Annotated in this window: 54 protein-coding genes and 1 pseudogene (2 of these 55 cut by a window edge); 31 read left to right on the top strand and 24 right to left on the bottom strand. The window is 69.1% G+C overall.

What is annotated here, in order from left to right; translation table 11 throughout:
* From GC106_RS07565 to mptB, 5 genes are all read right to left on the bottom strand, one after another.
* Positions 1–515, bottom strand: the 5' portion of a protein-coding gene (locus tag GC106_RS07565; RefSeq protein WP_312872519.1) for an acyl-CoA desaturase. 409 nt of this gene lie to the left of the window's left edge; only the first 515 of its 924 coding nucleotides appear in the window; its start codon is at positions 513–515; its stop codon lies off the left edge, out of view.
* A gap of 40 nt (positions 516–555) precedes the next feature.
* On the bottom strand, positions 556–1491 hold the full coding sequence (locus tag GC106_RS07560; RefSeq protein ID WP_173125881.1) for a COX15/CtaA family protein: 936 nt from the start codon (positions 1489–1491) through the stop codon (positions 556–558).
* Between the two features lie 37 nt (positions 1492–1528).
* Positions 1529–2242: an ABC transporter permease gene (locus GC106_RS07555; protein WP_173126596.1), complete on the bottom strand. Its 714-nt coding sequence runs from the start codon at positions 2240–2242 to the stop codon at positions 1529–1531.
* A gap of 86 nt (positions 2243–2328) precedes the next feature.
* Positions 2329–3264 carry an ABC transporter ATP-binding protein gene (locus GC106_RS07550; protein WP_173125878.1) on the bottom strand — a complete coding sequence of 312 codons (936 nt, stop codon included), beginning with the start codon at positions 3262–3264 and terminating at the stop codon, positions 2329–2331.
* Between the two features lie 11 nt (positions 3265–3275).
* A complete protein-coding gene (mptB, locus tag GC106_RS07545; RefSeq protein WP_173125875.1) occupies positions 3276–4904 on the bottom strand; it encodes a polyprenol phosphomannose-dependent alpha 1,6 mannosyltransferase MptB in 1629 nt (542 codons plus the stop codon).
* A gap of 138 nt (positions 4905–5042) precedes the next feature.
* On the opposite strand from mptB, the gene GC106_RS48710 reads away from it, so the two are divergent.
* The gene (locus GC106_RS48710) at positions 5043–5165 is read left to right on the top strand and encodes a hypothetical protein (RefSeq protein WP_281368400.1); all 123 of its coding nucleotides are present in this window, start codon (positions 5043–5045) and stop codon (positions 5163–5165) included.
* Here the strand turns inward: GC106_RS48710 and GC106_RS07540 are convergent.
* Positions 5162–5917 carry a nucleoside phosphorylase gene (locus GC106_RS07540; RefSeq protein WP_173125872.1) on the bottom strand — a complete coding sequence of 252 codons (756 nt, stop codon included), beginning with the start codon at positions 5915–5917 and terminating at the stop codon, positions 5162–5164. The two genes, GC106_RS48710 and GC106_RS07540, sit on opposite strands and share 4 nt — an antisense overlap.
* 113 nt (positions 5918–6030) lie before the next feature.
* Here GC106_RS07540 and GC106_RS07535 point away from each other — a divergent pair, with 113 nt between their 5' ends.
* The 10 genes from GC106_RS07535 (at position 6031) to GC106_RS07490 (ending at position 14411) form a co-directional block, all read left to right on the top strand.
* Positions 6031–6741, top strand: a complete 711-nt coding sequence (locus tag GC106_RS07535; RefSeq protein ID WP_376777713.1) for a helix-turn-helix transcriptional regulator — start codon at positions 6031–6033, stop codon at positions 6739–6741.
* Entirely contained in the window at positions 6738–8192 is a 1455-nt protein-coding gene (sufB, locus tag GC106_RS07530) for a Fe-S cluster assembly protein SufB (protein WP_173125870.1), read from the top strand. Before GC106_RS07535 ends, sufB begins: the two co-directional genes overlap by 4 nt.
* Position 8193: 1 nt before the next feature.
* Entirely contained in the window at positions 8194–9354 is a 1161-nt protein-coding gene (gene sufD / locus GC106_RS07525) for a Fe-S cluster assembly protein SufD (protein ID WP_173125868.1), read from the top strand.
* Complete coding sequence (locus tag GC106_RS07520) at positions 9351–9677, top strand: non-heme iron oxygenase ferredoxin subunit (protein ID WP_173125866.1); 327 nt, start codon at positions 9351–9353, stop codon at positions 9675–9677. Before sufD ends, GC106_RS07520 begins: the two co-directional genes overlap by 4 nt.
* A 31-nt stretch (positions 9678–9708) precedes the next feature.
* Entirely contained in the window at positions 9709–10482 is a 774-nt protein-coding gene (sufC, locus tag GC106_RS07515) for a Fe-S cluster assembly ATPase SufC (protein WP_173125864.1), read from the top strand.
* On the top strand, positions 10479–11753 hold the full coding sequence (locus GC106_RS07510) for a cysteine desulfurase (protein WP_312872518.1): 1275 nt from the start codon (positions 10479–10481) through the stop codon (positions 11751–11753). The genes sufC and GC106_RS07510 overlap by 4 nt, the downstream gene beginning before the upstream one ends.
* 2 nt (positions 11754–11755) lie before the next feature.
* Positions 11756–12199 (top strand): Fe-S cluster assembly sulfur transfer protein SufU, encoded by a 444-nt coding sequence (gene sufU, locus GC106_RS07505; protein WP_173125862.1) that lies wholly within the window; start codon positions 11756–11758, stop codon positions 12197–12199.
* Between the two features lie 150 nt (positions 12200–12349).
* A complete protein-coding gene (locus GC106_RS07500) occupies positions 12350–12736 on the top strand; it encodes a metal-sulfur cluster assembly factor (protein ID WP_173125860.1) in 387 nt (128 codons plus the stop codon).
* Entirely contained in the window at positions 12733–13233 is a 501-nt protein-coding gene (mug, locus tag GC106_RS07495) for a G/U mismatch-specific DNA glycosylase (RefSeq protein WP_312872517.1), read from the top strand. The genes GC106_RS07500 and mug overlap by 4 nt, the downstream gene beginning before the upstream one ends.
* A 191-nt stretch (positions 13234–13424) precedes the next feature.
* Entirely contained in the window at positions 13425–14411 is a 987-nt protein-coding gene (locus GC106_RS07490) for an ABC transporter substrate-binding protein (RefSeq protein ID WP_173125858.1), read from the top strand.
* On the opposite strand, the gene GC106_RS07485 is transcribed toward GC106_RS07490, so the two are convergent.
* Positions 14404–16575 carry a dehydrogenase E1 component subunit alpha/beta gene (locus GC106_RS07485; RefSeq protein WP_246365079.1) on the bottom strand — a complete coding sequence of 724 codons (2172 nt, stop codon included), beginning with the start codon at positions 16573–16575 and terminating at the stop codon, positions 14404–14406. The two genes, GC106_RS07490 and GC106_RS07485, sit on opposite strands and share 8 nt — an antisense overlap.
* Positions 16576–16707: 132 nt before the next feature.
* Here GC106_RS07485 and GC106_RS48705 point away from each other — a divergent pair, with 132 nt between their 5' ends.
* Positions 16708–16836 carry a hypothetical protein gene (locus tag GC106_RS48705; RefSeq protein WP_281368399.1) on the top strand — a complete coding sequence of 43 codons (129 nt, stop codon included), beginning with the start codon at positions 16708–16710 and terminating at the stop codon, positions 16834–16836.
* An 88-nt stretch (positions 16837–16924) separates the two neighbouring features.
* Here GC106_RS48705 and GC106_RS07480 read toward each other — a convergent pair whose 3' ends face one another.
* The 6 genes from GC106_RS07480 to GC106_RS07455 form a co-directional block, all read right to left on the bottom strand.
* Entirely contained in the window at positions 16925–18079 is a 1155-nt protein-coding gene (locus GC106_RS07480) for an NAD(P)/FAD-dependent oxidoreductase (protein WP_173125856.1), read from the bottom strand.
* A 3-nt stretch (positions 18080–18082) separates the two neighbouring features.
* The gene (locus tag GC106_RS07475; RefSeq protein ID WP_173125854.1) at positions 18083–19297 is read right to left on the bottom strand and encodes a cytochrome P450; all 1215 of its coding nucleotides are present in this window, start codon (positions 19295–19297) and stop codon (positions 18083–18085) included.
* Positions 19298–19385: 88 nt separating this feature from the next.
* Positions 19386–20231: an alpha/beta hydrolase gene (locus GC106_RS07470; protein ID WP_173125852.1), complete on the bottom strand. Its 846-nt coding sequence runs from the start codon at positions 20229–20231 to the stop codon at positions 19386–19388.
* A gap of 185 nt (positions 20232–20416) precedes the next feature.
* The gene (locus tag GC106_RS07465) at positions 20417–20941 is read right to left on the bottom strand and encodes a general stress protein (protein WP_173125850.1); all 525 of its coding nucleotides are present in this window, start codon (positions 20939–20941) and stop codon (positions 20417–20419) included.
* Between the two features lie 111 nt (positions 20942–21052).
* Positions 21053–21574 (bottom strand): TetR/AcrR family transcriptional regulator, encoded by a 522-nt coding sequence (locus GC106_RS07460; protein ID WP_173125848.1) that lies wholly within the window; start codon positions 21572–21574, stop codon positions 21053–21055.
* Positions 21575–21659: 85 nt separating this feature from the next.
* Positions 21660–22628, bottom strand: coding sequence for a serine hydrolase (locus tag GC106_RS07455; protein WP_217280218.1), 969 nt, complete (start codon positions 22626–22628; stop codon positions 21660–21662).
* A gap of 114 nt (positions 22629–22742) precedes the next feature.
* On the opposite strand from GC106_RS07455, the gene GC106_RS07450 reads away from it, so the two are divergent.
* Positions 22743–23582, top strand: a complete 840-nt coding sequence (locus GC106_RS07450; RefSeq protein ID WP_173125844.1) for an ESX secretion-associated protein EspG — start codon at positions 22743–22745, stop codon at positions 23580–23582.
* On the opposite strand, the gene GC106_RS07445 is transcribed toward GC106_RS07450, so the two are convergent.
* Entirely contained in the window at positions 23572–24522 is a 951-nt protein-coding gene (locus GC106_RS07445) for a GntR family transcriptional regulator (protein WP_173125842.1), read from the bottom strand. The genes GC106_RS07450 and GC106_RS07445 overlap by 11 nt on opposite strands.
* A gap of 118 nt (positions 24523–24640) precedes the next feature.
* Here GC106_RS07445 and GC106_RS07440 point away from each other — a divergent pair, with 118 nt between their 5' ends.
* On the top strand, positions 24641–25756 hold the full coding sequence (locus GC106_RS07440) for an FAD-dependent monooxygenase (RefSeq protein ID WP_173125841.1): 1116 nt from the start codon (positions 24641–24643) through the stop codon (positions 25754–25756).
* Here the strand turns inward: GC106_RS07440 and GC106_RS07435 are convergent.
* Positions 25644–27269, bottom strand: a complete 1626-nt coding sequence (locus GC106_RS07435; protein WP_173125840.1) for a PucR family transcriptional regulator — start codon at positions 27267–27269, stop codon at positions 25644–25646. The genes GC106_RS07440 and GC106_RS07435 overlap by 113 nt on opposite strands.
* 62 nt (positions 27270–27331) lie before the next feature.
* Between GC106_RS07435 and pruA the strand changes: the two genes are divergently transcribed.
* The 3 genes from pruA (at position 27332) to GC106_RS07420 (ending at position 31654) form a co-directional block, all read left to right on the top strand.
* Positions 27332–28957, top strand: coding sequence for an L-glutamate gamma-semialdehyde dehydrogenase (pruA, locus tag GC106_RS07430; protein WP_173125839.1), 1626 nt, complete (start codon positions 27332–27334; stop codon positions 28955–28957).
* Between the two features lie 9 nt (positions 28958–28966).
* Positions 28967–29881, top strand: a complete 915-nt coding sequence (locus GC106_RS07425) for a proline dehydrogenase family protein (protein WP_173125838.1) — start codon at positions 28967–28969, stop codon at positions 29879–29881.
* Between the two features lie 93 nt (positions 29882–29974).
* A complete protein-coding gene (locus tag GC106_RS07420; protein WP_312872516.1) occupies positions 29975–31654 on the top strand; it encodes a PHP domain-containing protein in 1680 nt (559 codons plus the stop codon).
* Between the two features lie 327 nt (positions 31655–31981).
* On the opposite strand, the gene GC106_RS07415 is transcribed toward GC106_RS07420, so the two are convergent.
* On the bottom strand, positions 31982–32725 hold the full coding sequence (locus GC106_RS07415) for a bestrophin-like domain (RefSeq protein WP_173125836.1): 744 nt from the start codon (positions 32723–32725) through the stop codon (positions 31982–31984).
* 151 nt (positions 32726–32876) lie between these two features.
* Here GC106_RS07415 and GC106_RS49235 point away from each other — a divergent pair, with 151 nt between their 5' ends.
* A complete protein-coding gene (locus GC106_RS49235; RefSeq protein ID WP_173125835.1) occupies positions 32877–35090 on the top strand; it encodes a CLIPPER-2 domain-containing protein in 2214 nt (737 codons plus the stop codon).
* Between the two features lie 3 nt (positions 35091–35093).
* Here the strand turns inward: GC106_RS49235 and GC106_RS07405 are convergent, their stop codons facing one another.
* Complete coding sequence (locus GC106_RS07405; RefSeq protein ID WP_173125834.1) at positions 35094–36056, bottom strand: magnesium transporter CorA family protein; 963 nt, start codon at positions 36054–36056, stop codon at positions 35094–35096.
* Positions 36057–36120: 64 nt separating this feature from the next.
* Between GC106_RS07405 and GC106_RS07400 the strand changes: the two genes are divergently transcribed.
* Entirely contained in the window at positions 36121–36849 is a 729-nt protein-coding gene (locus GC106_RS07400) for a FadR/GntR family transcriptional regulator (protein WP_312872515.1), read from the top strand.
* 61 nt (positions 36850–36910) lie between these two features.
* Here the strand turns inward: GC106_RS07400 and GC106_RS07395 are convergent, their stop codons facing one another.
* The gene (locus GC106_RS07395) at positions 36911–37777 is read right to left on the bottom strand and encodes a class I tRNA ligase family protein (protein WP_173125832.1); all 867 of its coding nucleotides are present in this window, start codon (positions 37775–37777) and stop codon (positions 36911–36913) included.
* Positions 37778–37801: 24 nt separating this feature from the next.
* On the bottom strand, positions 37802–38386 hold the full coding sequence (locus GC106_RS07390; RefSeq protein WP_246365077.1) for a 3-keto-disaccharide hydrolase: 585 nt from the start codon (positions 38384–38386) through the stop codon (positions 37802–37804).
* A 79-nt stretch (positions 38387–38465) separates the two neighbouring features.
* Here GC106_RS07390 and GC106_RS07385 point away from each other — a divergent pair, with 79 nt between their 5' ends.
* The 8 genes from GC106_RS07385 to GC106_RS07350 all read left to right on the top strand — a co-directional run bounded on the left by GC106_RS07385 (position 38466) and on the right by GC106_RS07350 (position 46374).
* Positions 38466–39263, top strand: coding sequence for an alpha/beta fold hydrolase (locus tag GC106_RS07385; protein WP_173125828.1), 798 nt, complete (start codon positions 38466–38468; stop codon positions 39261–39263).
* On the top strand, positions 39263–40384 hold the full coding sequence (locus tag GC106_RS07380; protein WP_173125826.1) for a PP2C family protein-serine/threonine phosphatase: 1122 nt from the start codon (positions 39263–39265) through the stop codon (positions 40382–40384). The genes GC106_RS07385 and GC106_RS07380 overlap by 1 nt, the downstream gene beginning before the upstream one ends.
* Positions 40385–40439: 55 nt before the next feature.
* Positions 40440–41510, top strand: coding sequence for a sensor histidine kinase (locus GC106_RS07375; RefSeq protein WP_173125824.1), 1071 nt, complete (start codon positions 40440–40442; stop codon positions 41508–41510).
* Positions 41510–42271 carry a LytR/AlgR family response regulator transcription factor gene (locus GC106_RS07370; protein WP_173126578.1) on the top strand — a complete coding sequence of 254 codons (762 nt, stop codon included), beginning with the start codon at positions 41510–41512 and terminating at the stop codon, positions 42269–42271. The genes GC106_RS07375 and GC106_RS07370 overlap by 1 nt, the downstream gene beginning before the upstream one ends.
* Entirely contained in the window at positions 42271–42618 is a 348-nt protein-coding gene (locus GC106_RS07365; protein WP_376777712.1) for a hypothetical protein, read from the top strand. The genes GC106_RS07370 and GC106_RS07365 overlap by 1 nt, the downstream gene beginning before the upstream one ends.
* Complete coding sequence (locus tag GC106_RS07360) at positions 42615–44357, top strand: sodium/solute symporter (protein WP_173125822.1); 1743 nt, start codon at positions 42615–42617, stop codon at positions 44355–44357. The genes GC106_RS07365 and GC106_RS07360 overlap by 4 nt, the downstream gene beginning before the upstream one ends.
* A gap of 65 nt (positions 44358–44422) precedes the next feature.
* A complete protein-coding gene (locus GC106_RS07355) occupies positions 44423–44767 on the top strand; it encodes a DUF485 domain-containing protein (RefSeq protein WP_173125820.1) in 345 nt (114 codons plus the stop codon).
* 11 nt (positions 44768–44778) lie between these two features.
* Positions 44779–46374: a monocarboxylic acid transporter gene (locus GC106_RS07350; protein ID WP_173125818.1), complete on the top strand. Its 1596-nt coding sequence runs from the start codon at positions 44779–44781 to the stop codon at positions 46372–46374.
* Positions 46375–46426: 52 nt separating this feature from the next.
* Here GC106_RS07350 and GC106_RS07345 read toward each other — a convergent pair whose 3' ends face one another.
* Positions 46427–46813 carry a YybH family protein gene (locus tag GC106_RS07345; RefSeq protein ID WP_173125816.1) on the bottom strand — a complete coding sequence of 129 codons (387 nt, stop codon included), beginning with the start codon at positions 46811–46813 and terminating at the stop codon, positions 46427–46429.
* Between the two features lie 372 nt (positions 46814–47185).
* On the opposite strand from GC106_RS07345, the gene GC106_RS07340 reads away from it, so the two are divergent.
* From GC106_RS07340 to pgfA, 3 genes are read left to right on the top strand one after another with little or no spacing between them, the layout of a single operon-like run.
* Complete coding sequence (locus tag GC106_RS07340) at positions 47186–47953, top strand: glycosyltransferase (RefSeq protein ID WP_173125814.1); 768 nt, start codon at positions 47186–47188, stop codon at positions 47951–47953.
* A gap of 27 nt (positions 47954–47980) precedes the next feature.
* The gene (locus GC106_RS07335) at positions 47981–49120 is read left to right on the top strand and encodes a glycosyltransferase family 4 protein (protein WP_173125812.1); all 1140 of its coding nucleotides are present in this window, start codon (positions 47981–47983) and stop codon (positions 49118–49120) included.
* Positions 49105–50097 (top strand): cell envelope lipid trafficking protein PgfA, encoded by a 993-nt coding sequence (gene pgfA / locus GC106_RS07330; protein WP_173125810.1) that lies wholly within the window; start codon positions 49105–49107, stop codon positions 50095–50097. Before GC106_RS07335 ends, pgfA begins: the two co-directional genes overlap by 16 nt.
* Here the strand turns inward: pgfA and GC106_RS07325 are convergent.
* From GC106_RS07325 to GC106_RS07315, 3 genes are read right to left on the bottom strand one after another with little or no spacing between them, the layout of a single operon-like run.
* On the bottom strand, positions 50081–50809 hold the full coding sequence (locus tag GC106_RS07325; protein ID WP_173125808.1) for a class I SAM-dependent methyltransferase: 729 nt from the start codon (positions 50807–50809) through the stop codon (positions 50081–50083). The two genes, pgfA and GC106_RS07325, sit on opposite strands and share 17 nt — an antisense overlap.
* Position 50810: 1 nt before the next feature.
* Complete coding sequence (locus tag GC106_RS07320; protein ID WP_173125806.1) at positions 50811–50978, bottom strand: hypothetical protein; 168 nt, start codon at positions 50976–50978, stop codon at positions 50811–50813.
* Positions 50979–50982: 4 nt separating this feature from the next.
* Positions 50983–52659: an MmpA family trehalose lipid delivery protein gene (locus GC106_RS07315; RefSeq protein ID WP_173125804.1), complete on the bottom strand. Its 1677-nt coding sequence runs from the start codon at positions 52657–52659 to the stop codon at positions 50983–50985.
* Between the two features lie 296 nt (positions 52660–52955).
* On the opposite strand from GC106_RS07315, the gene GC106_RS47575 reads away from it, so the two are divergent.
* Positions 52956–54161, top strand: a complete 1206-nt coding sequence (locus GC106_RS47575; protein WP_246365075.1) for a lipopolysaccharide biosynthesis protein — start codon at positions 52956–52958, stop codon at positions 54159–54161.
* An 879-nt stretch (positions 54162–55040) separates the two neighbouring features.
* Here the strand turns inward: GC106_RS47575 and GC106_RS49950 are convergent.
* A pseudogene (locus tag GC106_RS49950) lies at positions 55041–57671 on the bottom strand (alpha-(1->3)-arabinofuranosyltransferase) (its annotated part continues 429 nt past the right edge of the window); the annotation flags it as partial.

The raw sequence follows: 57671 nt of genomic DNA, 5'->3' as shown, positions 1-57671 counted from the left end.
CTGTGCACCAGCTGGATGTCCTTGTCACGCAGCAGGTCGGGAGCGAACCGCTCGTAGTTGGTGACCTCGCGGGAGAACATCCAGCCCATGTGCGCGTGCCAGAAGCCCTTCAGCAGCGCACCGGGCGACGTGCCGAACAGCCATGGCGAGTGCGGGTCGCCCTCGCGGTCGGCGTAGGCGTGATGTCTCCGGTGACTGGCGACCCAGAAGATGACCGACCCCTGCACCGCGAAGCTTCCCGCGATGCCGAGTGCGATACGCAGGGCACGGTTGGCCTTGAACGCGCCGTGCGTGAAGTACCGGTGATAACCGACGGTCACGCCGAGGGTGGCGATCACGTACATCACCGCGGCCAGCACGAGGTCGAGAACGGACAGACCCCAGCCCCATGCCAGTGGCACGGCTGCGATCAGTGCCGCGAACGGCACCAGGAGGAACAGCTTGAGGACCAGTTGTTGGCCGACGGTACGGCGTTCGCCGAGAAGAGGAGCCGGTCCCGATACGGTCGTCGTCACAATCCAGACATTATGCGCTGCCAGTGACGTGAAGATAGTGTCAGAGCGAAGCGGCGGCGAACTGATCGTGGTGGCCGGCTTCCACAGTGGCCGGTCGTTCGCGGCTCCATGCCCACAACGACGCCATCGCGACCGTCACCACCATCGCGCCGAACACGTGCAGGACGACCAGCACACTCGGCACGCCGGTGAAGTACTGCACGAACCCCAGCGTGCCTTGCGCGAGCACCACGCCGAGCAGGACGAAGTACCGCTTCCGGACGTCACGGGGCGCCGGTCCGCGCCAGAGCAGGTAACCGACAGTGGCCAGCAGCGCCAGGAACACGTACAGGAACGCGGCGTGGACGTGCGCGAGCGTCGCGACCGGCAGGCCCAGCCGCGCGACGTCCTTGTCACCGGCGTGCGGTCCCGCGCCCGTGACCATGGTTCCTGCGACGAGCATGCCGACGAGCACGACCGTCTGCGCGACGAGCAGACGTGGGATCAGTGGATGGGTACGCGGCCGTGGCGGTGCGTCGCTTTCGCGCAACGACCGCACGAGCATCACGGCGAACCAGGCCAGGACGGGCGACACGACCATGTGGATGGCCACGGTCCACCACAGCAGACCGGTTTGGACGGTGATGCCGCCGATGATCGCCTGGACGACCACGCCGCCGAGCATCGCCGCCGACAGCCACAGCACGCGGCGCCGGTGCGGTCGCGAGAGCCACGCGGCCAGGAAGCACAGTCCGCCGATGATGCCGACGACACCGGACAGCATCCGGTTGCCGTACTCGATCCACTGGTGGAACATGCTCAGCTCGGGGTGCTCGACCGGCACCATGCTGCCGGGCAGGCAGTTCGGCCATTCGGTGCAGCCGAGGCCGGAGCCGGTGACCCGGACGACCGAGCCGGTGATCGCGATACAGACGTTGGCGACCACCGCGGCGATGGCGAAGCCATACTGCCACTGGACGATCCGCTGCTTCAGCACCGTCCGATGGTATGTGTAGCGTGCCGAGTGATCGACATCAGGTCAGCCGAGTTGTGCGCCCGGCCACTACCGAGGCCAGCACACCCCACACGACCAGCACGAGCACGGGCTGCCAGCCCGGCCCCGCACCGTTGAGGGCCTGGTGCATGCCTTCGGTCAGCGCGCCCGACGGAAGCAGTTCGACGATGGTGGCGACGCCGGACGGCATCGACTCCGCCCGCACGATGATCCCGCCGGCCAGCAGCAGCACGAACCAGATGATGTTCGCCAGCGCCAGCACCAGCTCCGCCCGGAGCGTTCCGCCGAGCAGGACACCGAGTGCGCCGAACGTCAATGCACCGAGCACGCCGAGCGCAATGCTCCACAACACTCCGGGCAATGACGGCGACCAACCGAGTGCGATCGCGAGGACACCGAGCACGACCAGCTGGATCGCCACGACGGTCAACCCGGCCAGGACCCGGCCGCCGACCAGCATCCAGCGGGGGAGCGCGGTCGCCGCGAGCCGTTTGAGCACGCCGTAGCGCCGGTCGAAGCCGAGCGCGATGGCCTGCCCGGTGAACGCGGACGACATCACGGCCAGGGCGAAGATCCGCGGCACCACCGAGTCCACCCGTGGTTCGGGCAGCGAGATGATGTCGATCAGGGTGAACCCGGCCAGCAAGGCGATCGGGATGAGCAGGGTGAGCAGGATCTGCTCACCGTTGCGCAGCGTCAGCCTGGTCTCGGTGCGCGCGTGCGCGAGCAGCATGCGCGGTTTGCTCCCGGCGCCGGGTGCGGGGCGGAACGTGCCGGCGGGGAATCGTGAGTTGACTCCGTTGGACGCGGCTGTGGCCGTCAACGCAACTCCCGTCCGGTCAGTTCGAGGAACACGTCCTCCAGGCTGCGGCGGCCGACGTGCAGTTCCTCGGCCAGCACTCCCTGCTGGGCGCACCAGGCCGTCACCGTGGAGACTACCTGCGGGTCGACGCGGCCGGTGACGATGTATGTACCCGAAGCGGCCTCGGCGACGTGGCACCCTTCGGGCAACGCGGCGGTCAGCAGTGAGGTGTCCAGCCCGGCCCGGGCCTTGAAACGCAGCTGCTGGCAGTCGGGGTCCTCGGTGGTCAGCTGGGCCGGGCTGCCCTCGGCGACGACCCGGCCGTGGTCGACGATCACCACGTGGTCGGCGAGTGTCTCGGCCTCTTCCATCAGGTGCGTGGTCAGCAGCACACTCACGCCGTCCGCCCGCAGCGCGGCCACCATGTCCCACACCAGGCGGCGCGCCTGCGGGTCCATGCCGGACGTCGGCTCGTCGAGGAACACCAGCTCAGGACGCCCGACCAACGCGCACGCGAGCGACAACCGCTGCTGCTGCCCGCCGGACAACCGCTTGTACGGGGTCTTCAGGACGTTGGTCAGGCCGAGCACGTCCAGCAGCCAGTCGGGCTTGAGGGGATTCGCCGCGCACGACGCGACCAGCTTGAGCATCTCGCCCGCGCGCACGCCGGGATAAGCCCCGCCGCCCTGCGGCATCACGCCGATCCGCGGCCGCAGTTCGCCGCTGTCGGCGTGCGGATCCAGGCCCAGTACCCGGACACGGCCGGCGTCCGGGCGCAGGAATCCCTCGCACACCTCGACGGTCGTGGTCTTGCCCGCGCCGTTCGGCCCGAGCAGCGCGAGGACCTTGCCGTGGGCCAGCCGGAGCTCCAGGCCGTCGACCGCGGTGGTCGAGCCGTAGCGCTTGACCAGTCCCGACACCTCGACGGCAGGACGGGTTTCGGACGCGCTCACAACCGGAGAGCCTAGGGGTTGGCGGACGCGCTGTCTGTGGGCCCCTCGGCAGGAGCGACCCGGGTCACCTCGCGCCGCAGCAACGGCACCTTCCGGTTCAGCCAGAACAGCAGGGCGAGCAACACGACGATCGCGGCGATGTAGGCGAAGACCATCACGTAGGTGCGGCCCGCGAACGTCCCGCCGGTGGTCGGCAGCAGGACCGACGCGATCGTGCAGCCCATGGTCGCGAGGTTGCGGAACCGTTTGGTCCCGGCCAGCGACGCGGCCAGCGGGATGGCCGGGAACAGCAGGTACCAGGGTTGCATCGCCGGGTGCAGGATGAGGAACGCGGCCAGCGAGACGCCGAGACCCGTCATCACGCTGCGCCTGCCGCCCAGGCTGTCCCACATCATCTTGAGCGTGATCACGGCCGCGGTGGCGTAGCCGAGCAGGGTGAAGATCTCCAGCACGGCCGTGGTGTGGTTGCCCAGGCCGAGCACGATGCCCAGTACGCCGCCGAGGTTGCCCAGCTCGGAGATCGGCGACATCCAGCTGCGGACGAGGCTGGGCGTGTCCAGCGCGCCGACCCAGCCGAACCCGAGGCCGGTGCCGAGACAGGCCGCGGTCATCGTCACGGCGGCGGTCGCCACGAACAGCCCACCGACGGCGAACAGGCGCGGAACCCCGCCATTCCATCTGCGCGTGACCTGCACGCCGACGAACGCGGCGGCCACGAGCGCGGGGAGTTTGACGGCCGCGCCGAGCGTGATCACCGCGACGCCGAGCAGGACGAACGTCCACTCGCGGCGCGGCGAGGCGATCGGCGGGTCACCCGGCCTCGGCAGGTACCGCAGCGAGATCTCGATGCCGGCCATCATCAGGCCGATCGCCAGCGCCTCGTTGTGCACGCCGCCGACCAGGTGGAACAGCACCAAGGGGTTGGCGGCACCGAACCACAACGCGGTGACGGGCTGGACGCCGAAGCGCCGCGCCAGCCGAGGCAACGCCCAGACGAACAGTGCGATGCCGACGATCGCGAGCAGGCGCTGCGTCATCACGCCGGTGACCACGTGGTTGCCGGTGACGGAGTTGAGCAGGTGGCCCAGGTAGAGGAAGAGCGGACCGTACGGCGCGGGCGTGTCGCGCCACATGTTCGACACACCGCGGGTGAGCGGATGGTCCTGGCCGAGCGCTTGGCCGGGACCCAGTTCGTACGGGTCGAGCCCGAGCGACACGATCGAGCTCTGCGCCAGGTAGCTGTAGACGTCCTTGGAGTACAGCGGCATGGCGAAGACCAGCGGCACGCCCCACATCATCAGCGTGCGGTTCAGCTGCGCCCGGCTGATCAGCCGGGACCGGCCGGGCTTGGCGAACCGGCCGAGCAGCAGCCACGAGGTGATGATCATGCCCATGCCGAGCGTGCCGACGCCCAGGCTGACCGCGGGAATCCGGGCGAACAGGCCGAGCACCGGGACGCTGGGCAGCGGGTTGAAGATCGGCAGCGCGCCCGCGCCGAGCGAGCCGAAGACCAGCAGCAGCGAGCCGATGGTGCCGAACCGGCGGATCAGGTCGAGCTGGCGGCAGTCCTGCTCGTCCAACGGCGGCGGTTTGGCCACGACAGCCGGAACCGCAACGTCGACCGGCGCAGGTTCGCTCACCACCACGGACCGAAGCGTATCGGCAGGACCGTGATCACCAGGCCTGAACCCTCAACCCGGCTGCCTGGTGACCGCCTCGGCGCGGGGGCCGTGAGCGCGCGCGACAGCAGCCGGGGCCGACATCCGCATGGAATCAGCATGCCCTTCGGCTCGCCGTGCTTCTCGCTCAGCGACGAGGACCTGGCCGCGGCCCGGATCGACGTGGGCATGGCGTCGGCCGCCGGACGTGGCAGGCACTCGACGCGAACCCGTGTGCGCTAGATCCTGCCGGTGGCCTCGATGGCGAGGGGCAGCAGCTTCGCGCGGGCGTCGCTGGCGGTCCAGTCGCGTTTGTCCCACTCGGCGCCGCTCAGATCGTCGCCCGCGTAAAGCAGCAGTCCGAGCGACACGTTCCGGAACCGGGCCGCGGCCAGCAACGCGGATGCCTCCATGTCGACGACAAGGCAGCCTTGGTCCCGGCGAGCGGCGACCATCGCGGGTGTCTCGCGGAACGGTGCGTCGGTCGTCCAGCTCAGCCCGACGGCATGGGGCACGGATTGCTCCTCGAGCAATGCGGTCAATGCACTGACCACGCTCGGAGCGGTGTCGATCCGCGGTGCGGGCGGTGCGTAGTGGAACGAGGTGCCTTCGTCCCTGATCGCTCCACTTGGCACCACCACATGCCCCACAGCGAGCGGTACGAGCGCTCCAGTGCCACCGCAGACGACGATGCTCCGCACACCGGCGGCGACGACCCGCTCCAGATGGTGCACCGCGGTCGGTGCGCCGACCGTCGGGTGGAACAAGGCCACGGGCTCGCCCGCGGAGTCCTCGGTGACGTAGATCCCGTGACCGCCCATCTCGACGGAGAAATGCCCGGCCAGCCGGGCCGCGCCCTGCTCGTGCAGGGCGGCGATCTGCTCGTGGAAGAAGCACATGACCGCGCGCCCGGGCCACGGTTCCGACAAGCGCGGCGGCCGTGGCGAGTACATGCCGTCGCCGTCCGGGTCGAACTCCAGCAGCGGAAGATCCATACCGTGACTCTGCCAGGTGGTGCCCGGCGCCGGCCGGGCCACGACCGAGCATGACGTGGGTCACGGCCGGACCTCGTTGAGCCGCCGCGACATAATTAGGTAACATCCATGTTGTGAAAAACATCGGTCCTGCTCAGCAGGCGGCTGACGGCAGCACGAGGCTTGCTGTCGCCCGGCTGCTGCTCGAACAGGGCCCGGTGAGCGCGGTGTCGATCGCGGAGCAGCTCCAGCTGAGCGGCCCCGCGGTGCGCCGGCACCTGGACGCACTGCTGGCCGACGGCCAGGCGTGCACGAGGGACGCACCGCAGCTCAAGGCGCGCGGACGTGGCCGTCCGGCGAAGTTGTTCCTGCTCACCGAGGCAGGGCGGGCCCGGTTCGGGCACGCGTACGACGACTTGGCGGTCGCGGCGATCCGGTTCCTCGCCGAGAGCGGCGGGGAGGAGGCCGTGAAGGCCTTCGCCGAGCGGCGGGTCAGGACGCTCGTCGATCCCCACCGGACATCCGTGACCTCGGCGGATACCCCGCAATCCAAAGCGGAGGCCCTTGCCGCCGCACTGACCCGGGAGGGTTACGCTGCCTCGACTCGCAAGGTCGGGGCGGGGGAGCAGCTGTGCCAGCACCACTGCCCGGTGGCGCACGTCGCGGCGGAGTTCCCCCAGCTGTGCGAGGTCGAGACGGCGGTTTTCGCCGACCTGCTCGGCACCCACGTGCAGCGGCTGGCGACCATCGCGCGCGGCGACGCCGCGTGCACCACGCACATACCGGTGGAGCCTTATTCCACCTCCTCAGGCCCACCGACCCCGGATGGAGGGAAACCCGCATGACTGCCGCTGCCGAGCAGCGCACACCCACCACACCGCATGAGCCCCTTTCCCAGGAAGAGACTCTTGCCACTCTCGGCCGTTACGAGTACGGCTGGGCGGACAGCGATGTGGCCGGTGCCAGCGCTCGCCGTGGCCTGAACGAGGACGTCGTTCGGGACATCTCCGCCAAGAAGGGCGAGCCCGAGTGGATGCTCGAGAGCCGCCTGAAGGGGCTGCAGCTCTTCGAGCGCAAGCCCATGCCCAACTGGGGTGCGGACCTGTCGGGGATCAACTTCGACACCATCAAGTACTTCGTGCGCTCCACCGAGAAGCAGGCCGCTTCCTGGGAGGATCTGCCCGAGGACATCAAGAACACGTACGACAAGCTGGGCATCCCCGAGGCGGAGAAGCAGCGCCTCGTGGCCGGTGTCGCCGCGCAGTACGAGTCCGAGGTCGTCTACCACCAGATCCGCGAGGACCTGGAGGAGAAGGGCGTCATCTTCCTGGACACCGACACGGCGCTCAAGGAACACCCGGAGCTGTTCAAGGAGTACTACGGCTCGGTCATCCCGCACGGTGACAACAAGTTCTCCGCGCTCAACGGCGCGGTCTGGTCCGGCGGCTCGTTCATCTACGTGCCGAAGGGCGTGCACGTCGACATCCCGCTGCAGGCCTACTTCCGGATCAACACCGAGAACATGGGCCAGTTCGAGCGGACGCTGATCATCGTCGACGAGGACGCCTACGTGCACTACGTCGAGGGCTGCACGGCGCCGATCTACTCGAGCGACTCGCTGCACTCCGCGGTCGTCGAGATCATCGTCAAGAAGGGCGGCCGCTGCCGCTACACGACCATCCAGAACTGGTCGAACAACGTCTACAACCTGGTCACCAAGCGCGCCAAGGCCGAAGAGGGCGCGACCATGGAGTGGATCGACGGCAACATCGGCTCCAAGGTCACCATGAAGTACCCGTCGGTGTTCCTGATGGGCGAGCACGCCAAGGGCGAGGTCCTCTCGATCGCGTTCGCGGGCGAGGGCCAGCACCAGGACGCCGGCGCGAAGATGGTGCACATGGCGCCGCACACGTCGTCGACCATCGTGTCGAAGTCGGTCGCCCGTGGCGGCGGCCGTACCTCGTACCGCGGCCTGGTCCAGGTCAACAAGCGGGCACACCACTCGAAGTCCACGGTGAAGTGCGACGCGCTGCTGGTGGACACGATCTCCCGGTCGGACACGTACCCCTATGTGGACATCCGCGAGGACGATGTCCAAATGGGACACGAGGCCACCGTGTCCAAGGTCAGCGAGGACCAGCTGTTCTACCTGATGTCCCGCGGCCTGACCGAGGACGAGGCGATGGCGATGGTGGTGCGCGGCTTCGTCGAGCCCATCGCCCGTGAGTTGCCAATGGAGTACGCGCTCGAACTGAACCGCCTGATCGAGCTGCAGATGGAAGGGGCCGTCGGCTGACATGGCGGAGCTAGTCAAGGAGCACTCGCACGGCGCGGGTGCCGTGATCCCGGCTGCCTCGAGGGCCGCCCAGTTCGCGTCGTTCGACGTGGACGCGTTCGAGGTCCCGGGCGGCCGCGAGGAGATCTGGCGCTTCACCCCGATGAAGCGGCTGCGCGGCCTGCACAGTGGAGCCGTCGCCGACGGCACCGCCGCTGTGGCGGTCGACGCCGCCGACGAGGTGAAGGTCGAGACCGTTCAGCGTGGGGACGAGCGCCTCGGTACCGCGGGGACGCCGGACGACCGGATCGCCGCACAGGCCTGGTGTTCCTTTGTGGACGCCACGGTCGTGACGATCCCGAAGGAGGCCCGCCCGGCCGCCACGACCATCACGGTCACCGGCCCCGGCGAGGGCAGGACGGCGTACGGCCACATCCAGATCCGCGCCGAGCAGTTCGCCGAGGCCGTCGTGGTCCTGGACCACCGCGGCTCGGGAACGTACGCGGACAACGTGGAGTTCGTGGTCGCGGACGGCGCCCGGCTCACCGTGGTGTCCATCCAGGACTGGGCCGACGACGCGGTGCACGTGTCGTCGCACCACAACAAGCTGGGCAGGGACGCGACCCTGAGGCACACCACGGTCACCCTGGGCGGCGACCTGGTGCGGCTCTCGCCGACCGTGACGTACACCGAGCGCGGCGGCGACGCCGAACTGCTGGGCCTGTACTTCGCCGATGCCGGGCAGCACTTCGAGAACCGGACGTTCGTCGACCACGCGGTGCCCAACTGCAAGTCCAACGTGATCTACAAGGGCGCGTTGCAGGGCGAGGGCGCGCACACGGTGTGGATCGGCGACGTGCTCATCCGCGCGGCCGCCGAGGGCACCGAGACCTTCGAGCTGAACCGCAACCTGGTGCTCACCGACGGCGCGCGCGCCGACTCGGTGCCGAACCTCGAGATCGAGACCGGCGAGATCGCCGGCGCGGGCCACGCCAGCGCCACCGGCCGGTTCGACGACGAGCAGCTGTTCTACCTGCAGGCCAGGGGCATTCCCGAGGAGCAGGCCCGCCGGCTGGTGGTCCGCGGCTTCTTCCACGAGATCCTGGTCAAGATCGGCGTTCCCGAGCTGCGTGCGCGGCTGGAGGCGGCGATCGAGGCCGAGCTCGAGGCGGTCGGCGCGTGATCCGGGCCTGTGCACTGTCCGAACTGGACGACAAGAAACCTCTTGCCGTCGAGGTCGGCGACGTCCCCGTCGTGCTGGTGCGCGAGGGGGACGAGGTGCACGCCCTGCGAGACGAGTGCTCGCACGCTTCGCTGTCGTTGTCCGAGGGCGAGGTCACCCGCAAGGGAATCGAGTGCTGGCTGCACGGTTCGTGTTTCGACCTGCGCACCGGGCAGCCGTCCTCCCCGCCCGCCAGCGAACCCGTGGACGTCTACGCGGTCCGCGTCGACGGCGACGACGTCTACGTCGACCCCACCACCGTTGTTAACCAACAGCGGCCCTGAACTGACTGCGGTATACGGAGAAAACAGAGTTATGGCCACCCTGGAGATCAAGGACCTGCACGTCTCGGTCGTCGCCGACGAGGCCGAGAAGGAGATCCTGTCCGGCGTCAACCTGACCATCAAGGCGGGCGAGACCCACGCCATCATGGGCCCCAACGGGTCCGGCAAGTCCACCCTGTCCTACGCCGTCGCCGGGCACCCCAAGTACACCGTGACCTCCGGTGAGGTCCTGCTGGACGGCGAGAACGTGCTCGACATGAGCGTGGACGAGCGCGCCCGCGCCGGCCTGTTCCTCGCCATGCAGTACCCGGTCGAGGTTCCGGGCGTGTCCATGTCGAACTTCCTGCGCACCGCCGCCACCGCGGTCCGCGGCGAGGCCCCGAAGCTGCGCACCTGGGTCAAGGAGGTCAAGGAGGCCATGTCCAGCCTGGACATCGACCCGGCCTTCGCCGAGCGCAGCGTGAACGAGGGCTTCTCCGGCGGTGAGAAGAAGCGCCACGAGATCCTGCAGCTGGGCCTGCTCCAGCCGAAGATCGCGATCCTCGACGAGACCGACTCGGGCCTGGACGTCGACGCGCTGCGCGTCGTGTCGGAAGGCGTCAACTCCTACCGCGCGTCGGGCGAGGTCGGCGTCATGCTGATCACGCACTACACGCGGATCCTCAAGTACATCAAGCCGGACTTCGTGCACGTGTTCGCCGGCGGCCGGATCGTCGAGTCGGGCGGCCCCGAGCTCGCCGACCAGCTGGAGAACGAGGGTTACGTGCGCTTCACCGGCAAGCGCGAGGAAGCAGTGGCGAAGTGAGTTCGGCGGACGGCCTGGACGTCGCGGCCCTGCGCAAGGATTTCCCGATCCTGCAGCGGACGGTCCGGGACGGCAAGCCGTTGCACTACATCGACTCGGGCGCGACCTCACAGCGGCCGCGGCAGGTCCTCGACGCCGAACGCGAGTTCCTCGAGACCTCCAACGCGGCCGTGCACCGCGGCGCGCACCAGCTCGCCGAAGAGGCGACCGATGCCTACGAGGGCGCGCGGCAGAAGATCGCCGACTTCGTCGGTGCGGCCGCGGACGAGCTGGTGTTCGTCAAGAACGCCACCGAGGGCATCAACCTGGTGGCGTACGCGATGAGCAACGCCTCGGTCGCGGGGCCCGAGTCCGAGCGGTTCCGCCTCGGCCCGGGTGACGAGATCGTCGTCACCGAGATGGAGCACCACGCGAACCTCGTGCCGTGGCAGCAGCTCGCGCTGCGCACCGGCGCGACGCTCAAGTGGTTCGGTGTCACCGACGACGGCCGGCTCGACCTGTCCGCTGTGGACGAGCTGATCACGGCGAAGACCAGGATCGTGGCCTTCACGCACCAGTCCAATGTGCTCGGCACGGTCACTCCGGTCGCCACACTGGCCGCCAAGGCGCGGGCGGCCGGAGCGCTGACGGTGCTGGACGCGTGCCAGTCCGTGCCGCACCAGAAGGTCGACTTCCGCGCGCTGGGTGTGGATTTCGCGGTGTTCAGCGGGCACAAGATGCTCGGCCCGTCGGGCGTGGGCGTGCTGTACGGGCGGCGGGCGCTGCTCGAGGCGATGCCGCCGTTCCTGACCGGTGGTTCGATGATCGAGATGGTGCAGATGGCCAGCTCGACGTTCGCGCCGCCGCCGCAGCGGTTCGAGGCAGGCGTGCCGATGACCTCCCAGGCGGTCGGCCTGGGCGCGGCCGTCGACTACCTGTCGGTGGTCGGCATGGACCGGATCAACGCGCACGAGCACCTGCTCACCGAGGCCGCGTTGCGTGGCCTCGCGGAGATCCCCGGCGTCACGATCGTCGGCCCGGCGGACATGAAGGACCGCGGCGGTGCCGTGTCGTTCGTGATCGACGGCGTGCACCCGCACGACGCCGGTCAGGTGCTGGACGACCTCGGCGTGGCGGTCCGGGTCGGTCACCACTGCGCGTGGCCGCTGCACCGGCGGCTGGGAATTCCGGCGAGCATCCGGGCGTCGTTCTACTTGTACAACGACCTCGACGACGTCACCGCGCTGTTGGACGGGGTCCGCGAGACCAAGCGGTTCTTCGGGGTGAGCTGACGATGCAGATGGAGCAGCTGTACCAGGAGATCATCCTGGACCACTACAAGAACCCGCACGGCCGTGGCCTGCGGGACCCGTTCGACGCCGAGTCGTTCCAGGTCAACCCGACCTGCGGGGACGAGGTCACCCTGCGGGTGAAGCTGGACGGCGAGACCGTCACCGACGTGTCGTACGAGGGCCAGGGCTGCTCGATCAGCCAGGCATCGACGTCCGTGCTGACGGATCTGGTGGTCGGGCGTAGCGTGGGGGAGGCGTTCAAGACCCTGGACGCGTTCACGGAGCTGATGCAGGGCAAAGGCCAGGTCGAGCCGGACGAGGACGTGCTGGAGGACGGCGTCGCGTTCGCCGGCGTGGCCAAGTACCCGGCGCGTGTGAAGTGCGCGCTGCTGGGCTGGATGGCTTTCAAGGACGCGGTCGTACGAGCTGAAGGAAACGCCGCATGAGCGAGCTTGCCGAGCGAATCATCACCACAGCGCCGCGCTCATGCGACGGGCTTGACCACAGCGGAGGTTGCGCATGAGCGAGCTTGCCGAGCGAATCATCACCACAGTGTCGCGCTCATGCGACGGGCTTGACCACAGCGGAGGTTGCGCATGAGTGAGCAGGACGTGGTGCGTGGCGCCGAGGGCATGCCCGAGGTCGCGCCGAAGGCCGACGTCGCGGCGATCGACGACGTCGAAGAGGCCATGCGGGACGTGGTCGACCCCGAGCTGGGCATCAACGTGGTGGACCTGGGCCTGGTGTACGACATCAAGGTCGAGGCCGACAACACCGCGACGATCGACATGACGCTGACGTCGGCGGCCTGTCCGCTGACCGACGTGATCGAGGACCAGACGCGGACCGCGCTGACCAGCGGCCCGGGCGGGGGCATCGTCGACGACTTCCGGATCAACTGGGTCTGGATGCCGCCGTGGGGCCCCGAGAAGATCACCGAGGACGGCCGCGAGCAGTTGCGCGCGCTGGGCTTCACAGTGTGACCGTTGTCCCCGACGTCGTCGCCCCGGGCCTTTCCGTGCTGTTCTGCGGAATCAACCCGGGGCTTTTGTCTGCCCGGCGCGGGCAGCACTTCGCCCGGCCGGGCAACAGGTTCTGGCCCGCGCTGCACCTGTCCGGGTTCACCCCGCGGCAGCTGCGCCCGGCCGAGCAGTTCACGTTGCTGGAGTACGGCCTCGGCATCACCAACATGGTGGCCCGGCCGAGCGCGACGGCCGCCGAGTTGTCCACACAGGAATTCGTCGACGGGGCCGGAATCCTGACCGGGCTGGCGGAGAAGTACGCCCCGCAAACGGTTGCCGTCGTGGGGATCGGCGCCTACCGCATGGGCTTCGGCCGTCCCAAGGCGACAGTCGGCCCGCAGCCGGAGACGCTCGGGCCGTCGCGGATCTGGGTACTTCCCAACCCTTCCGGCCTGAACGCGCATTACCAACTGCCTGCGTTGGCCGAGGAGTTCCGGCGGTTGCGCGAGTCTCTCTGACCGGACTCGCCGTCCGCCGGTGAGTAACCGACAGATCGCGGCGCCCGTGCCGTTGAGTTCATATTGGTCAGTCCCAGGTAGACACACGTTTTTCCGCGATCGGGAATGTCCGGCCGAATCCGGGCTTGCCTTGCCGCCGCCGGTCCAGTTGGGTGTCCCTCCACAGGGGACGATGGAAGAGGCGGTAGGTCGTGGGCTGGCTCCAGCGGAGTGGTCGCCTGGTGGCGTTGCTGATGGTCGTTGTGCTGGCGGCTGCCTGCACCGAAGCCGCTCCGGACGATCCGGCTCCCGAGAAGGCGCGGATCAAGCTGGGAGTGCTGCCGGTGCTCGGCGCGGCACCGGTGTTCCTGGCCTCCGAGAAGGGGTTCTTCGCCCAGGAAGGGCTCGAGGTCGAGTTCGTGACGATCCAGGGTGCGGGCGCGGCCGTCGGGCAGATGGCCAGTGGCGAGCTCGACATGGTGTTCGGCAACTACGTCTCGTTCTTCACCGCCCACGCGAGAGGGACCGCGACGGTCAAGTTCGTCGCCGACGGGTACTACGCGAATCCGAGAACGTGGATGGTCCTCGTCGCCAAGGACTCGCCGTTGCGCAAGCCCGCCGACCTCTCCGGCAAGCGCGTCGCGGTGACCACTGTGAACAGTCTGGCCGACCTGACGATCAAGTCGATGATGAGCACGACGGGCGTCACCATCACCACGCCGACGTTCGTGGAGATGGCGTACACCGACATGGGCGACGCGCTGAAGAACCGCACAGTGGACGCCGCGTTGCTGTCCGAGCCGTACATCACCGACGTGGCCAAGCGGTACGGTGCGCTGCCGTTGTTCGACGCGGCTTCCGGTCCCACGGCCGACATCCCGATCTCCGGATACGCGACGGCCGAGAAGTTCGCGACGGCCAACCCGAACACCGTCCGGGCGTTCCAGCGGGCGCTCAGCCGCGGCGCGCAGATCGCGGTCACCGACCGCAGCGAGGTCGAGAGGTCGATCCGGCAGTACGCGGGCGTGGACGACCAGACCGCGGCGCTGGTGACCCTCGTCGGCTATCCGACCAGCCTCGACCCGACGCGACTGCAGCGCGTGCCCGACCTGATGGTGAGCTACGGCGCGCTGACGAGCCGGCTCGACGCCCGGTCGATGATCCTGCCGAGCGCGGTGAGCAAGTCGTTCCTCAACTGACGGTCAGGTCCAGCGCGGCCTTCTCGATCGCGTCCTCGCTCAGCAGCACGTGGTTCGCTGCCGGGCCGAGCGGGATGAAGCAGTCCTCACTGGTGACCCGGCGCAGTGCGCCGCGGTAGCCGCCGTCCAGCAACGCGGTGAAGACGGCCTCGGAGATCCCGCCGGTCCGGCGTGTCTCGTCGGCGACCAGGACGCGTCCGGTCTCGTTGGCGTGCGCGATCAGGTCCTTGACGGGCAACGGTGCGAGCCAACGCAGGTCCAGTACACGCGCCTCGATGCCCTGAGCGGACAGCCGCCGGGCGACGCGCAGGCTCATCGGGACGCCGTTGGCGAACGACACGATGGTCAGGTCGGTGCCGGAGCCGTAGAGGCGGGCACGGCCGAGCGGCGCCGACTCCGGCTGCGACGAGGACGCCAGCCAGCCGTTGTCGCCGGGCTCGTGGAGGTCGCGGGTGTGGTACAGCGCGATGGGTTCGAGGAAAACGCACACCTGACCGTTCTTCCTGGCCGCCGCCGCGCAGGTGTACAGCATGGCGGCGGCGTCATCGGCTCGTGCGGGCGCGGCGATGACCACGCCGGGGATGTCACGTAGCGCTGCGACGGAGTTGTCGTTGTGGAAGTGGCCGCCGAAGCCTTTCTGGTAACTCAGTCCGGCGATCCGCACGATCATCGGGTTGCGGTACTGGTCGTTGGAGAAGAACCGCATCGTCGACGCCTCGCCGCGGATCTGGTCCAGCGCGTTGTGCACGTAGGCGAGGTACTGGATCTCGGGGATCGGCAGGAAACCGACGAGCGACGTGCCGAGCGCGGTGCCCAGGATGGACTGTTCGTCCAGGACGGTGTCGAACACCCTCGCCGGGCCGAACTTCTTGTGCAGGCCGCGGGTCACCCCGTAGACCCCGCCTTTGCGGGCGACGTCCTCGCCGAACACCAACGCGCCGGGATCGGACGACAGGATGCCGATGAGCGCCTGGTTGATGCCCTGCGCCAAGGTGCCGGAGACCGGGACGAACGGCGCGTCCACCGGTGCGGTCGCCAGCGGCGCCATGATCCGGCCGGCACTGGCCAGTTTCGGCCGTGCCACGGCTTGCTCGGCGACCGCCCGCACTTCGGCCCGTTTCGCCTCATACCGGTCGAGCACCTCGGCCGGTGTCAGAACGCCGTGCGAGACAAGCAGGGAAGCGGTGCGCACGAGCGGGTCGAGCGAGTAGTCCGCGGTGATCTCGGCCGGTGTCCGGTACGCACTCTCCACATCGGACCCGGCGTGGCCCATCAGCCGGACCGTGCGCAGATGCAGGAAAGCAGGCGCCCGGTTGGTACGGACCCATTTGGCGGCCTCGGCCGCCACCGGCACGACCGAGGTGAGGTCGGTCGCGTCGGCGGTGAAGTACCTCAGCCCCGCGGCGGAGTGCGCTTCGGCGATCCACCCGGGCGGTGTCCGGACGCTGATGCCGATGCCGTTGTCCTCACACACGAACAACACGGGCAACGGCAGTCGCTGGAACGCGCAGTGCCGTGCGGCGTTCAGCGCGCCGAGCGCGGTGGAGTGGTTCGCCGACGCATCACCGAATCCGCATACGACGATGGCGTCCTGAGGCCACGGCGACGGCAGCCCGAGCTTGGCCGCGCGTCGCATGCCCAGCGCCAGGCCGACGGCCCTGGGCAGGTGCGAGGCGATGGTCGACGTCAGCGGGATGATCGAGAGCGCCGCGTTTCCGAACACTTTGTGCCTGCCGCCGGAGATCGGTTCGTCGGCGGCCGCCACGATGCCCAGCACCATGTCGAGTAAGGGATTTATGCCTGTTACCTGCCGTGCCCGTTCAATGTAAAAAGCACCCGATCGGTAATGCAGCAATGCCGGATCACTGGGTCGCAGTGCGGCCGCGACAGCCGCGTTGCCCTCGTGCCCCGACGAGCCGATGCTGTAGAAACCCCGGCCCTGACCACCGAGTTCCCGGGCGATGAGATCGACGTGCCGGCTGCCGAGCTGCGAGTCGAAGAGGTCGAGGAACGGCAGCTCACGACTACCGCCGCCACGTCCGGGAGGCAGTGCTTGGACCGTACGGGTGAAGTGCTCGTCGATCGGCTCGCTCACCATGTCGAGCATGGCCGCCTCCCGGCCGAGTACGCAACCCGCCGGTTTGTCAAGAGCGAGTTCTGTCAACAGACCGTCGTGATATCACAAGTTGTCGTGAAATCTGTGTCACAACGTGGAATAGGGGTTGAGAGTGGTTTCCGAATTCGCTTCCATGAATTGGGTCAGGTCAGGTGAGTTGACGGGAGAGCGGAGCAGGTCATGACGGCCATGCGCGACAGAGTGTCGATCGAGGAGGACACCGACGAGGGCACCTACGACGTGGAGCTGCCGATCCAACTGGACGACGACGACTTCTTCGAGCCGACGATCATCCGCGGCCGCGAGTAGCGCGAAGTCCACTTCGCCACGCCCGGACCGGGCCTGCTGTCCACAGTGAACAGCCGGTCGGCCGGCCTGCGCTCGTCCTGGGGTGACGTCAGAGCGATTCGGCCAGCAGACCGCGCGCCTTGCGCAACTCCTTGGGCATGTTCCACGCCAGCACGCCGATCAGCCTGCCGGACCGCCTGTAGTGGGCGACGAACCTGCCTTCCGCCGGGTCGCCTTGCTCGACCGACACGTCCGCGTCCCCGGCGAGGTGCCCGAACGCGGCGATCTTGGTGTCGTACTGATCGGTCCAGAAGTACGGGATCGGCGCGAACGGGGTGTCCGCACCGAGCAGGTTGCGCGCGGCGGCCATGCCCTGTTCCGTGGCGTTCATCCGGTGCTCCACGCGCATCCGCTCGTCGAAGCCCTCGTGGTGCCAGCTCGCGATGTCCCCGGCCGCGTACACGCCGGGCGCCGCCTGGCACCGCGCGTCGCACAACACGCCGTTGCCGATCGGCACGCCGCTGTCCGCCAGCCAGTCCGTCGCCGGAATCGCACCGATGGCCACGAGGACAACGTCGGCATCGATCTGAGTGCCATCGCTCAATTGCACCGAGCTGACTCGGTCCGTTCCCACCAAGCGCTCCACACCGACGCCGGTGCGCACGTCGACGCCCTCGGCCTGGTGCAGGCGCGCGACCAGGCCGCCGACCTCGGCGCCGAACTGCCGGACCATCGGCTGCGGCAGCGGGTCGACGAGCGTGACCGACAGGCCGAGCCGGCGGGCGGACGCCGCGGCCTCGCACCCGAGGAACCCCGCGCCGATCACCACCAGCCGGGAGGACGTGGCCAGTTCGGCGCGCAGCGCGACGGCGTCGTCGACCGTCCGCATCACGTGCACGCCTGCCAGATCGTGGCCATCGGGCAGCAGCCGGGGCCGGACCCCGGTCGCGATGATCAGGCCGTCGTAGCCGATCCTGTCGCCGTCGGCGAGGTGCACCAGCCGTGCGTCGGTGTCCAGGCCGACCGCTTTGGTCCCGAGCCGCATGCCGATGCCGGCCTGCTCGTAGTCCGCGTCCTTGCGCAGCGCGATCTTGTCGGTCTCCCAGGTGCCCGACAGGACCTGCTTGGACAGCGGCGGCCGGTCGTACGGCAGGTGCGGCTCGTCGCCGACCAGCGTGATCCGCTGGTCGAAGCCTTCCCGGCGAAGCGTTTCCGCGGCGGTGAGCCCGGCGGCCGACGCCCCGATGACCACGATCCGGTCCATGCTTCAGCCCTCCCAGGTGACCGGCAACTGGTGCACACCGTAGACGAGGGCGTTGTCCTTGAACGAGATCTGGTCGGGCGGCACGGCCAGCCGCAGGGACGGGACGCGGCGGAACAGCCGGGAGTAGACCTCCTGCAGTTCGATGCGCGCCAGTTGCTGGCCGATGCACTGGTGGATGCCGAACCCGAAGGCCAGGTGTGTCTTGGCCTTGCGGTCCAGCGCGATCGTGCCGGCGTCCGGGTACACCCGCTCGTCGCGGTTGCCCGACGCCAGCGAGGCGATCAGCCAGTCACCCGCTGGGACGGTCTGCTCGCCGACCTGGATGTCCTCGGTGGCGTACCGGAGCAATCCGAACTGGATCACCGAGAGGTATCGGAGCATTTCCTCGACCGCCGTCGGTGCGATGCCGGGATCGCTCCGCAGCTCGGCGAGCTTCTCCGGCTGCTGCAGCAGAACGGTGGTGCTCAACGCGATCATGTTGGCGGTCGTCTCGTGGCCCGCGATGAGCAGCGTGAGGGCCAGCTCGACCATCTCGCCCGCGCTGATCGGGTCACCGGACTCGCGGCTGCGGGTGATCATCCGGCCGATCAGGTCGTCGCCGGGGTCGGCCAGTTCGCGCTCGAGCAACGTCGTCATGTAGGCCTGCATCTCACCGTAGACGGCGTACTGGACCTCCGGGTCGATGTCCACGGCCATCAGCCTGGCGCTGTGCTTGTGGATCATCTCGCGGTCCTCGTACGGCACCCCGAGCATCTCGCAGATCACCAGCGACGGGATCGGCAGCGCGAAGGCCTCGTACAGGTCGGCCGGTTTCGGCCCGGCCAGCAGCGCGTCGATGTGCTCCTCGACGATCCGCTGGATGTACGGCCGCAGCGCCTCCATCCGCCGGACGGTGAACTCCGGGGTCAGCATCCGGCGCAGCCGGGCGTGCTCCTGGCCGTCCATCTGGAGGATGTTGCCGGGGGTGACCGGGCGGGCGAGGTCGGCGTTGGGGTTCATGTGCGTCGACGGCGACTTGCGTGAGCTGACCCCCGGTGCGGACAGCACGGTTCGTAAGTCCTCGTAACGGCTGACCACCCAGGCGTCGATGCCTGCCGGGCACCTGGCCTTGGTGATGGTCTCCTGATCGCGCAGCCGGGTGAACTCGGCCGGCGGGTCGAACGGGCAGCCGGGCGTCCGGTTCGCCGGGAACGCGGCAACGGTCGGCACGTCGGTCATCAACGGGATCCCTTCCGAAAAATGGCAGTGAGTGCCATACGAACCAGACTGTCAGCAGCCGGTTACTGCCGCAAGTTCCTGATGACGGTCATTCGCCGAAGCCGCTGAGGATATCCACGACCTCCGCCGGGCGGTGGAGGAATGTGCCGTGCCCGCCGGATGCGAAATGCACGTCAAACGGGTTGTGCGGAGTCAGCGCGTCGGCTTCCTGGATATAGCGTTCCTGTGCGGCGGGTGGCATGTTTTTGTCTTCGGTGAGCCGGATGAAACTGTGCGGGACGCGTCCCCAGCTGTCCTTGCCGACCCGGATGTCGAACGTCGGATTGGTCTGCCACCAGACTTCGTCCGGCTCGAACCCGTTGAGCGCCGCGACGAACGTGTCCGGGCTCGCGCCCCCGCCGAGGGCGTCCCGTAACGCGTCGAACGCGGCGGGATCGTTCGTCCGCCAGTTGAGCCGGATGTACCTGCGTTCGGCGGGATCGGTCATGGTGATCTTCGCGGTCGCCGGGAACAGCGTGCTCGACGCCCACTCCGGCTCGGCGATGTAGTCGCCCGGCGCCAGGGTGACCGGACACTGGGCGGCGATGTAGACGACCCGGGCGAGCAGGCCGGGGATCTCGTTGGCCACGCCGGTGATCATCAGGCCGCCGAGGCTGTGCCCGACCAGGATCACCGGGCCGTGGTCGCGTATCCGGCGCACCGTGTCCACCACGTGCCCGACCCACTGCCGCCCGGTCACGTGCGCGATCGGCGAGGGCTCGGCCGCGAACGCCGCCAGGTCCTGTGTCTGATATGCCCGGGTGAAACCGGTGCCCCGGCCGGGCAGGTCCACCGCGAGCGTCCGGTGGCCACGGAATGCCATTTCCCGCTGCACCGTCGCCCACACGCGGGAGTTGCTGCCTGACGGATGCACCAGAACATATGTCGGAATCATGGTGCCGAGTATGCGAACCGGTCGGCGGACCGTCGATGTCCGCGCCCTTTCAGGCGGGAAACCGCACCTTTTCGGTGCGGCGATTCCGGGAAACGAAAATGATGCTTCTCGTCCTCGAAGGCGGTGACGTGATGATAGCACAAAAGGCGGACCGTGAAATCACGGCCCGCCCTTCTGTGTTTCGGTCAGGCCTGGCCGGCCGCCTGCGTGGCAGGCATGCCGATGGACAGCTTGGCCAGCAGGTTACGTGCGGCCTCGGCCTGACGCGGCTGGCACAGCACGTCGTAACGACGGGCCACGATCTGGCTGTGCGACACGAAGTCGCGGCGCCCGCGGGTCGCGCCGTAGTTCATCGCGGCGAACGCGAGACCGAACGCGGTACCGGTGACCAGGCCGACGAGGATCGGTCCCCACGCGAACCCGGCCGTGAACATGCTCAGCAGCAGGCCGACGAACAGGCCGAACCACGCGCCGCTCGCCGCGCCGCTGCCCAGGACCCGGCCCCAGCTCAGCCGCCCGGCCACCCGTTCGACCAGCAGGGGTTCGACACCGACGATGGTGACGTCCTGAACCGGGAACTTGGCGTCCGCCAGGTAGTCGACGGCGTGCTGCGCCTCGGCGTACGTGTCGTAGGAGCCGATCGGCCACCCGTTCGGCATCGTCGGCAACGAGGGAATGGCGTTGGGGGGACGAAAGGCTGCTGTGGACATCGCTCTCACCTCTGGAATCCTTGTTCCTACATCCCGTCCAACGTGAGGTGCCGGTGAGTTGTGCCCGCGGCCGGATGTTCACAGCGACCTATCAGGTCCCTCTCAGCCAGGTCACTGCCGTCCCAGGACAGCCGCGGCGCCGCGCACCAGCTCGACGTGCAGTTCTTCGTCCGGCACGTCGGGGAACAGGCTGATCGGGCCGGTCGCCGCGGCGAACGCCTGTGCCGCGCGGACCCGTTGCCGCCAGCCGGGGTCGGGGCCGGCGATCAACGCGGTCGCCCGCTCGACGATGCCCGTCACCCGCTTCATGATCTCGGCCGTCTCCTCGCTGTGCACCGAGGCGTCCCGCAGCAGCAACTCCATCGCCTTGCGGTGCTTCAGCATCACGCCGACACATCCGCTGAGGACACCTTCCGCGCCGCGCACGGTGGACGTGACCGCCGCGAGTTGCTCGACGGCCGGGCCGACCAGGCTGTCGAGGATCTCGGTCTTGCTGCGGAAATGGTGGTACAGCGAGGGTTTCGTGATGCCGACGTGTTCGGCGATCTCCCGCATCGACGCGGCCTTGTAGGTGCGCGTGCTGAACAGGTCGAGCGCGGTGTCGAGGATCCGCGCCCGCGTATCGCCACTCACGGCGCCGGACCCTACCATCCGACCGGTCGGTAGGCGGCGAAACCGCCGGAGGGCAGCGGCCTGTCACCGCCCTCCGGCGGTGCGCTCAGCCGCCGTTGGCGGGCTGGTACGCCTGAGCCCGCAGCGTCCGGGCGCTGGAGTCGCCCGCGATCCTGTCGACCGCCGCGAGGAACTTCGGCCCCATGTCCGCACGGGCCCGCACGAACGGGTGCGTGCCGCCGAAGTCCGCCACGTGGTCCGGCAGCCCGCGGGCGAACAGGGCGTACGTCAGCACCGGCTTGCCGGCCTTGTCGAACATGACGCCGGCCTCGTTGCGGCCGTCGTTCAGCCAGCCCGCCTTCGTCGCGACCCTGGAGCGGTCGGCCGACGACATCACGCGACGGATACCGTCGGTGAACGCCACCTGCGAGCGCAGCACGTTCAGGATGTAGTCGGTGGACGCCGGGCTGAGCAGCGTGCCCTTCACCAGGCCCTGCAGGATGTCGTGGGTCTCCCGCGGCGTGGTCTTGCCGAGGAAGTACCGGTTCGGGTTGCTCGCCGACGGGATCACCTGGGTCTTCGGGAAACCCTTGGCCACCAGGGTCTCGTTGATCTCCGCGGGCGGGCAGACCAGGCCGGTCAGCCGGACGCACGTGTCGTCGGAGACGGTCAGCAACAGCGACAGGACGTGCCCGAGCGTGAACACGCTCGGATGTGCCCGGTCGAGCGGGAGGATGCCGTCGCCGGTCGGGATCACGATGTCCGCGGGCACCTCGACCTGGTCGGTGAGCTTCAGCAGACCCCGGTCGATCTTGTCGAGCACGGCGACCGCGGCGGCCACCTTGTTCACGCTGTACGCCTCGACCAGGTCATCCGAACCCTGGTCGACGGCGACCCCGTCCGCCACGCTGATGTACGAGTTCCACGTGCCGCCCGCCCGGGCGGACTCGACGTCGTGGATCCACCGCACGCGGCGGCGGGCCCGGTCCGGCGTCGCCGGACTCGCTTCTTCCACTTCCCGCGCCAGCGCCGGAGCGCTGCCCAGCACGCCTGTCGCCGCGACCGCGGTCCCCAAACCGAAAGCCGCACGCCTGTTGAGTCGGTACCCCATGCCGGAAGATCCAACCACGGACGGGTGAACCGCAGGGCGGCGCGTTCTCGTATAGCAAGTCAGATGGGAGGGGTGTGCATGAAAACCGCACGAAGCAGAGCCGCGGGGGCGCCCGGACCGGTCTTCACGATCTCCGAACTGGCGTTCGAGGTGCTGTGGGACTTCCTCGGGCTGCCCGACATGCCCGAGACCCTGACCGTGTCGCATCGCGGCCAGGATCGGCGCGGCATGGTCTCCAAGGCGTGGTCCGAGCTGCAACGCGCCGGCCTCGCCGATTCGTCGGCGCCGCATCCACGGCTGGTGGCCCTGTTCACCATCCTCGCCCGGCCCCGGCGTGCCGTCAGTGCCCGGCTGTGGCTGGGCGGCCCGGTCCGGGCCTACGCGGCCGCGGTCGGTGACCAGGCCGCTTTCGGCGTGCACGTCGGCGGTTACGTGAACATCCACGCCATCCGCCCGGAGGATCTGGCCCGCGCGCCGGTCTCGCTGTTGCTGGACGCCGCACCCGGCCCCGGGTGCACGGTGTCGCTGCCCAACGAGGTCATCGCGGACGCCCGGTTCCGTTCCATCGCGGGCCCCGGCAACCGCACCCAGCGGCGCGCGCCCCGCATCGGATCCGAGGAAGCCAACTGGCTCGCGGAGACCATCTACGGCGCGGGCGACCGCGGCGAGTTCACCGCCGCCGTCATCGACCACATGGGCTACTCCGTACGCGACGACGAACTGGTCGGGTTCTTCGACTCGCCCAACGGCCGCTACCTGATCGAGGAGTACCGCGCCGCCGACGGCCGTGACTGGACCACCGTCGAGCCCGCGAACGGCAAGATGCTCGTCGACTGCATCGAAAAGACCCTGATGACGTTGAGCGGTCACCTGATGAGCGAGCTCGCCCGCGCCAGCGAACCGGCCTTCACGCGCTGAGGTCCAATCCGTCGAGCAACGCGCGCAGGCCGAGCTCGAACAGGTTGTCCAGGATCAGGTCGTAGCCCTCGGCCGACAAGGCGGCCAGCATCCGGGCGAACGTCGGATGACGGCCGTCGGCGGCGATCGCCCGCAGGGCGGGTGTCTGGTTGTCCGCCCAGTCGTCCATCGTCAGCCCGGACGCGCCCGCGGCCTGTTGTTCGCGATCGAGGTGGACCGCGATGCCCTGGATGTAGCTGAACAACAACACGTGCAGGTCGCACATGGCGGCCGCGCCGAGGCCAAGACCGTCCAATGTCGACAGTGCGAACTCCGCGTGGGTGGCCAGGTTCGGCAACGGCAGTGGCCGGGTGATCGGACCGAGCTGGGCCAGCCACGGATGCCGCCGGTACAGCGACCACAACGTACGAGCCCACAGTTCGAGGCGGGCGCGCCGGCCCTGGGGTGGTCGTGCGGGATATCCGCGCTCACCGAACGCCAGGTCGGCCATCAGCACGATCAGTTCGTCCTTGGTGCCGATGTGCTTGTACAGCGCCATCGGCGCGACGCCGAGCCGTGCGGCGACTCCGCGTATGGTCAGCACGCCGAGCCCTTCGTTGTCGGCGATTGCCATCGCTGTCCGGACGATGCGCTCGCGCGTCAGTGCTTGAGCACGCCCGGAGCGCTGCCGCGGTGCGCTCGGTGCGTTTGGCCGCATCGCACTCGCGGAGCTCGGTGCGTTTCGCGGACCGGCGACGACCGTTCCGGAGCGCGGTTCGGCGCGCACCAGGCCTTCCTGGCTCAGTGCGGTGAGCACTTTGGCCGCGGTCGCCGTCGCGACACCCCATTCGGCGGCGATCTGGCGCGTCGACGGCACCTTGGCGCCGGGCACCAGTTCGCCGTGCGTGATCCGGCGTCGAAGCTCGTCGGCGATGGTCAGATACCGCGCCCGCGCTGCCATGCCCCCTCCAGCCTGTGCTAGTACAGATCAGCAACTGTACTAGGTCAGTTTTGGCCAGTAAATCCAGCTCAGGACATAGTGGCCGAAGTATTCGAAGTACAACGTACGGAGGCCGCACATGCGAAACGTCCTGATCTCCGGTGCCGGTGTCGCCGGACTGGCCCTGGCCTACTGGGTGCGCCAGGCGGGCTACTCGGTGACCGTGGTCGAGCGGTCGAACGGGTTACGGCCGGGCGGCCAGGCCGTCGACATCCGTGGTGTCGCGCTCGACGTGATGAACCGGATGGGCCTCGGTGAACAGATGCGCGCGGCACGCACCCGGATGCGGGGGATGTCCATGGTGGACGGTTCGGGCAACGAACTGTTCCGGTCCGAGGAGTTCGCGCTCAGCAGCGGCCGGCTGGACAGCGACGACGTCGAGATCCTGCGTGAGGACCTCACCGAGATGCTGTACCAGGCCACCACGGACAGCGTGGAGTTCGTCTTCGGCGACACGATCACCGCACTCGACCAAATTGAGCACGGCGTGCGGGTCGAGTTCGAGCACGGCGGCTGGCGCACCTTCGACTTCGTGATCGGCGCGGACGGCACGCACTCCGTGGTGCGCAGGCTGGCCTTCGGCCCGGAACAGGACTTCGTCCGGCACCTCGGCCAATATCTGGCCGTCTTCCCGGCGGACAACTTCCTCGAGCTGGACAACTGGCAGGTGTGGTTCACCGACCAGGCCAGCGGCTCGGGCGGCGTCGCCTACCCGGTGCGCGGCAACACCGAACTGCGGGTGACGTTGGGCTTCGCGGCCGAGCAGCTGGACTACGACTACCGGGACGTCGCGCGACAGAAGCAGCTGATGACCGAACGGCTCACCGGGCTGGGCTGGGAGGTGCCCCGACTGTTGTCGGCGATGAACGAGGCACCGGCCTTCTACTTCGACGCGATGGCCCAGATCCACATGGACCGGTGGACGAACGGCCGCGTCGCGCTCGTCGGCGACGCCGCGTACTGCGCGTCACCGTTGTCCGGCCAGGGCACCAGTCTGGCGTTGGTCGGCGCGTACGTCCTCGCGCAGGAACTGGGCGACTCGTTCGGCACCTACGAGTCCCGGATGCGGCCGTTCGTCGGACTCAACCAGGCGCTCGCGACCGAGAACCCGGCCGGGCCGGCGCCGGAGGAATCGGTCGAGCGGGCCAAGAACGCGATCTCGCTGGACGTTCCAGCGCCAGCTGAAGCTGGGTGACCAGGCGCTGTTTCGGGTCGTCGAGGTCGATCCCGGCGAGCTGCGCGGCTCGCCGGACCCGGTAGCGCAACGTGTTGGGATGGATGTGCAGCAGGTTCGCCGCCGCCCGCACGTCACCGAGCGCTTCGAGGTACGCCAGCACGGACGGCACCAGGATGTCCTTGGTGTCCTGTGCGGCGAGGGCGGTCAGCCGCGGATCGCGGATCTCCTCGTGCTCGGCGAGCAGGCCCAGCAGTTCGGCCAGCATCACCTCGGCGCGCACGTCGTCGATGGCGGCCACCGGCAGGTCCAGCCCCGCGTCGAGAACACGGTCGGCTTCCCGGCGCGCGCCGGCCGTGCGGCTGAGATCCGGCGCCATGGCGACCGCCGCGCGGACCGCGATGCCCGCGTGCTCGCGTGCCGCGGCGACCACCTCCTTGGCCAGCGTGATCATTCCGTCGCTCGCGTGCAGATCGGGGAGCAACGCGTAAATGCGCGCACGCAATGTGGTGACCAACGCGGCGCGCCGGTAGGCGGCGGCGTGCACGGAGATCACGTTGGTCAGTTCGGCACGCCGCAGTTCCAACGTGGACCGGTCGGCGTCGTCGGTCAGTTCGAACGCGACGACCCCGGCCGCGCGCTTGGCGTCCGCGCCGATGTTCGCGGCCACGGCGGCCGCGGTGGTGTGCCCGTCGAGCAATCCTTCGAGCAGGCTCTCGCGCAGCCGGAGCGGTGCCGCCGGATTGTTCCGGCTGCGCACCAGGTGCAACGCGGTCACCCGGGCGGCGCCCAGCAGCGCACGCTCGGCCTGGTCGGTCAGCGGAGTCGCGCCTTCTTGCACCCAGATTGTTCCGAGCGACTGCTCCCCGGCGTGGACGCCGACCGCCAACCGGCGCCGGATGCCCAGCTCCGGGCGTTCGTCGATGCGCTCGACCGCCTCGCTTTCCCGCAGCCGCCGGTACACCCCCCATTCGCGGAGCTTGGCCAGGTACTGCTCGGGCCCCTGGCGGCCGAGGATGGACAGCCGCCGCAGCTCGTCGACCTCGTCCGACGAACGCGAGTACGCCAGCACACGACTGGCGGTGTCCTCGATGCTGACCAGGCCGCCGGTGAGCGCGGCGATCGTCTGGGCGAGCGAGAACAGGTCGCCGGCCGTCTCGCTGTCGGTCTCCGCACCGAGGTTCGCGCGAGCGATGGACTCCACTTGCTCCCAGCGTGCGTCGGATCGCACCGAGAGCAAGGCGACGCCCGCGTCGTTGGCGGCCCGTTCCAGCGCCTCGTCCTGCCCTTTGACGGCGACCGCGAGCGCACCGCGGCGCGCCGCCGCGCGGACGGTCGGGATCGCCGCCCGGCCGCGCACGCCGATGAGCAGGACCACGTCACCGGGCCGGACGTCCGGGTCGTCCTCCGGATCGAGGATGACCACGTCCCGGACGAGACCGTCGAGCCCGCGCGGCGCCGCGACCACCTCGACCATGGGGTCGCCGAGCGCCTGCAACAGCTGGCGCAGTGACTTGTCCGATCGGCTAAGCATGATGGGAGAATCTTAGCCAATCAGACAAAATCTGCTGGTCGAACCGCCCCTACCGTGGGCGCATGGACGCAGTGACTCGAGTTCCCGCCCCCGTCAACGAACCGGTCTTCGACTACGCGCCGGGCACCGCGCCCCGGGCCGCGCTCGAAGCCGAGCTCGCGGCGCAGGCCAAGGAGACCGTGGAGTTCACCCTCACCATCGGCGGTGAGCAGCGGATGGCAGGCGGCGCCCGGATCGACGTCGTGCAGCCCCACAACCACCGCGCCGTCCTGGGCACGCTGGCCAACGCCACCCACGAGGACGCCAAGGCCGCGATCGCCGCCGCCAAGAAGGCCGCGCCCGCGTGGCGCTCGCTGCCGTTCGACGCGCGCGCCGCGATCTTCCTGCGCGCCGCCGACCTGCTGACCGGCCCGTGGCGCGCCCGGCTGAACGCCGCGACCATGCTCGGCCAGTCCAAGACCGCGATCCAGGCCGAGATCGACGCCGCCTGCGAGCTGGCCGACTTCTGGCGGTTCAACGTGCACTTCGCCCGGCAGATCCTGGCCGAGCAGCCGATCAGCTCGCCGGGCGTCTGGAACCGCACCGACCACCGGCCGCTCGAGGGCTTCGTCTACGCGATCACGCCGTTCAACTTCACCGCGATAGCCGCGAACCTGCCGACTGCGCCCGCGCTGATGGGCAACACCGTGGTCTGGAAGCCCTCGCCGACGCAGTCGCTGTCGGCGCACCTGACCATGCGCCTGCTCGAAGAGGCCGGGCTGCCCGCCGGTGTGATCAACCTGGTGACCGGCGACGGGCTGGCGGTCTCCGACGTCGCGCTGACCGACCCGGACCTGGCCGGGATCCACTTCACCGGCTCCACCAGGACGTTCCAGCACCTGTGGGGCCAGGTCGGCGCGAACATCGCGAACTACCGGTCCTACCCGCGGATCGTGGGGGAGACCGGCGGCAAGGACTTCGTGCTCGCGCACCCGTCCGCCGACGTCGACGTGCTGCGCACCGCATTGCTCCGAGGAGCGTTCGAATACCAGGGGCAGAAGTGCTCCGCAGCGTCCCGAGCCTATGTACCGAGGTCGGTGTGGCGGCGGATGTCCGGCGACTTCCTGGCCGAGGTGGAGTCGCTGACCGTCGGCGACGTCACCGATCTGCGCAACTTCATGGGCGCCGTGATCGACCGCCGTTCGTTCGACAAGCTCGCCGGCGTGCTCGACCGGGTCAAGTCCGACCCCTCACTGACCGTGGCCGCCGGGGGAACCGCCGACGACAGTGACGGCTTCTTCGTCCGCCCGACGGTCCTGCTGGGCACCGACCCGGCCAACGAGGTCTTCACCACCGAGTACTTCGGCCCGATCCTCGCGGTGCACGTGTTCGAGGACAACGCCTTCGACACCGTCCTCAAGCAGATGGAGAACGTGGCGCCGTACGGCCTGACCGGCGCGGTCATCGCCGGCGACCGGGCCGCGATCGAGCGCGCGACCGAAGACCTGCGGTTCGCCGCGGGCAACTTCTACGTCAACGACAAGCCGACCGGCGCCGTGGTCGGCCAGCAGCCCTTCGGCGGCGGCCGCGCGTCGGGCACCAACGACAAGGCGGGCTCCCCGCTGAACCTGCTGCGGTGGGTGAGCCCTCGATCGATCAAGGAGACCTTCGTGCCGCCGACCGTTTCTCGCCACCCGCACCAGGGGTAGGAGGTAGACATGTTGCGTACCAGCCTGCTTGCCGCGGCCCGTTCGCCGGTGGCCCGCGGCCTCGTCGAGCGCAGCCCGCTGACCAAGCCCGTGGTCAGCCGTTTTGTCGCCGGTGCCGAGACACCCGACGCGGTCGAGGCGACCCGAGCGCTCGTCGAGTCCGGCCGGGCGGTGACCATCGACTACCTCGGTGAGGACACCACCGACGTCGCCGACGCGTCGCACACCGTCAAGGCGTACGTCGAACTGCTCTCAGCGCTGTCGGGCGAGGGACTCGCGGCTGGTGCGGACGTGTCGGTCAAGCTGTCCGCGGTCGGCCAGGCGTTGCCGGGTGACGGTCACCAGATCGCCCTGGACAACGCCCGGCTGATCGCCGAGGCGGCCGCCGGGGCCGGCGCGACGCTGACCCTGGACATGGAAGACCACACCACCACGGACTCCACCCTGGACATCCTGTCCGAGCTGCGGGCCGATTTCCCCTGGGTCGGAGCGGTCCTGCAGGCGTACCTCCACCGCACCGAGGGCGACGCCCGGGACCTGGCGGTCGCCGGTTCCCGGGTGCGGCTGTGCAAGGGCGCGTACCGCGAGCCTGCTTCCGTCGCTTTCCAGGACAAAGCGGAAGTCGACCGCAACTACGTGCGGGTCCTGCGAATCCTGATGCGGGGCGAGGGATATCCGATGGTCGCCTCGCACGACCCGCGGATCATCGCCATCGCGGGTGACCTGGGCGCCGGGCGGGACTTCGAGTACCAGATGCTCTACGGGATCCGGCCGCAGGAGCAGGAAGCGATCGCGAGGCGCGGCGACACGATGCGTGTCTACGTGCCGTACGGAGTGCAGTGGTACGGCTACTTCATGCGCCGCCTGGCCGAACGGCCCGCGAACCTGGGCTTCTTCCTCCGGGCGCTGGCAACGCGAGGGTAATGTGCTGTAAAGCCTGAACCAGGCTGTGTTCCCCGGGCGTTCATGTGTGCTGGACAAGGTTACGCCGGATCCACCAGCACGCGAGGAGCGAACGTGGGACATCACCACCATCCTGATCACGAGCACGACCATTCCCGCGTTCCGGCCGGAGACCTGCCCAGGGCGGCGGACCTGGCGATCCCGGACGAGGACCTCAGCCGCGAGGAACTGACCCGGCGGTCGGTCTTCCGCCGGGCAGGTCTGCTGGGCGCCGGACTGGCCGTCCCAGGCACCGTGCTCGACGCGTCCCCGGCCGCCGCCGCGCCACGGAACAACGTGCCACGCGGCGGCTTCCGTTGGCTCGCTGGTGACCACCACGTCCACACGCAGTACAGCGACGACGGCAAGTACCGGGTCATCGACCACGTGCGGCACGCCAACGCCTACGGCCTCGGCTGGCTGGTGATCACCGACCACGGCGGCCCGGTGCACGCCAAGATCGGTGTGGACAAGGTCAACCCCGACATCCGGGCCGCGAGGGACGCGTACGACCACACCCTGGTGTTCCAGGGGCTGGAATGGAACATCCCCGGTGCCGAGCACGGCACGGTCTTCGTGGCGCCCGGTCGTGACGAAGCCTCGTTCCTCAAGGAGTTCGAACTCGGCTACGACGGCCGCACCAACGAGGCCGCCCCCGACAAGGAAGCGCTCGCCATCGCGGGCGTGAACTTCCTGGCCGAGGGCGTGCGCCAACGCCGGGTCGACGACGCGATGATGCTGGCCAACCACCCGGCCCGCAAAGGCCTGGACTCCCCGCACGAGATCCGCGGCTGGCGTGACGCCGCACCGAACATCGCGGTAGGCATGGAAGGCGCGCCGGGTCACCAGGCCGCGGGCATTCCCCAGCCGTACGGCGGCGGCCGCGCGCGCGGCTTCTACGACGGCTCGCCCGGCTCGGACGCGTTCGCGGGCTACCCACCGGAGACCTACTACACCTGGGGCGGCTTCGACTGGCTGACGTCCACAGTGGGCGGTCTGTGGGACAGCCTGCTCGCCGAAGGAAAGCCGTGGTGGATCACGGCCAACTCGGACTCGCACAGTGTCTACGCGGAAACCTCGGTGCGCGGCCCGGACAGCGACTTCACCGCCCACGGACGGCACTCCGACCCCGTGCGCGGCGGCGCGCCGAACCTGGCCGAGGGTGACTTCTGGCCAGGCTGCTACAGCCGTACCCACGTCGGCGCACTGGACTTCTCGTATCGCGCGGTGATGGACGGCATCCGGGCGGGCCGGGTCTGGGTCGACCACGGCGGCCTGATCAGCGGCCTCGACGTGCGGCTGCGCAGCCGGGGCAGCCGGCTGTCCAGCGCGACCCTCGGTGGCTCGCTGCACGTGCGCCGGGGCACGCCGGTCGAGCTGACGATCAGCATCGACCTGGCGAACACCCCGAACTGGGCGCAGTTCGTGCCGGTTCTGTCGCGTGTGGACATCATCGGGGGCGACGTCACCGGGCCGGTGCGGGACCGCGACACGATGATCGCGCCGCGTACCAAGGTCGTGAAGTCGTTCGAGGTCAACAAGTCCATGGGGACGGTGACGTTCACCCACCAGCTCGGGCGGCTCGACCGGCCGGTGTACGTGCGGCTGCGCGGGACGGACGGCAACCGCTCGGCTCCCGGGTTCCTGGGTGCGGCGGTCGACCCGGCCGGGCCGGCGATCGACGTGGCCGGCGACGCCGACCCCTGGAAGGACCTGTGGTTCTACACCAACCCGATCTGGGCTCTGCCGTACTGACCGGGCCCATACCACAGGGATCTGACATTCCGTTGTCAGCGCCCCCGGATAGCCACGTTACCGGAGGGGTGTGACAGTTCCCGGCGGAGTGCGCGCCGTGGAATGCGCGCCGTGGAGTGCGCGCCATGGGAATGTGTGCCGTGGCAATGTGTGCGGTGGGGTGTGTGGCGGGAATGCGCGCGGCTTGGCTGGCGGTTGGGTGCCTTCCGCGGCGAGCCGCCTTCCCGGCGTCAAATCCCGACATCGATGGTTCCCCTGTCAAGCCAAGGTACTTGCCGGGTACGACAGGTCAGGGCTTGTGCGGGGTTGTCAGGCGGGTACGACAGGTCAGGGGATGCGGTTGAACTCGGCCAGTGCGTTCCTGAACGAGTCGGGTTCCACTTTGATCAGGCCGTGGAAGGGCTGGTCGAGTTCGACCGCGAAGTACACCGTGAACGCCAGGATCCCGGCGAGGAACACCAGGCTCAGCACGTGCCGCAGGTCCGCGCTGAAGCCGACCAGCAGCGGGAAGGCGACCATCGTGAACCCGCCGATGATGGTGCCCCACAACAACAGGGTCAGCAGCGCACTGCTCCCGGTCGCCTGCTCGATCCTCGCCCGGCGTTGGTCCGCCGCTGTCCGCACGTTCTGCAGGGCCTGGTCGCGGACCGCCAGATCGGTGTCCGATTCGGACGGCAGGTTGCCGATCTCCGCGCGCAGCGCGACAAGCAGGTCGTCGGCCTTCTCGTCGGCCTTCCTCTCGTCCAGCATCGCCCATTCCCGGTCCACGACTTCCGTCGTGTACTCCTTCACCAGCGCGCGGACCTGGTCGCGTTCCGGCTGCGGGGATTTGGCGACCTGCCAATAGATTTCGACCAGGCTGGCCGCCTCGGCCTCGGCGTGCTGTTCGGTCGTGTCCGCCTCCGTCCAGGTGATCACCGTGTAGAACGCGAGGACCACAATGAACAGTGCGTTGAGCACGCCGCCGACGAAACCGAGCGCTTCACCGTTGTACGTGCCTTCCTTCGCGCGTTTCCGGCGACCCGCCACCATCATGACGACCGCCGTGACCACCATCGCTGCAACGACCAAGAGGTATGCGTAGCCCGGCACGACACCATGGTTGACACAGCGTGGCGGGCATCGCCAAGCGTGGCCCCCAAATACACCGAGAGGAGTGAACAGTCTGGCGATTCGTCGAGAACTTCACCTAAAGTTCAGGTATCCACCCATGGAGGCACAAGTGCGCGTATGGGGCCTGCTCGGTGCGACGTCGTTGCTCTTCCTGTCGGCGCCGGTGACCTCGGCCGCCGCATCGCCTGTGCTGCCCGTCAACTTCGACCAGACCGTGTACGGCGACTTCGTGGTCATCGGCAACACGGTCACCGCGTGTCCCAGCCATCCGGGACACCATCCGGTGAAGGCGTGCCACGACGCGCAGAACCAGATCGGGACAGGGCCTTCCGCGCAGAACAACGGTCACCCGATGACATGGGCCGACGTCGACGCCGACCCGGCCACGTACAACTCGTCGAGTGCGCGGCTGACGATCCCGCCAGGCGCGCGGATCGCGTACGCCAAGCTGACCTGGGCGGGCAACACCGGCGGGCCCGCCACCGTCCCGTGTGGACGCGGTCCCGCGCGCCCGCCCGGATCGCCCAAGCAGCAGCAGGTGTCGCTGAAGGTGAACGACCGCGGCGGCCTGGTCGCGCCTGAACGGTACACAGAGGACGCGCCCGAAGACCTGACGCCCACGAACCACCAGTTCTACAGCGCCTACGCCGACGTCACCGGCCAGTTCCGCGGGATCACCGGCTCTTCGGTCGTCACCGTCGGCAACGTCTGGACGCCCCAAGGGTTCGACTGCTTCGGCGGGTGGTCGCTGACCGGCGTCTGGACGTTCGACTCGCCGCACCGGGAGGCGCCGGGCCGCAAGCAGATCACCGTGTTCGACGCCCACACCCGGGTGCTGACCGGCAAGGCGCGGGCGGAGGCCCGGATGCCGTCGATCAGGTCCGCCGGTGGGCTCACCCGCGTCGGCGTCACCGGGTTCGAGGGCGACTGGGCCGTCTCCGGCGACCGGTTCCTGGTCAACGGCCGCGACGCCGGGCGGTCCGGCAACTTCTTCGTGTCCGGCGCGAACGGGCCGCTCGACCCCGCCAAAGCCAACAACATGAGCGTGGACGCGCGGACCGTCGACCTGGAGAACGGCCTGCCCGCAGCGGGCGACACCGGCGCGGACCTGGCGTTCACCAGCAGCCAGGACGCCTATCTGGTCGCGAACGTCGTGGCGTCGTCCGGGCGCCCGGAACTGCAGGTGTCGACGTCGATGGACAAGGACGTGGCACATCCGGGTGACCACGTCACCCAATCGGTGATGGTCACCAACACGGGTAGTGCGCCCGCGGTGGACATCCGGGTCCAAGCCGGGATCGGATCGGCCTGCGAACAGGACATCGCGCGGCTGGAGGCGGGACAGCAGGCGACGTACAGCTGCACGCGACCGGCCCCCGAAGACGACGTGAAGCCGGCCGCCCAGGTCACCGGCCGCAGTCTGATCGACGACCGGCTCGCCGGATCCGCCACGACCTTCCTCGAAGTCCTCCGGCCCGGGATCACCGTGACCAAGACCGCCGTGCCCGACATCGTCCTCAGTGGCCAAACGGTCGGCTACACCATCGAACTGCGCAACACCGGCGACACGGCGCTGTCCGGCGTCACCGTCGACGACAAGCAAGTGCAGGCCTGCGACCGGGCGGACGCCGGAACGCTGGCGTCCGGCCAGTCGGAGACGCTGCGATGCTCGGTCAACGCGGGGGATGACGGCTTCACCAACGAAGTGACGGTCAGTGGCACGGACAGAGCCGGCAAGAAGGTGTCGGCGAACGCCAACGCCACGTTCACGGTGATCCACCCACGTATCGAGTTCACCGTCCGCCCCAACACCCGTGCGGCACGCGCGGGCGAGACGGTCACCTTCACGGTGACCCTACGCAACCCGACATCGCTCCCGCTCCGCGCCGTCAAAGTGACCGGCACACCGGCGGCGTGCGCACGTGACATCGGCGAGCTCGCGCCGCAGCAGACCGTGGAGTACTCGTGCTCGGTCGTGATGCGGCAACGGTTCACGACATCGCTGACGGTCACGGCCACACCGGTCGTCAGTGGACAGCTGGCCGAGATACGGCAGGACACGATCAGCCTCACATCAGCCGTGGTGGTGTCCTTGGTGGAGCCCACGCCGGAACCACCGGGGGAACGACCGCGGGAACGACCGGGGGAACCACCGGCGCTGTCACCGGCGGAATCACGGGCGGACTCACCGGCGGTGAGGGAAGCCGCCGAGTCGAAGCCCCTGCGCAACGCGCCGGTCGCCGTGTACGTCGCCGGGCTCGCCGCGATCACCACGTTCGTCACCATCGGAGTGATCAGTGCGACCGCCCGGCCGAAGAAGTGACACCTACAACCAGTCCTTGCGTTTGAAGGTCGCGTAGAGCGCGATCGACGTCACCGCGATGACCACAGTGGACAGCCAGAAGCCCCACACCCGCTCGAAGCCGGGCACCGGCAGGTTCTGGCCGTAGAACCCGGTGATCGCGGTCGGCACCGCGATGATCGCCGCCCAGCTGGTGACCTTCTTCATGATCAGGTTCATCCGGTTGCCCTGCAGGTTGAGCTGGGTGTCCCTGATCGTGGCGACCAGGTCCCGCAACGACTCGACCTGCTCGGACGCCCAGATCACGTGGTCGAGCACGTCCTGGAAGTACGGCCGCATGCGTTCGTCGTAGATCGGGTTGTCCGGCCGCAGCAGCGGCGCGATCACCTCACGCATGGGCGTCACCTTGCGGCGCAACCCGCCGACGCTCTTGTGCAGCGACAACGACTCCCGCTGCACCGCCAACGAGTTCGGCGGCTGGGTGAACACCTCGTCCTCCAGCGCCTCGACCCGGTCGTCGAGCAGCTGCGCCACGTCGAGGTACGAGTCGGCGACGTAGTCCAGGATGCCGTGCAGCAGGTAGCCCACGCCGTCGACCATGGTCCCGCTGTCCCAGCGCTCGACGACCTTGTCCATGTCGAAACCGGGGTCCTTGCGCACCGTCACCACGGTCTGCTCGGCCACGATCACCGCCAGCTCGTGGGCGATCAGCTCGCCGGAGTCGTCCGCCTCGACGGCGTGGCAGATCACCAGCCCGTGCCCGGGGTAGTGGCTGAACTTCGGCCGTTGATGCTGCTGGACGGCGTCCTCCACGGCCAGCGGGTGCAGCTCGAGCGCCTCGGTGAGCCGCGCGAGATCGTCCTCGTCCGGCGCGGCCAGGTCGACCCACACCACCGTGCCGGGGTCGGCGAGGGTGGCCGTCAGGCGGCCGGGCGGGAAGTCCTCGGACTCCAGCCGGCCCTCCCGGTAAACCCGCGAACGCGTCATGACCACCAACAGTAGTCGGCACCGGTAAGGTTGGTAGGACGTGGGACGAACTGGCAGGAGCGCCGTGAACGACCAGCCGCACAAGCTCTCGACCCGGCTGGGCCGAGCCATCCGCGAGGAGATCTCCACGCTCATCCTGCAGCGCGGGCTGCGCACGGGCGATCCGCTGCCGACCGAGACCGAACTGGTCGAGGCGCTCGGCGTGAGCCGCAACTCCATCCGCGAGGCGCTCAAGGGCCTGCAGGCACTGGACATCGTCGACATCCGGCACGGCCACGGCACCTACGTCGGCGGCCTGTCGCTGGAGCCGCTGGCCGACGGGCTGACGTTCCGCGTCCTGCACGGCCTGCGCAACGACCTGCGGTCGCTCGAGGAGATCGTCGAGGTCCGGGAGGCGCTGGAGGAGGCGTTGATCCGGCGGGTCACGCCGACGATCCCCGACGCGGACCTCGACGCGCTCGACGACGTGCTGGAGCGGATGAGCGCCCGCGCGGCCGAGGGCGCCACGTTCGCCGACGAGGACATGGAGTTCCACGAGCTGCTGTACCGCTCACTGGACAACGCGCTGGTCACGCAGTTGCTCAGGGCATTCTGGAGCGTGTACCAGCGGGTGAACCACCGCCTTGGCGTCACCGACCCGGACCCGCCGGAGACGGTGAAACGCCACCGCGCCATCGTCACGGCCTTGCGCGAACGTGACGTGGCACGGGCGGAGATGGCGATGGCCGAGCACTTCCGCAACCTGGACGTCCGCATCGCCCAGGTCACGCGTCAGCAGCGGCTCACGGACTGAGCCGCGTCAGGTCCCGCGGGACCACCGTCGTCGACCGCGCGGGCGTCCGGAGCGCTCCGGCTCATTTCCGGACGCGCGGGTACAGGGCTCTGAGCGGGGCCAGTGACCCGGACAGGCCGAAGCACTGCTCGGCGATCCGGGTCGCCAGGCCGGGCAGGAACGGGACGAGCTCGTTGGCCAGCAAACGGCACGCCGCCAGCAATGGAGCCAGCACGGCGTCCAACGAATCCGGCAGTTCCCACGGACGATGGGTGTCCAGATAGGCCGTCGCGTCGTCGACGATCCGCCAGACGGCGTCAATCGCGGCCGTGAAATCGTACGCGGCCAAGGCGGAGCGCACCTCGGACGACACCGAAGGCCATGTGCCGCCGGAGGGCGGCTCGCCGTTGCGGTACCGGTGAACCAGCACCGTCACGCGGTCGACCAGGCTGCCCAGCCGCCGGTGGAGATCCCTGTTGGCCAGAAAGACCAGCCGATCCGCCGTCAGGTCCGGATCGCGCAGCAGCCACCAGCGCACCGCGTCGGATCCGTAACGGTGAGCCAGGGAACTGACAGCCGGCAGGGGGACACCGGCGTGCACGAAGATCGTTGTGGGCAGCGGAGCGTCGGCACGAAGCAGGATCTGGGGCCACGTCACCGCATGCCGCGGCACGGCGGACTTGCCGATGACGTGCACGCGTTCGTCGCTGTCGGCCCACCAGCGCCGGTAGTGCGACGGCCCCAGGCTCGTCAGATACCGGCTCAACTCGTTCGGCGAAGCGTCGAACGCGTTGTAGGACAAGTCAAGCAACGCCCGGAACGACGGATCACCGCCGCCGAGGAACCACACGCGCGCACCCGCCATGCGGTGATGACGCGCCAGCACGTCGGCGTACACGAGTTCGGCCGCCGAGGCGTCCGACGTGGTGGTCACGTAAACCCGCGACATCACGGGAACGTAGCACTCCCGGCGTCAGCCGGTCAGGCTGATGTCCCGGAACGAGACCTCGTCGTGCGGACCGTGGTTCTGCAGGCCCACGTGCCCCGAAGCCAGCGACCGCACCGGGTCGGTGTTGGTGAAGTCGTTGATCTGCACGCCGTTCAGCAGCACCCGCACCCGTTCACCGGACACGATCAGCTCGAAGGTGTTCCACTGCCCCGGCGGCCGCACCGCGGCGTCCCGGGCCGCGATGTCCGCGGACTGGACACCGTAGATCGCGCCCGTGGTCCGTTCCGGCACGTCACTGGCGTCGATCTGCACCTCGTAGCCGTTCTCGACCGCGGACAGCGGGTCCGAGCTGGCCGGGAAGCCGATGAACACACCGGAGTTGCCGTCGCCGGTCACCCGCCAGTCGAGCTTCAGCGAGTACGACCGGAACTCCCGCGCCGAGTACCAGAACAAGCCCATCCCGCCGAACGAGGTGAGCACGCCGTCACGGTTGACGAACCCGCCCGGCCCGGCCTGCGCCCAGCCGACCGTCGACTCCTCGTACAGGTGGAGCGGGCCGGAACCGCAGGCAGCGAGGAGCACCGCCATAACCAGGAGAACGTGACGCATCACGAGGAACGGTACGGGACGAGCGGGCCCACGGCTTTGATCCCGCCCGGTGACCTTGACCATGCCAGGATGGTGACCTATGGACGTGCGCACCCGGAACAACGTCGTCGTCACCGGCCGCGAAGACGGTCCGGCACTTCTGCTCGCGCACGGTTTCGGCTGCGACCAGAACCTGTGGCGGCTGGTCACGCCGATCCTGGCCGAGCGGTTCCGGGTCGTGCTGTTCGACTACGTCGGCTCGGGCCGGTCCGACCTCACAGCGTGGCGGCCACAGCGGTACTCCCGGCTGGACGGGTACGCCGAGGACGTGCTGGAGATCTGCCGGGCGCTGGACCTGCGGGACGTCGTCTTCGTCGGGCATTCGGTCAGCGCCATGGTCGGCGTGCTGGCCACGATCGCCGAACCGGACCGGTTCGCCAAACTGGTCCTGGTCACGCCCTCGCCGCGGTACGTCGACGACGGCGACTACCGCGGCGGCTTCAGCCAAGCCGACATCGACGAGCTGCTGGAGTCGCTGGAGAGCAACTACCTCGGCTGGTCGGCGGCGATGGCCCCGGTGATCATGGGCAACCCGGACCGGCCCGAGCTGGGCAGGGAACTGCAGAACGCGTTCTGCCGGACCGACCCGGCGATCGCGCGCGTGTTCGCGCGCACCACGTTCCTCGCCGACAACCGCGCCGACCTGCCCAAAGTGCCCGTGCCGACCCTGGCGATCGAGTGCGCGCAGGACGTCATCGCCCCGCCCGAGGTCGGCCGGTACGTCTGCGACCAGATCCCCGGCTGCCGCCTGGTGACACTGGACGCCACCGGGCACTGCCCGCAGCTGAGCGCGCCGGAAGCGACAGCCGAGGCGATAGCCGGCTTCGTGGAGTCGTGATGTCCGGGCTCGAGCAGGACGCCGAGGACCTCTACGAGAACGCGCCGTGCGGTTACGTCTCGACGTTGCCGGACGGCACGATCATCAGGATCAACGGCACGCTCCTGACCTGGCTCGGGTACACCCGTGACGACCTCGTCGGCCGCAGGCGCTTCGCCGACCTGCTGACCGTCGGCGGCAGGATCTACCACGAGACGCACTACGCGCCGTTGCTGGCGATGCAGGGCTCCATCAGCGGCATCGCGCTGGAGCTGCGAGCCGCGGACGGGGCGAAGCTGCCGGTCCTGGTCAGCTCGACGGTCAAGGACACCAAGGTGATCCGCACGGTCGTGTTCGACGCCCGCGACCGCCGTACCTACGAGCAGGAGCTGCTCAGGGCACGCAGGCAGGCCGAGCGGCTGGCCGGCACACTCCAGCAGACGCTGCTGCCGCCGTCACTGGCCGACGTGCCGGGGCTGCGGATCGCGAGCCACTACCACCCGGCCTCCACCGACCAGGTCGGCGGCGACTTCTACGACCTGTTCCCGCTGGCCGACGACCGGTGGGCGTTCTTCCTGGGCGACGTCAGCGGCAAGGGCGCGGCCGCGGCGGTCGTGACCTCCCTGACCAGATACACCATGCGCGCGTCCGCCGTGCACAACCCCGACCCGGTGGCCGTACTGCGCGACCTGAACGCCGTGCTCAACCGCGAGTACGCGGGCGCTGATCGGCGGTTCGCCACGGTCCTCACCGGGTTGCTCGTTCCCGACGGCGACGGATTCGCGGTCACGATGGCGACCGGCGGTCATCCGCCCGCGTTGCTGATCAGCGCCGACGGCAGCGCCGAGTACCAGCACATCCCCGGCGGGCAGCTGGTAGGGCCGCTGCGTGACGCCCACTTCGCCAGCATCGACCTGCGCCTGCGCCCAGGGGACACGCTGCTGCTGTACACCGACGGCCTCACCGAGGCACGCACGGCACACGGCCGCTACAACGAGCAGGCCCTGCGCGAGTACGTCCTCACCCGGGAGCTGACGACAGCGCCTGCGCTCGTCGAGGAGCTCACCCGGTTGCTGGCCGGGTTCGGCGAAGGGCTGGACGACGACACCGCCCTGCTCGCGCTCAGTGTTCCCCCGGCCTGATCAGGCATGCCGACGTAAGATCTCAGGCCTGATTCGCCGATCCGATGGAGCCCCGATGTCCGTGCTGCCCGGCCCGGAACCCGCCAGGTCCTGGCGGTCGCTGCGGCGCGAACGCGGGGGGCTGGTGACGCTCGGCGTGGCCAGGCGGGTCGCGGGCGACCTGGCCGGCGGGCTGTCCGGCCCACGCGTGCGCGCGGCCGCCCGCGGCATCCGCAGGCTGCTCGAGGCCGACGGGATCGGGCTGGCGGACCTGTCCGGGCGCCTGGAGTGGGTCGGGCAGGCGCCGACCGGAGCGGATGTGATGGCCCTGGTCGAGGACGTCCTGCACCAGGAGACCAAGGCAGGCAGGCTGCCGACGGTGGCGCTGCCGCTGCACGCCCGCGACGAACTGGCGGGAGTACTGGTGGTCGCGGGCGCGAGCCGGATGTCGCCGGTGCGGGAGGCCGCCGACTGGATCAGCGACGCACTGGAACGCAACCGGCTGGAGGCCATGGCCGACCAGGCGGCGCAGGCGGAGCTTCGCGCGTTGCGGGCGGAAATCTCACCGCACTTCGTCTACAACGCGCTCACCGTGATCGCCTCCCTGGTCAAGTCCGACCCGGACCGTTCCCGCGAGCTGATGCTGGATTTCGCCGACTACACGCGCTACAGCCTGGCCAGGCACGGCGACTACACGACCGTCGCCGACGAGTTTCATGCGATTGAGACCTATTTGGCGTTGCAGCGGGCCGTGCTCGGCGACAGGCTTCGGGTACAGATCCGGGTGGCGCCGGAGGTGCTCGCGGTCGCGATCCCGTACCTGGTGTTGCAGCCGCTGGTGGAGAACGCGGTGCGGCACGGGATCGAGCCGCGGCCGGAGCCGGGGTTGGTGCAGGTACGGGGCGAAGCCGAGGGGTCGGACTGCGTGATCAGCATTGAGGACGACGGAGTGGGCATGGATCCGGTCGCCGCCGAACGGATCCTGGCCGGGCTGGGCAAGGGCGACAGCGTCGGGCTGACCAATGTGGACCGTCGGCTGCGCAACGTCTACGGGTCCTGGTTCGGGCTGGTGGTGGAGACCGCGCCGGGCGCGGGAACGCGGGTGGTCGTGCGGGTGCCGATGTTCCAGCCCGGGGTGATGCCGTGATGGGGCTGACCGTGCTGGCCGTCGACGACGTACCCGCCGCGCTGGACGAACTGGTCCGGATGCTGCGCGACGCGCCGGAAGTCGACGAGGTGGTCGGCGCGGCCGACCCGATCACCGCGCTGAAAATGATCCACAGTGGCGACTTCGGCGCGGTGTTCCTGGACATCTCCATGCCGGGCCTGGACGGCCTCGAGCTGGCCTCGTTGCTGCGCAAGCTCAGCGACCCGCCCGCGATCGTGTTCGTGACCGCGCACGAGGAACACGCGGTCGCCGCGTTCGGCATCGGCGCGGTCGACTACCTGCTCAAACCGCTGCGCGCGGAACGGCTCGCGGACACACTCGCCCGGGTCAGCAGGCGCACCGAACCCGCGCCGAAGCTGGACGCGATGTCCGCGCTGCCGGTGGAAACCGCGGGCCGGACGCACTACGTGCGCCGCAGCGAAGTGTATTTCGTTGAGGCACAAGGAGATTACGTCCGGCTGTACACCAGGGCCGGCTCGCACCTGGTCCGGATGCCGATCTCCCGGCTGCAGGAGTACTGGGAGAGCGCGGGTTTCCTCCGGGTGCACCGCGGTTTCCTGCTGGCACTGGGTTCCGTGCGGGAACTGCGCAGCGACTCGGCCGGCGGACTGCTGGCGCACACCGACGCCGGGGACGTCCCGGTGTCCCGCAGGCATTCCCGGGAGCTGCGCGAGCGGTTGCTCGCCGCCGCCCAGCGCGGCGAGCTCAACCAGCGGGGCGAGCCGGACCGGCGGTCCTGATGCCGCATCGCAGGGTCGCGGTGACCAGTCCGCAGACGAGGCTCGCCCACGCGCGCAGGCGATCCCGCGGGCGGTGGCGTGTTCCCGTGCTCGATCCGGCCGACGCCGAACGGGCCCAACGGATCTTCCGGATCCAGCGCCGCCGCGCGATGGTCGCCGTCGCCTGGCTGTTCGCGCTGGTGCTGTTACTGCCCCTGGTGTTCGCCCTGTGGCCGGAACTGGATTCCCTGCGGCTGCTCGGAATCCCGGTCTCCTGGCTCGCGGTCGTGCTGGTTCCGTTCCCGGCGATGGTGTTCCTCGCCGTCTGGCAGCTGCGGCGCGCGGAAAAGCCGGAGGACCGGGCGTGATCGCCGCCCTCGCGGTGACACCGGTCGTGCTGATCACGCTGCTGATCGGCCTGCGCGGTGTCGCCGCGATGCGCACCACCTCGGACTTCCTCGTCGCGTCCCGCCGGGTGTCGCCGCTGCTGAACTCGGCCGCGGTGTCGGGGGAGTACCTTTCCGCGGCGTCTTTCCTCGGCGTGGCCGGACTGGTCGTCAAGGACGGTGTCGGCGCGTTGTGGTATCCGGTCGGATTCACCGCCGGATACATCGCGATGCTGGCACTGGTCGCCGCGCCGATGCGGCGGTCGGGCGCGTTGACCGTGCCGGATTTCGCCGAGGCCAGATTGGCCTCGCCGCCGCTGCGGCGGCTGGCGGCGATCGCGATCCTGGTGATCGGCGGGCTTTATCTGGTGCCGCAGTTCCGCACGGCCGGGCTGGTGCTCAGCGTCGTCAGCGGATCGCAGTACTGGGTCGGTGTGGTGATCGCCGGCGTCGTGGTCGCCGTGACGCTCGCGCTCGGCGGCATGCGCGCGGCCACCTATGTGCAGGCTTTCCAGTTCTGCCTGAAACTGGTGCTGTTCATCATTCCCGCGATCTGGCTGCTGCTCAGCGTCGGGCCGGACATTCGCGGAGAAGCCGTGCGTCCGGTGGAGTTCACGCATTTCCGGCACGACACCTCGGTGACGTTCCGCGCCGCGGTCACGTTGGACGTCACCGAACCGGCCACCGTCCGGACACCCGCGGGCGGACAGATCCCCGTGCCTGTTGGGGAATTTCACGTACCGGCGGGCAGTGAGTACATTTTTCCCCAGGGCGCACCGGTTCCCGGTGTCCGGGGCCAGACACCACCCGGCGGGCCCGGCTGGGAACGACCGCTGATCGACGTGCAGGGCGAGGGATATCCGTTGCTGGGCACGTGGGCCGTGCTGCTGGCCACGATGCTCGGCACGATGGGCCTCCCGCACGTGCTCATGCGGTTCCACACCAGCCCGGACGGACGCGCCGCGCGCCGCACCGCCGCGCTGACAGTAGTTCTGCTCAGCGCCTTCTACCTGTTCCCCGGCATCTACGGGGTACTCGGCCGAGTGTTGGTACCGCAGCTGTACCTGACGGGCGCGACGGATACGGCAGTCGTCGCACTACCGTCCCAAGTGGATAACGGAGTGTGGGGAGACACGTTCACCGCGTTACTGACCGCGGGCGCGTTCGCCGCGTTCCTGGCCACCTCACTGGGATTGCTGCTCGTGGTGTCCGGCGCGATCTCCCACGACCTGCTGGCGGGCGGCCTGCGGCAGCTGCGCGTCACGGTGTTCCTGGCCGCGGCCGTGGTCGTGCTGCTGGCGTTGCCCGCCGCCCGGCTGGACGCGGGAGTCCTGGTGACATGGGGATTCACCGTCGCCGCGTCGACGTTCAGCCCGTTGCTGGTGCTGGGCATCTGGTGGTCGCGGCTCACCGCGCCGGGCGCGATCGCCGGTGTGGCAGTGGGTTTGCTCGCCACCGCGGGCGCGATCGCGATGACGCTGTTCGGGCCGCCCGTGCACGGCTGGCCGGCGATCCTGGTGGCACAGCCCGCGCCCTGGTCGGTTCCGCTCGCGTTCGGGACCATGGTCGTGGTCTCGTTGTTCGGCAGGCCACCGCCCTGGACCACCACGGCGATGCTGAGACTCCATTTGCCGGAACAGGACCGTGACCCAGGCCACTCGGCCTTCGGTCTCGACCGTTCGTCAACCGTTCGTCGCATGGTTCGGCGGTTTGTCCGATGACCGGTCAGGTGCGCTGATCACGCTCCTAAGGTGTCGCGGAACACATGCCGTGACAGGGAGGTCGCGTGAGTACCACCGAGCCTGACACCCGGCCGCCGGACGCCCCCGACTGGGCAGAGGTTCAGGCCAGTCCCGATTTCGTCGAACTGAGGCGCAGGTTACGTCGTTTCGTTTTCCCGATGACCGGGCTGTTCCTGGTCTGGTACCTGGTGTACGTGCTGCTGGCCGACTACGCGCACGGCTTCATGTCCACCAAGGTGTTCGGCAACGTCAACGTCGCGCTGATCCTCGGTCTGCTGCAGTTCGTGTCGACCTTCGCGATCACCATGTTGTACGTGCGTTACGCCAACAAGAAGCTCGACCCGGAAGCGGAGAAGATCCGTGAGCGGATCGAGGGAGGCGACGAATGAGGCCGGCCCAGATGGATTTGGCACAGAGTGTGTCGGGTTCCAACCCGGCGCTGAACATCTCGATCTTCGCGGCGTTCGTCGTCGTCACCCTGGTCGTGGTTTTCCGTGCCAGCAAGAACTCCCGCACGGCCGCCGACTACTACGCCGCCGGTCGCGCCTTCACCGGGCCGCAGAACGGTATCGCCATCTCCGGTGACTACCTGTCGGCCGCGTCGTTCCTCGGCATCGCCGGCGCGATCGCACTGAACGGCTACGACGGCTTCCTGTACTCCATCGGCTTCCTGGTCGCGTGGCTGGTGGCGCTGCTGCTGGTCGCGGAGTTACTGCGGAACACCGGCAAGTACACGATGGGCGACGTGCTGGCGTTCCGGATGCGTCAGCGCCCGGTGCGGGCCGCGGCGGCAACGTCCACGCTGGCGGTGTCGTTCTTCTACCTGCTCGCCCAGATGGCCGGCGCGGGCGGTCTGGTCGCGCTGCTGCTGGGCATCACGAGCAAGACCGGCCAGGCCGTGGTGATCGCCGTGGTCGGCGTGATCATGATCGTGTACGTGCTGATCGGCGGCATGAAGGGCACCACGTGGGTGCAGATCATCAAGGCCGCCCTGCTGATCACCGGTGCCGCCGCGATCACCCTGTGGGTGCTCGGCAGGTACGGCTTCAACCTCTCGTCGCTGCTGCAGGGCGCGGTCGACAAGGCCGGCGCGGCCGTTCTCGACCCGGGCAAGCAGTACGGCAAGACCGGCCTGACCCAGCTCGACTTCGTCTCGCTGGCACTGGCCCTGGTGCTCGGAACCGCGGGTCTGCCGCACATCCTGATGCGCTTCTACACCGTGCCCACGGCCAAGGAGGCCCGTCGCTCGGTGGTCTGGGCGATCTGGCTGATCGGCATCTTCTACCTGTTCACCCTGGTCCTCGGCTACGGCGCCGGCGCGATCGTCGGTCCGGAGGCGATCAACGCGGCACCGGGCAAGGCCAACTCCGCGGCACCGCTGCTGGCCCAGGCCCTGGGCGGGCCGGTGCTGCTCGGGTTCATCGCCGCGGTCGCGTTCGCGACGATCCTGGCTGTGGTCGCGGGGCTGACGATCACAGCCTCGGCGTCGTTCGCCCATGACGTGTACGCCAACGTGATCAAGAAGGGCGAGGCCGATCCGGCCAAGGAGGTCAAGGTCGCCCGGATCACCGCGCTGGTGATCGGCGCGGTCGCGATCGTCGGCGGCATCTTCGCCAACGGCCAGAACATCGCGTTCCTCGTCGCGCTGGCGTTCGCGGTGGCCGCCTCGGCGAACCTGCCGACGATCCTGTACTCGCTGTTCTGGAAGCGGTTCAACACCTCGGGCGCGTTGTGGAGCATCTACGGCGGCCTGGCGGTCTGCCTCGTGCTGATCGTGTTCTCACCCGCGGTGTCCGGCAACGCCACCGCGATGTTCCCGACCGCGGACTTCGACCTTTTCCCGCTGGCCAACCCGGGCATCGTGTCCATCCCGGTCTCGTTCATCCTCGGCTGGCTGGGCACGGTCCTGTCGAAGGAGCGGGACGACGACAAGTACGCCGAGATGGAGGTGCGTGCGCTGACCGGCGCGGGCGCCGAGAAGGCGGTCGCGCACTAGGCAGGGACTGGAACGAGAGGGCCGTCGCGTTGGTGACGGCCCTCTCGGCGTTTCAGGAGCTTGGCGGCACCGTCCCGAACGGGTTGTCGATGAGGTAACGCCATCGGCCGTCCTCGCCGCGCCGGAAGATGTCGGTGGCCGTGCCGCCCATGTCGATCTCGTGGCCGTCCGGCGTCGTGCCCCGCATGGACCACTCCATCAGGACAAGGGCGACGTCGCCCGCCACGTAGATGTCCCGTGGTTCGGCCCGCATCGGCGATCCGAAGCCGAGCAGGTGTTTCTGGGCGGCCCGGCGCGCGTCACCGGTCATCGGCTGACCTGGCGCGGGGACGACGACGCCCTGCTCTTCGAACATCTCGTCGAGCGCGGCGGAGTCACCGCGATTGAACGCGTCCACAAAGGACTGAATGGTCAGTCGGACGTCATGAGCTGCTGTCATGACTCACACAGCATACCGCGACGGGCTATTCGCCCCTCACATACCCGGGCGGGCGGTGGCGGGCAAGCCTCCGCATGGTGGGGCATCGATTCAGCGGGCCGCCGGACAAAGTCTCGCCCGGGCGTTTGTTCCCGGGAACAGTACACGCGGTCCGCCTAGCCCTTCCGGGTCAATCCCGCAGGGCCGGACGGGTCAGTGCCGCGGCTTGCCCCAGGAATGCGAAATTGCTGTGACGTGGATCACAGTAGCATTCTATTTCCGGAGAACTACCGTTGGGTAACTTCGCGGCCCTGCGATCTGCCTCACGTTCACGGGAGGACTCTTGCGACGCCTCACCGGTTTAGCCGTGCCCAAATCAGGAGCCGATCCGTCATGACACTGCTTTCCATTGTCGTGCCGGTGCGCAATGAGGAGTCCCGGCTGCCTGGCACGTTGCGCGGGCTCACCGAGGCGTTGGCCGGTATCACCAGGAGCGCGGAGATTGTCGTCGTCGACAATGCCAGCACGGATCGCAGCGTCGACATTGTCCGGGCCCACCAATTGGGAGCGATCCCAATCCGTCTCGTGCACTGTGCGCAACTGGGAAAAGGCGCCGCGGTGCGGGCGGGTGTGCTGCAGTCCGACAGTCCTTACGTCGGTTTCTGCGATGCCGATCTGGCGACCGACATGGCGGCGCTGGAACCGACTCTGACGCAGCTCGGCGCGGGAGTGAACGTGGTCGTCGGGTCACGCGCGCACCCGAGCTCGATCGTCAAGGCCCGGCACAGCTTGGTGCGGCAGGCAGGCGCGTGGGTGTTCCGCCAGGTGGCGAACGGTTTTGTGCCCGGAGTGGGCGACACCCAGTGCGGCTACAAGTTCTTCGATCGCCGGACAGCCGACGCGGTGTTCCGGCCGTTGCGCACCTTCGGTTTCGCGTTCGACGTCGAGCTTCTCGCACGGGCACAGCGGATCGGCGCGGTGATCTTCGAACTGCCGGTGTGCTGGCGGGACGTGCCGGGATCGACCTTCCACCCGGTGCGGGACGGATACCGGAGTTTCTCGGCGCTGGCCCGGATGCGCTCCGTCCTCGCCGAACCGGACCATCCCGCGGCCGTGCCGGAAGCTCGTCCGGTCACCACACCGATCGCGGAGGTGGCCTGAGTGGTACCACCGCTCAACGGAGCGCGAGTGGTGTTGGTGAACTGGCGGGACCGCGGACATCCGCTCGCGGGCGGCGCCGAGGAATACGCCGCGCGAATGGCCGGCGCGATGACCGCGGCCGGCGCCTCGGTCACGTTCCTCACCGCACGCGGCAAGGGACAGACCTCGGGTGACGCGACGACGGTTCGCCGTGGCGGCCGGTGGACCGTCTACCTCTGGGCATTGTTGTGGTTGCTCCGCAACCGAAGACGCGTCGACGTCGTGGTGGACTGCCAGAACGGCATCCCGTTCTTCAGCCCGCTCGTGGTCTCCCGGCGGACCCAGGTCGTGCTGGTGATGCACCACGTGCACGACGCGCAGTTCGCCGTGCACTTCCCGCCGTGGCTGGCCAGGATCGGGCGCTGGCTGGAAGGCCCGGCCGCGCGCCGGGTCTACCGGCGCGCGACGACCGTCGCGGTGTCCGAGTCCACTGTCCGGGCGATGCGCGAACGCCTCGCCTGGCGCGGGCCGATCGTGGTGGTGCACAACGGAATGGACCAGCCAGCCGACGTCGGGCACGACCGTTCGGTGCACCCGTCGATCGTGTGCCTCGGCAGGCTGGTCACGCACAAGCGGGTCGACCGGCTGATCGACATCGCCGGCGGGATGCTGGCGGACTGGCCTTCCCTGCGGCTGCACGTGATCGGGACAGGACCCGAGGAAACGGCCCTGCGCACGGCAGCCGCCCGGTTCGGCGATGCCGTCGTGGTGCACGGATTTGTCGACGACGAGACAAAAAGCGCTCTGCTGCGGGATTCCTGGCTCAACGTGACGCTGTCCGACGGCGAAGGCTGGGGCCTGTCGGTGATCGAGGCCGCGGCGCACGGAGTACCGACCGTGTGCCGCCGGGTCGACGGCTTGTGCGATTCAGTGCGGCACGGCGAAACAGGATGGCTGGTCACCAAAACGGACGACGTGCGCGGCGCGGTGCACGACGCGCTGACCTTGCTGAGCAGGCCCCACGAGGCACGGATCGTGGCGAAGGCGTGCCGGGACTGGGCCGCCCGCTTCGACTGGACCTCAAGCGGACATCGGTTCGTGGCCGTGGTCACGGATCTGCTTTACAGTTCCCACCCGGGCCGTGCCCGCGGTCCAGCTCCCCAGGAGGACCTGTGCGACGCGCTGTGAGCCTGACCCTCATCGGGTTGGGCGTGTTCTGTATCGCCGGTGGTTTGCTGCTGCGGTTCTACGCGTACCCGGCTTTGGCGAAGATCCCCCAGAATCCGGACACCATGTCGGTCGCGCAGGGCAGTGGCGTCACCGCGCTGGTCTACGTCCCGGAGGGACCGACCGCCCGGCCGGAGATCCGCCGCGGCCTCAACCTGACGTCGAGGACCTACGTGTCTGGTGACCTGCGCGCACCGGAGTCCAAGCCCAACGGTGATGTCGTGACGTGGAACGAGGCCAGCGAGGTCCGGGACGACAGCACCAAGCTCGTGGTCAACGGCACCGTCCGCCAGCTCTGCCTTGACCGGTTCACCGCCCAGGCGGTGGCGCCGTGCTCCAACGGCTACCTGGAGAAGGAGAAGGGCAACCGGGAGAAGGCCGCGGGCGGCGCCCCGCAGTTCCCCGGCCTGAACTTCAAGTTCCCGTTCGACACCCGGAAAGAGACGTACAAGTGGTACGACCTCTCGCTGGGCACGACGATCGACGCGAAGTTCGACGGCGAGGAGGAGATCGACGGCGTCGAGGTCTACCGCTTCCGGCAGACCGCGCCCGCCACCCAGATCGACACCCGGGCCGTGCCCGGTTCCCTGATCGGCAAGCCCGAACCGACCGTGCGGGCGGGCCTGTACTACGAGGTCGACCGGACACTGTGGATCGAACCGGTCACCGGCGCGGTGATCAAGGCCAAGCAGTGGAGCAAGCAGGAACTGCGCACCCTGGACGAAGGCCCGGGGCAGGGTACGACGGTGTTCGACGGCACCATGGAGCTCACCAAGGACACCGTGGCCAAGAACGTCGCCACGGCCAAGGAGAACTCGTCCCAAATGTGGCTGCTCACCGGCCTGCCGGTGATCCTCTGGATCGTCGGCGGCGTGGCACTGCTGGTGGGAATCCTGTTGCTGGTGACCGGAAGGCAGCGGCCTAGGCATTCTTTCTGAGCACCAGCACCAGGTTCCAGGACGCCACCTCACGAAGACCGGGAACGCGCACGATCCACGCCGCCCACCACGGGTGGTAGCGGGGCAGTGCGCGTTCCAGCGTGGCGTCCGGGTGAGTGCGCGCCCAGCGCAGTGCCTGGCCGATGGACACGGCGAAAAGGCTTTCCCCGAAGGCGTTCTTGGGCTCGTGACCGGTCCTGGCCCGGAAGCGCCGCCGGGCGTAGTGCCCGCCGAAGAAGTGCCACGGCGACGTCTCATGGCCGCCCCACGGCGAGAACCACGGCGTGAACGACAGGAACACGGTGCCACCGGGCCTGGTCACCCGCACCATCTCGTCGAGCATCCTGCGCGGCTTGTCCACGTGTTCCAGCACGTTCGACGAATAGCAGACGTCCACTGAGCCGGTTCGAACAGGCAACTGCGTGCCACTGGCCCGGATCATGCCCGACGGGTGACCGCCCCGGGCGGACAGTTCGCCGACGTCCGGGTCCAGACCGAGGTACCAGGCGCCCGCGGCGCGGAACGCGTCGGCGAAATACCCAGGCCCGCCACCGACATCCAGCAGGGTGCGCCCGTCAAGCGGGGCGAACTCGCCGACCTGCCGGACCGAATCGCCGGCCAGCAGCCGGTAGAACGTGTCGCGATCGGTCTGTTCGTCGCGGAATGCCTTGAACAGGCGGACAGAACGGTCCAGCGTCGCGGTGCGGGACACGCTACTTGGTGCCGTAGTTGACAACGCCGCCGGTGTTGTTCGGTGCGGGCGCGTTCTCGAACTGGATGTTGCTGTCCGGCTTGGTGTTCTCCACCAGGACGTACACTCCGCCGGTGGCGAGGCCAAGGCCGGCGACCACGACAATGATCGCAGCGATCAGTGTGCTCACGCGTTCACTCCTCGGCTGTTCGTGACCGGCTTCGCCGAATGAATCTACCGGCTGGTAACACAAGCCACAATAGCGCGCCGCCGATCATGGCCAGAACCACGCAATCCGCTGCCACCACGGGCAAAGCCGGCGCGCCTGCCGGGGACCGCGCGATCATTCCCGGCACCCGGTACAGGCTCAGCCACGGACCGGTGTACTCGAGCCGCAGCCGCTCGAGCACGGCCGGGTCGACCCGGCCCGGAGTGCGGTGTTCCACCAGGACCCACCCGATGCCGAGCGTGGCGAGGTTGCCGTTGGTCTCCACCGTCCGGCGAATCTCCGCGACGCGCCGGTCCTCACCTGCGACGGGACGGCCGTTGACCGCGACGACGTCGTCGATCACGGTGGTGCGCGGCAGAATCCTTGGCGCCGGGTCCAGTTGCGTCCGGTTGTCGTTCCACGGGAACTGCCGGAACGCCGACAACGGCAACGTCAGCACGTCGCCCGACTGCTGGTCCTCGCCGAGCAGGGAACGGACCTCCTGCCAGTCGGCGGGATACTTCACCGTCTCCAGTCGCTGGAACGCGCCCCAGGCCAGATCCGGCATGGTCAAAACGGGCATGAGCGTGGCGACGACGATCAGACCGGCCTGGTTGGACAGATACTTGCTGGCCGCCTGGACGCCCAGCGCGAACCCGGCCGCCAACGGCAAAGCCCACCACGCCACCCATTTCTGCGAGTCCCGCAGCAGCCCGGCACCAGGAATGTGCGTGACCGCCCACCGCATCACGTCATCGCCGCCCGGCAACGTCGTGAACACCGCGAGCACCACACCGGCCACCCCGAGCAGGACCAACGACAAGGTGGGCGCCAAACCCCAACGGGCCGCGAGAGAACGCAACCCCACGAACGCGACCACCAGGGAGAACAGGACAAAGACCGGAATCAGCGGCATGGCCCGGCTGTCCGGCGTGACCTCCGCGTTCCAGATGCCGCCCGTGCCGAGCACGCTCAGCACCGGGGTCGCCCAGTTCTCGGCCCGCGCGGCGAACGCGTCCACACCGTCCGGACTGGACAGTGTTCCGCCGGGCCGCAGGACGGACGGGAGAATCCACGGCAGGTTCAGCAGGACGGCGGCCGGCACGGTGATGACAAACGCTTGCTTGCCCGCACACACCACGGCCAGCACAACGGCGAGCAGGCCGCCGGTCGGCGTAATGCACGCTGGTGCGCACGCCACGATGACCTTCGCGAACGCCCGCGGCTCCGTACGCCGCATGGCCAGGGCCGCGGCGGCGACCCAGGGCAGACAGGCATACGCGACAAGCAATGCCCAATGCCCCATGAGCAACCGCTCAGCCAGATATGCACTCCACCCATACCAGACGGCCGCGACCACCCGGACGGCCTCGGACTCGGTGGGGACGAGCCTGCCCGCGCCCCAGGACCCCAGAAAGAGGATCAGAAACAGAATGACCTTCTGCAGGACGTCACCGGGAACGACGGACGTGAGCACAGCCATCACCGCGTCCGCGGGCACGGACCTGGCCACCGACGTCCCCAGGCCGAGGCTGTCGGGAACAAGCGGCTGACGCGGCGCGAAAACCATGTCGTAGTTCAGAACAAAACCGCGCCCGAGCACCGGCATGAGCACGAGGAGCGCGAGCACGGCGGACACGCCGGGCACCGCATACCGCCGCATCCCACCCACTCTCTCCAACCCGCCACTGAGGCGATCCATTATCGGCCAGGGACACGCGCCCCCAGATGTCGAACCGGCAACGAACAGCGAGGGACGAAGGCTCTCGGCGGCCTGCCCGTCGGCGGGACATCTTGCCGGAACGCTGGAAGACCAACCGGAAGCACCGCCATCGGTTGCGATGAGGCCGTTGGCGCCCGGCACAAGAAGCCATGTACGCCAGAACAGGTACCCGGCGTGCACGCGTCCCGGGAGTTATAGTCCCCGGAGTACTACCCGCCGGTAGCAAAGGGGAGTCCATGGCCAGCGGCCTGTCAGCCAGGACTCGGACGGACGCGTTGTACGTGGCCGTGGCGTTCGCGGGCACGAACATGGCGAGCTACCTGATGACGGTGATCGCGGCCCGCCTGCTGCCCCCGGCGACCTTCGGCGAATTCGGTTCCCTCACAGCGGTCCTGGTGATCGGGGCGGTGCCCGCCATGGGGCTGCAGACCGTGGTCGCCCTCAAGGTCGCCAAACACCCGGAGCAGGACCGGGGCCGGCTCGTCACGCTGGGCCTGCTGACCAGCGGCACCATCGCGGCAACCGCGCTCGCCGCCTCGCCCCTGCTGATGGCCCTGTTGCACATCACCACCCCGTGGACGGTCATCTTCCTGGCCTTGGCACTGGCACCGATCACCCTCGTCGGACTCTGCTACGGAATCCTGCAGGGCACCGAACGGTTCGGCCTGATGGCCAGGCTGATCGCGCTCGAAGGCGTCGGCCGCGTCGGCGGGACCCTCACCGGCCTGGTCGTCTTCCGCACCCCGGCGGGAGCCTTCGCGGGGGCCGCGATCGGGGCGTCCACGGTGGCCCTCTCGGGCTGGCTGATCTGCGGCAGGCCGCTGCCGGGCCGCCGGGGAACCGGTCACGTCACCGAAGTCCTGCACGCGGTCCAGGCCCTGCTGGCCCTGGTGCTCCTGGTGAACCTGGACCTGGTGCTGGCGCGGCACAGCCTCCCGGCCCACCAGGCAGGTGAGTACGCGGTCGGCTCAGTCGTCACGAAGATCGCCTACTGGCTGCCGTACGCGATCGCGGTCGTCGTCCTGCCGAAGCTGGCCGACGAGGAAGTCCGGCGCAGGCTGGTGCCCAAGGCCCTGGCGATCGTCGCCGCGGTCGACTCCCTGGTCGTGATCGGCTGCGCCGTCCTAGGACCGACGGTCGTGGCGTTGATCGGGGGAGCGGCGTACGCCTCCAGCTCCATTCCCGTGTGGCCGTTCGCGTTGGTCGGGTCGTTGCTCTCGTTGGTGCAGCTCCTGCTGTACTCCCGCATCGCCAGCGCGGACCGGCGGTCGACCCTGCTGACGTGGCTGGCCGTGGCCACCGAGATCACGGTGGTGCTGGGGTGGTGGCACGGGTCGCTGACGCAGGTCGTCTCGGGCGCCGTTGCCGCGACCGCCGCCCTGGCCTGCTTCGGTGCCCTCATCGAGTTCCGGGCGCGGATCGAACCAGTCGACACACGCTGACACCACGGTCGCCAGCGACACCAGGATCGCCGCCTGCGCGACGGGTCCGTACGCCCACGCCTGGCCCTCGCCCTGCAACCGGCCGATGACCGAGACGACCGTCGCCACCGCCATGCCGCCGACAGCGAGAATTCCGGAGACCAGCACCTTACGCCGGAACACCGCCTGCACCAGCAGGCTGGCGATGAGCAGGACCACCGCGAGAATCCCGCCCAGCGCGGCCAGCAACACCACGAGTGTCACCGCGACCCACTGTTCGCCGCCCGGCTCGGTGCTGATCCGCACCCGGCGCCGCACCGGCAGGACCGTGATCACCAGCAGCAGGCCCGCCGCCACGGCGCCGATCAGTAACCGTTGCCGGTAGGGCACGTCCGGCTCGAACCGCAGGCTGACCGTCGCCTCGGCGCCCGCCGGGAGAACCCATGCCTGTTGCCAGCCGTCGATCCGCGTACGGGCGAGCGGCTTGCCGTCCACTGTGGCCACCCAGCCGTCGTTCGCGTTCTCCGGGACGCTGATCACCGCGGTCTCACCCGCGCCGACCCGCAGTTCCCGCTGGGTGACGTTCCATTCGACGACGTCCACCGGCCGTTGCCGGGCGGCCGGGGCCGCGGGAGTGTTCGGCAACAGCCGGACGTCCTGCACCACGAAGGATTCCGACCGTTCCGTGCGCAGCTCATGGTCCCGCGCGGGCAGATCGATACCCTCGGCGAGATCGCGGCACGTGCCCAACGCCAGCGGCCGGTGGTTGACGATGTCCGACAGCGTCCCGGAAACCGTTGTCTGGTAAGTGGTTCCGTCGACGGTGACCGGCGGGCCGAAGCCGCACGGCACGGTGAACCGGGTGTCCTGCGGGATCGGCGGAAACACGCCCTCCGCGCCGGTGATCTTGACCTCGCTGATGCCCGCGGGACCCGGCACCCGGCCGGCCGGGGCTTCGGTCCTGGTGATCTGGACGGTCAGCCGGTCGGTGGTCACCGGGGCGAACGTCACCGAGCCGTCCGAGAAGACCTGTGCCGTGCGGTTGCCCGCCGGTGTCCTGACCACCACCTCGGCCGGCCGGGAAGCGCCCGACGTGGCCGAGGTCGTCAGCCGGAGCCCGGTGACAGTCCTGGCACCCTGCCAGGCCAGTTGCAGCGTCGGTGTCTCGTCGGTGTAGTCGGCGATCCACGTCGTCCCCGCGTTGCCGTCGACCGCGGCGAGCGGCGCTGCGGCCGGGTCACCGGCCAGCTGGGTGGATCCGGTGGCCGCCGAGGCGATCGGGATCTTCCCGCCGGCCGCGGGCAGGACTGTCCCTTCGAGACGATAGTTGCCCGCCTCGCGCGTACGGAACAGCCGATGGATGCCGTCCGGCTCCTCACCGAGCCTGGTCAGCGCAGAATCGCAGCGCTGTTCCCGTTGCATCGCGGCACAGGCGTAACGCGGCTGAGGCCCCCGGGTGAACACGAAACTGGCTCGCTGGCCGGGATTCGGCGCGAAGTCCGTCGGCACCTGCAAGGCGCGCTGCGCGGTCACCCCGGGCACGGCGAGTTCGGCGATACCGACACCGCCGGTGTCCCGGCCGGCCGCCACCGACAGCACCGTCACCCGCACCTTGCTGGTCAGCCCCGGCGCCACGGTGAACTTCTGCGGCGCACCGCCCCGGGCCACGTCGTGGTCCCGCGACCCCGAATCCGTCGCGATCCGGATCCGCGCGACCGGCCAGCCGACCCGTTCGTCGTCCACGATCCGCATCTCCACCTGCTCGACCACGCGAGGCGTGTCGAGGTCGACCTCCAGCCATTGCCCGGCCGGGCCGAAGATCGTCGAGGACTGCCAGGCGGAGTACGGATCACCGTCGACCGCGGCGAACGGCATCGACGACGGGTCCGACGGGCGGACCGAGTCCGCGTAACCGGCCGAAGTGGACGCTGTCACCCCGCGGATACCGCGGTACGCCGCGACTGTCTGATGCTCCAGACCATGGAACGGCAGGATGTCGGTCGCCGGCCGGCTCTGCCGCGGTTCCTCATCCGCGGCCAGCGTCTGGCTCAGGTTGTCCCGCGCCCGGCCGACGTTGCGCTCCCGGTGCCGCAGCCCGTCGGTCACCAACCAGTCCTGGCCGGTCGGTGCGGTGCTGTCACCGGCCAGCACGGTCGGCCGGTCCCGCGCCAGCACACCGGAATCCAGCAGCGGCAACAACGACTCCGGGCCGCCGCTCACGGTCGCGACATCGGTCAGGTTGGTCGCCACCGCCCGCGCGACCGGCCGCTTGACCTCGTAGATCTCGATCGCCTTGCCCGGCGGCGCGTCCAGGTCCACCGAGGCCACACCGGCCTGGTCACGCGCGGCGACGTCCGGGCCGAACGTCATGACGCGGTCGATCCCCGGCGAGCGGGCCAGCGCGTCGCGCATCATCGTGACCGGCGGCGCGCCCGTGGCCGCCCGGTCGATGTCGTTGCGCAGCAACAGGAATCTGTGCCCAGACCGGGCCAGGAAGTCGGCCAGGCCCGCCGAACCGCGGCCGTCGGCCAACACGTCCTCGACCGCGTCCATGATCCGGGTGTTGCCCTCGGACCCCAACGGGATCTGGCTGCGCAACGCCCACGGTGACCGAGCGAGCGCTTGCGCGGGTTCGTCGACCGTCCTGCCCCACGTGTACTCGCCGAACCCCGTGCCGGGCACCAGAAGCGTGCGGGCCTGGGGATCGTTCTCGCCCAGCCACGTCATCGCCTGGCGCCAGTAGCCCGGCACGTCCGTCCAGCCGGGACCGGGACGGAGCGTGAAAAGCCATGCCGGCGCGGCCATCACGAGCACCAGCGCGATACCGGCGGACAGCCTGGCCCGGGCCGGCGCCCGCGCCTCGCCGAGCCGGGACACCGCGTGCATGAACGCCAGCATCAACGGCAGGCGCAACCCGGGTTCGAACTTGTGCACGTTGCGCAACGGCGCGAGCGGGCCGTCGAGCAACTGCCGGACGGTCTCGGACAACGGGCTGTCCAGCGAGCCGACGTAACCGATGGTCAGGAACGTGACCGTGGTGATCACGCCGATCGTGATGAACCGGCGTTCGGGCAGCCCTCGCCGGACCAGACCGGCCAGGCCGATCGCCGCGACCAGTCCGGTCGCCAGCATCAGCACCGGGTTGTCGACCAGCATGAAGCCCGACGGCCACCACGGACTGCCTTGCACGACGTAGGCCACCCACTGGTTGGTCCCGCGCATCGCCTGGAACAGCGACATCGGCGACGTGGTGTTCGTGGCCGATTCGACGTAGTCGACGAACGGCAGGCTGTACTGGCCGAGCAGTGTCAGCGGCAGGAACCACCAGAGCACGGCCGCCGTGACCGAACCGATCCACCAGAGCACCAGTTTGCCGTGCTGCCTCGTCCATTCCCTGGTGAGCAGCCACAAAGCGGGCAGCACCAGCACCAGGATCACGACGGCGCCGTTGATGCCGCCGATGCACAGCACGGCGAGCCCGGACAGACCGGCGGCGCGTCTGGGTGAACCGATTCGGTTCGCCTTGACCAG

This window comes from Kibdelosporangium persicum, from assembly GCF_013280595.1.
Lineage (GTDB): Bacteria > Actinomycetota > Actinomycetes > Mycobacteriales > Pseudonocardiaceae > Kibdelosporangium > Kibdelosporangium persicum.
This window is presented reverse-complemented; position numbering and strand designations above follow the sequence as displayed.

Bases quoted from the DNA above. Each gene is read 5' to 3' on its own strand.
- GC106_RS07380 (WP_173125826.1), top strand. From the start codon at position 39,263: ATGTCCGGGCTCGAGCAGGACGCCGAGGACCTCTACGAGAACGCGCCG.
- sufD (WP_173125868.1), top strand. From the start codon at position 8,194: ATGGCGGAGCTAGTCAAGGAGCACTCGCACGGCGCGGGTGCCGTGATC.
- GC106_RS07500 (WP_173125860.1), top strand. From the start codon at position 12,350: ATGAGTGAGCAGGACGTGGTGCGTGGCGCCGAGGGCATGCCCGAGGTC.
- GC106_RS07475 (WP_173125854.1), bottom strand. From the start codon at position 19,297: ATGACCGACGTGCCGACCGTTGCCGCGTTCCCGGCGAACCGGACGCCC.
- GC106_RS07345 (WP_173125816.1), bottom strand. From the start codon at position 46,813: ATGACAGCAGCTCATGACGTCCGACTGACCATTCAGTCCTTTGTGGAC.
- GC106_RS07445 (WP_173125842.1), bottom strand. From the start codon at position 24,522: ATGGCAGCGCGGGCGCGGTATCTGACCATCGCCGACGAGCTTCGACGC.
- GC106_RS07375 (WP_173125824.1), top strand. From the start codon at position 40,440: ATGTCCGTGCTGCCCGGCCCGGAACCCGCCAGGTCCTGGCGGTCGCTG.
- GC106_RS07470 (WP_173125852.1), bottom strand. From the start codon at position 20,231: ATGATTCCGACATATGTTCTGGTGCATCCGTCAGGCAGCAACTCCCGC.
- GC106_RS07370 (WP_173126578.1), top strand. From the start codon at position 41,510: ATGGGGCTGACCGTGCTGGCCGTCGACGACGTACCCGCCGCGCTGGAC.
- GC106_RS07340 (WP_173125814.1), top strand. From the start codon at position 47,186: ATGACACTGCTTTCCATTGTCGTGCCGGTGCGCAATGAGGAGTCCCGG.
- GC106_RS07390 (WP_246365077.1), bottom strand. From the start codon at position 38,386: ATGCGTCACGTTCTCCTGGTTATGGCGGTGCTCCTCGCTGCCTGCGGT.
- GC106_RS07405 (WP_173125834.1), bottom strand. From the start codon at position 36,056: ATGACGCGTTCGCGGGTTTACCGGGAGGGCCGGCTGGAGTCCGAGGAC.
- GC106_RS07555 (WP_173126596.1), bottom strand. From the start codon at position 2,242: ATGCTGCTCGCGCACGCGCGCACCGAGACCAGGCTGACGCTGCGCAAC.
- GC106_RS07365 (WP_376777712.1), top strand. From the start codon at position 42,271: ATGCCGCATCGCAGGGTCGCGGTGACCAGTCCGCAGACGAGGCTCGCC.
- sufB (WP_173125870.1), top strand. From the start codon at position 6,738: ATGACTGCCGCTGCCGAGCAGCGCACACCCACCACACCGCATGAGCCC.
- GC106_RS07385 (WP_173125828.1), top strand. From the start codon at position 38,466: ATGGACGTGCGCACCCGGAACAACGTCGTCGTCACCGGCCGCGAAGAC.
- GC106_RS47575 (WP_246365075.1), top strand. From the start codon at position 52,956: ATGGCCAGCGGCCTGTCAGCCAGGACTCGGACGGACGCGTTGTACGTG.
- GC106_RS07440 (WP_173125841.1), top strand. From the start codon at position 24,641: ATGCGAAACGTCCTGATCTCCGGTGCCGGTGTCGCCGGACTGGCCCTG.
- GC106_RS07465 (WP_173125850.1), bottom strand. From the start codon at position 20,941: ATGTCCACAGCAGCCTTTCGTCCCCCCAACGCCATTCCCTCGTTGCCG.
- GC106_RS48705 (WP_281368399.1), top strand. From the start codon at position 16,708: ATGACGGCCATGCGCGACAGAGTGTCGATCGAGGAGGACACCGACGAG.
- GC106_RS07395 (WP_173125832.1), bottom strand. From the start codon at position 37,777: ATGTCGCGGGTTTACGTGACCACCACGTCGGACGCCTCGGCGGCCGAA.
- pruA (WP_173125839.1), top strand. From the start codon at position 27,332: ATGGACGCAGTGACTCGAGTTCCCGCCCCCGTCAACGAACCGGTCTTC.
- sufU (WP_173125862.1), top strand. From the start codon at position 11,756: ATGCAGATGGAGCAGCTGTACCAGGAGATCATCCTGGACCACTACAAG.
- sufC (WP_173125864.1), top strand. From the start codon at position 9,709: ATGGCCACCCTGGAGATCAAGGACCTGCACGTCTCGGTCGTCGCCGAC.
- GC106_RS07450 (WP_173125844.1), top strand. From the start codon at position 22,743: ATGAAAACCGCACGAAGCAGAGCCGCGGGGGCGCCCGGACCGGTCTTC.
- GC106_RS07350 (WP_173125818.1), top strand. From the start codon at position 44,779: ATGGATTTGGCACAGAGTGTGTCGGGTTCCAACCCGGCGCTGAACATC.
- GC106_RS07480 (WP_173125856.1), bottom strand. From the start codon at position 18,079: ATGGACCGGATCGTGGTCATCGGGGCGTCGGCCGCCGGGCTCACCGCC.
- GC106_RS48710 (WP_281368400.1), top strand. From the start codon at position 5,043: ATGCCCTTCGGCTCGCCGTGCTTCTCGCTCAGCGACGAGGACCTGGCC.
- GC106_RS07540 (WP_173125872.1), bottom strand. From the start codon at position 5,917: ATGGATCTTCCGCTGCTGGAGTTCGACCCGGACGGCGACGGCATGTAC.
- GC106_RS07435 (WP_173125840.1), bottom strand. From the start codon at position 27,269: ATGCTTAGCCGATCGGACAAGTCACTGCGCCAGCTGTTGCAGGCGCTC.
- GC106_RS07315 (WP_173125804.1), bottom strand. From the start codon at position 52,659: ATGCGGCGGTATGCGGTGCCCGGCGTGTCCGCCGTGCTCGCGCTCCTC.
- GC106_RS07425 (WP_173125838.1), top strand. From the start codon at position 28,967: ATGTTGCGTACCAGCCTGCTTGCCGCGGCCCGTTCGCCGGTGGCCCGC.